At 44.4% G+C, this 55,054-nt stretch carries 67 protein-coding genes, 2 pseudogenes and 1 riboswitch (2 of these 70 only partly in view); of the genes and pseudogenes, 15 read left to right on the top strand and 54 right to left on the bottom strand.

Going from position 1 to position 55,054, the window contains the following annotated elements:
• Window positions 1-1,262 carry the 3' portion of a site-specific integrase gene (locus ADH68_RS00595; RefSeq protein ID WP_068960242.1) on the top strand. 61 nt of this gene lie to the left of the window's left edge, so the window shows 1,262 of its 1,323 coding nt (coding positions 62-1,323); its start codon lies off the left edge, out of view; the stop codon is at window positions 1,260-1,262.
• A gap of 58 nt (window positions 1,263-1,320) precedes the next feature.
• Here ADH68_RS00595 and ADH68_RS00590 read toward each other — a convergent pair whose 3' ends face one another.
• The 37 genes from ADH68_RS00590 to ADH68_RS00405 form a co-directional block, all read right to left on the bottom strand.
• Window positions 1,321-1,632, bottom strand: a complete 312-nt coding sequence (locus tag ADH68_RS00590) for a helix-turn-helix domain-containing protein (protein WP_016273983.1) — start codon at window positions 1,630-1,632, stop codon at window positions 1,321-1,323.
• Entirely contained in the window at window positions 1,629-1,922 is a 294-nt protein-coding gene (locus tag ADH68_RS00585; RefSeq protein ID WP_016273984.1) for a helix-turn-helix domain-containing protein, read from the bottom strand. Before ADH68_RS00585 ends, ADH68_RS00590 begins: the two co-directional genes overlap by 4 nt.
• Window positions 1,923-1,954: 32 nt before the next feature.
• Complete coding sequence (locus ADH68_RS00580) at window positions 1,955-2,254, bottom strand: helix-turn-helix domain-containing protein (RefSeq protein WP_016273985.1); 300 nt, start codon at window positions 2,252-2,254, stop codon at window positions 1,955-1,957.
• A gap of 232 nt (window positions 2,255-2,486) precedes the next feature.
• On the bottom strand, window positions 2,487-2,900 hold the full coding sequence (locus ADH68_RS00575) for a hypothetical protein (RefSeq protein ID WP_068960243.1): 414 nt from the start codon (window positions 2,898-2,900) through the stop codon (window positions 2,487-2,489).
• 296 nt (window positions 2,901-3,196) lie between these two features.
• Complete coding sequence (locus ADH68_RS00570; protein ID WP_068960244.1) at window positions 3,197-4,513, bottom strand: sigma-54-dependent transcriptional regulator; 1,317 nt, start codon at window positions 4,511-4,513, stop codon at window positions 3,197-3,199.
• A complete protein-coding gene (locus tag ADH68_RS00565) occupies window positions 4,488-4,865 on the bottom strand; it encodes a hypothetical protein (RefSeq protein WP_107042900.1) in 378 nt (125 codons plus the stop codon). Before ADH68_RS00565 ends, ADH68_RS00570 begins: the two co-directional genes overlap by 26 nt.
• On the bottom strand, window positions 4,865-6,766 hold the full coding sequence (locus tag ADH68_RS00560) for an ATP-binding response regulator (protein ID WP_161953091.1): 1,902 nt from the start codon (window positions 6,764-6,766) through the stop codon (window positions 4,865-4,867). Before ADH68_RS00560 ends, ADH68_RS00565 begins: the two co-directional genes overlap by 1 nt.
• A 63-nt stretch (window positions 6,767-6,829) precedes the next feature.
• Complete coding sequence (locus ADH68_RS00555) at window positions 6,830-7,339, bottom strand: DMP19 family protein (protein ID WP_068960245.1); 510 nt, start codon at window positions 7,337-7,339, stop codon at window positions 6,830-6,832.
• 18 nt (window positions 7,340-7,357) lie between these two features.
• A complete protein-coding gene (locus tag ADH68_RS00550; protein WP_104369553.1) occupies window positions 7,358-8,077 on the bottom strand; it encodes a hypothetical protein in 720 nt (239 codons plus the stop codon).
• A 26-nt stretch (window positions 8,078-8,103) separates the two neighbouring features.
• Window positions 8,104-8,571: a hypothetical protein gene (locus tag ADH68_RS00545; RefSeq protein WP_068960246.1), complete on the bottom strand. Its 468-nt coding sequence runs from the start codon at window positions 8,569-8,571 to the stop codon at window positions 8,104-8,106.
• Window positions 8,572-8,641: 70 nt separating this feature from the next.
• A complete protein-coding gene (locus tag ADH68_RS00540; RefSeq protein WP_068962008.1) occupies window positions 8,642-9,019 on the bottom strand; it encodes a hypothetical protein in 378 nt (125 codons plus the stop codon).
• Window positions 9,020-9,070: 51 nt separating this feature from the next.
• Window positions 9,071-9,367: an SUKH-3 domain-containing protein gene (locus ADH68_RS14090; protein WP_233210212.1), complete on the bottom strand. Its 297-nt coding sequence runs from the start codon at window positions 9,365-9,367 to the stop codon at window positions 9,071-9,073.
• 194 nt (window positions 9,368-9,561) lie between these two features.
• Window positions 9,562-10,155 carry a DUF4304 domain-containing protein gene (locus tag ADH68_RS00530; RefSeq protein ID WP_065538024.1) on the bottom strand — a complete coding sequence of 198 codons (594 nt, stop codon included), beginning with the start codon at window positions 10,153-10,155 and terminating at the stop codon, window positions 9,562-9,564.
• Window positions 10,156-10,225: 70 nt separating this feature from the next.
• Entirely contained in the window at window positions 10,226-10,618 is a 393-nt protein-coding gene (locus ADH68_RS00525) for a DUF4377 domain-containing protein (RefSeq protein WP_068960247.1), read from the bottom strand.
• A gap of 312 nt (window positions 10,619-10,930) precedes the next feature.
• The gene (locus ADH68_RS00520) at window positions 10,931-12,031 is read right to left on the bottom strand and encodes an ISAs1 family transposase (protein ID WP_068960103.1); all 1,101 of its coding nucleotides are present in this window, start codon (window positions 12,029-12,031) and stop codon (window positions 10,931-10,933) included.
• 46 nt (window positions 12,032-12,077) lie between these two features.
• Window positions 12,078-12,659: a hypothetical protein gene (locus tag ADH68_RS00515; protein ID WP_232321456.1), complete on the bottom strand. Its 582-nt coding sequence runs from the start codon at window positions 12,657-12,659 to the stop codon at window positions 12,078-12,080.
• A 90-nt stretch (window positions 12,660-12,749) separates the two neighbouring features.
• Window positions 12,750-13,337 (bottom strand): hypothetical protein, encoded by a 588-nt coding sequence (locus ADH68_RS00510; RefSeq protein ID WP_068960248.1) that lies wholly within the window; start codon window positions 13,335-13,337, stop codon window positions 12,750-12,752.
• Window positions 13,338-13,438: 101 nt separating this feature from the next.
• Entirely contained in the window at window positions 13,439-13,843 is a 405-nt protein-coding gene (locus tag ADH68_RS00505) for a hypothetical protein (RefSeq protein WP_068960249.1), read from the bottom strand.
• 87 nt (window positions 13,844-13,930) lie between these two features.
• The gene (locus ADH68_RS00500) at window positions 13,931-14,281 is read right to left on the bottom strand and encodes an immunity 51 family protein (RefSeq protein WP_068960250.1); all 351 of its coding nucleotides are present in this window, start codon (window positions 14,279-14,281) and stop codon (window positions 13,931-13,933) included.
• A complete protein-coding gene (locus ADH68_RS00495) occupies window positions 14,271-14,618 on the bottom strand; it encodes a hypothetical protein (RefSeq protein WP_068960251.1) in 348 nt (115 codons plus the stop codon). Before ADH68_RS00495 ends, ADH68_RS00500 begins: the two co-directional genes overlap by 11 nt.
• A 55-nt stretch (window positions 14,619-14,673) precedes the next feature.
• Entirely contained in the window at window positions 14,674-15,309 is a 636-nt protein-coding gene (locus ADH68_RS00490; protein WP_068960252.1) for an ankyrin repeat domain-containing protein, read from the bottom strand.
• A gap of 59 nt (window positions 15,310-15,368) precedes the next feature.
• Window positions 15,369-15,977 (bottom strand): SMI1/KNR4 family protein, encoded by a 609-nt coding sequence (locus tag ADH68_RS00485; protein WP_068960253.1) that lies wholly within the window; start codon window positions 15,975-15,977, stop codon window positions 15,369-15,371.
• 51 nt (window positions 15,978-16,028) lie between these two features.
• Complete coding sequence (locus ADH68_RS00480) at window positions 16,029-16,652, bottom strand: hypothetical protein (RefSeq protein ID WP_068960254.1); 624 nt, start codon at window positions 16,650-16,652, stop codon at window positions 16,029-16,031.
• An 80-nt stretch (window positions 16,653-16,732) separates the two neighbouring features.
• The gene (locus ADH68_RS00475) at window positions 16,733-17,458 is read right to left on the bottom strand and encodes a hypothetical protein (protein ID WP_068960255.1); all 726 of its coding nucleotides are present in this window, start codon (window positions 17,456-17,458) and stop codon (window positions 16,733-16,735) included.
• 69 nt (window positions 17,459-17,527) lie between these two features.
• Window positions 17,528-17,878, bottom strand: coding sequence for an immunity 51 family protein (locus ADH68_RS00470; protein ID WP_068960256.1), 351 nt, complete (start codon window positions 17,876-17,878; stop codon window positions 17,528-17,530).
• On the bottom strand, window positions 17,868-18,215 hold the full coding sequence (locus ADH68_RS00465; RefSeq protein WP_068960257.1) for a hypothetical protein: 348 nt from the start codon (window positions 18,213-18,215) through the stop codon (window positions 17,868-17,870). Before ADH68_RS00465 ends, ADH68_RS00470 begins: the two co-directional genes overlap by 11 nt.
• A gap of 1,003 nt (window positions 18,216-19,218) precedes the next feature.
• Window positions 19,219-19,650 carry an NTF2 fold immunity protein gene (locus ADH68_RS00450; RefSeq protein ID WP_009129244.1) on the bottom strand — a complete coding sequence of 144 codons (432 nt, stop codon included), beginning with the start codon at window positions 19,648-19,650 and terminating at the stop codon, window positions 19,219-19,221.
• Between the two features lie 75 nt (window positions 19,651-19,725).
• Entirely contained in the window at window positions 19,726-19,923 is a 198-nt protein-coding gene (locus tag ADH68_RS14085) for a DUF2004 domain-containing protein (RefSeq protein ID WP_394364972.1), read from the bottom strand.
• 162 nt (window positions 19,924-20,085) lie between these two features.
• A complete protein-coding gene (locus tag ADH68_RS14185; protein WP_256359321.1) occupies window positions 20,086-20,214 on the bottom strand; it encodes a hypothetical protein in 129 nt (42 codons plus the stop codon).
• Window positions 20,215-20,334: 120 nt separating this feature from the next.
• Window positions 20,335-21,015: a BatD family protein gene (locus tag ADH68_RS00440; RefSeq protein ID WP_235606688.1), complete on the bottom strand. Its 681-nt coding sequence runs from the start codon at window positions 21,013-21,015 to the stop codon at window positions 20,335-20,337.
• Between the two features lie 141 nt (window positions 21,016-21,156).
• The gene (locus ADH68_RS00435) at window positions 21,157-22,263 is read right to left on the bottom strand and encodes a tyrosine-type recombinase/integrase (protein WP_068960260.1); all 1,107 of its coding nucleotides are present in this window, start codon (window positions 22,261-22,263) and stop codon (window positions 21,157-21,159) included.
• 125 nt (window positions 22,264-22,388) lie between these two features.
• Window positions 22,389-23,000, bottom strand: a complete 612-nt coding sequence (locus ADH68_RS00430) for a TetR/AcrR family transcriptional regulator (RefSeq protein ID WP_068960261.1) — start codon at window positions 22,998-23,000, stop codon at window positions 22,389-22,391.
• Between the two features lie 99 nt (window positions 23,001-23,099).
• A complete protein-coding gene (locus tag ADH68_RS00425; RefSeq protein WP_068960262.1) occupies window positions 23,100-23,888 on the bottom strand; it encodes a PRTRC system ThiF family protein in 789 nt (262 codons plus the stop codon).
• The gene (locus ADH68_RS00420) at window positions 23,885-24,589 is read right to left on the bottom strand and encodes a prokaryotic E2 ligase family D protein (protein WP_068960263.1); all 705 of its coding nucleotides are present in this window, start codon (window positions 24,587-24,589) and stop codon (window positions 23,885-23,887) included. The genes ADH68_RS00425 and ADH68_RS00420 overlap by 4 nt, the downstream gene beginning before the upstream one ends.
• On the bottom strand, window positions 24,586-25,683 hold the full coding sequence (locus tag ADH68_RS00415; RefSeq protein WP_068960264.1) for a hypothetical protein: 1,098 nt from the start codon (window positions 25,681-25,683) through the stop codon (window positions 24,586-24,588). The genes ADH68_RS00420 and ADH68_RS00415 overlap by 4 nt, the downstream gene beginning before the upstream one ends.
• 35 nt (window positions 25,684-25,718) lie before the next feature.
• Complete coding sequence (locus ADH68_RS00410) at window positions 25,719-25,940, bottom strand: PRTRC system protein C (protein WP_016274015.1); 222 nt, start codon at window positions 25,938-25,940, stop codon at window positions 25,719-25,721.
• Between the two features lie 4 nt (window positions 25,941-25,944).
• Window positions 25,945-26,337, bottom strand: a complete 393-nt coding sequence (locus ADH68_RS00405; RefSeq protein ID WP_232321458.1) for a hypothetical protein — start codon at window positions 26,335-26,337, stop codon at window positions 25,945-25,947.
• A 171-nt stretch (window positions 26,338-26,508) separates the two neighbouring features.
• On the opposite strand from ADH68_RS00405, the gene ADH68_RS00400 reads away from it, so the two are divergent.
• Window positions 26,509-27,273: an IS5 family transposase gene (locus ADH68_RS00400; protein ID WP_068960265.1), complete on the top strand. Its 765-nt coding sequence runs from the start codon at window positions 26,509-26,511 to the stop codon at window positions 27,271-27,273.
• Window positions 27,274-27,295: 22 nt separating this feature from the next.
• Here ADH68_RS00400 and ADH68_RS00395 read toward each other — a convergent pair.
• Together ADH68_RS00395 and ADH68_RS00390 are read right to left on the bottom strand one after the other, a co-directional pair.
• Window positions 27,296-27,907, bottom strand: a pseudogene (locus tag ADH68_RS00395) (PRTRC system protein E); the annotation flags it as partial.
• Between the two features lie 45 nt (window positions 27,908-27,952).
• The gene (locus tag ADH68_RS00390; RefSeq protein WP_068962009.1) at window positions 27,953-28,162 is read right to left on the bottom strand and encodes a hypothetical protein; all 210 of its coding nucleotides are present in this window, start codon (window positions 28,160-28,162) and stop codon (window positions 27,953-27,955) included.
• A 398-nt stretch (window positions 28,163-28,560) separates the two neighbouring features.
• Here ADH68_RS00390 and ADH68_RS00385 point away from each other — a divergent pair, with 398 nt between their 5' ends.
• The 4 genes from ADH68_RS00385 (at window position 28,561) to ADH68_RS00370 (ending at window position 31,461) form a co-directional block, all read left to right on the top strand.
• Window positions 28,561-28,911 carry a DUF488 domain-containing protein gene (locus tag ADH68_RS00385; protein WP_016274754.1) on the top strand — a complete coding sequence of 117 codons (351 nt, stop codon included), beginning with the start codon at window positions 28,561-28,563 and terminating at the stop codon, window positions 28,909-28,911.
• Between the two features lie 22 nt (window positions 28,912-28,933).
• Window positions 28,934-30,604, top strand: coding sequence for a hydroxylamine reductase (gene hcp / locus ADH68_RS00380; RefSeq protein ID WP_068960266.1), 1,671 nt, complete (start codon window positions 28,934-28,936; stop codon window positions 30,602-30,604).
• Between the two features lie 5 nt (window positions 30,605-30,609).
• Window positions 30,610-31,032 carry a hypothetical protein gene (locus tag ADH68_RS00375; protein WP_068960267.1) on the top strand — a complete coding sequence of 141 codons (423 nt, stop codon included), beginning with the start codon at window positions 30,610-30,612 and terminating at the stop codon, window positions 31,030-31,032.
• Window positions 31,033-31,161: 129 nt separating this feature from the next.
• Window positions 31,162-31,461 (top strand): cupin domain-containing protein, encoded by a 300-nt coding sequence (locus tag ADH68_RS00370; protein ID WP_016274757.1) that lies wholly within the window; start codon window positions 31,162-31,164, stop codon window positions 31,459-31,461.
• Between the two features lie 58 nt (window positions 31,462-31,519).
• Here ADH68_RS00370 and ADH68_RS00365 read toward each other — a convergent pair whose 3' ends face one another.
• The 4 genes and pseudogenes from ADH68_RS00365 to ADH68_RS00350 all read right to left on the bottom strand — a co-directional run.
• Complete coding sequence (locus ADH68_RS00365) at window positions 31,520-31,810, bottom strand: nitrous oxide-stimulated promoter family protein (RefSeq protein WP_084273957.1); 291 nt, start codon at window positions 31,808-31,810, stop codon at window positions 31,520-31,522.
• Window positions 31,811-32,293 carry a pyridoxamine 5'-phosphate oxidase family protein gene (locus ADH68_RS00360; RefSeq protein WP_232321460.1) on the bottom strand — a complete coding sequence of 161 codons (483 nt, stop codon included), beginning with the start codon at window positions 32,291-32,293 and terminating at the stop codon, window positions 31,811-31,813.
• A 151-nt stretch (window positions 32,294-32,444) separates the two neighbouring features.
• The gene (locus ADH68_RS00355) at window positions 32,445-32,645 is read right to left on the bottom strand and encodes a hypothetical protein (protein WP_394364981.1); all 201 of its coding nucleotides are present in this window, start codon (window positions 32,643-32,645) and stop codon (window positions 32,445-32,447) included.
• A gap of 240 nt (window positions 32,646-32,885) precedes the next feature.
• Window positions 32,886-33,531: pseudogene (locus ADH68_RS00350) on the bottom strand (topoisomerase C-terminal repeat-containing protein); the annotation flags it as partial.
• 209 nt (window positions 33,532-33,740) lie between these two features.
• Here ADH68_RS00350 and ADH68_RS00345 point away from each other — a divergent pair.
• Window positions 33,741-35,189 (top strand): RNA-binding domain-containing protein, encoded by a 1,449-nt coding sequence (locus ADH68_RS00345; protein WP_068960270.1) that lies wholly within the window; start codon window positions 33,741-33,743, stop codon window positions 35,187-35,189.
• Window positions 35,190-35,639: 450 nt separating this feature from the next.
• Here the strand turns inward: ADH68_RS00345 and ADH68_RS00340 are convergent, their stop codons facing one another.
• On the bottom strand, window positions 35,640-36,068 hold the full coding sequence (locus ADH68_RS00340) for a GNAT family N-acetyltransferase (RefSeq protein WP_068960271.1): 429 nt from the start codon (window positions 36,066-36,068) through the stop codon (window positions 35,640-35,642).
• Between the two features lie 551 nt (window positions 36,069-36,619).
• On the opposite strand from ADH68_RS00340, the gene ADH68_RS13840 reads away from it, so the two are divergent.
• From ADH68_RS13840 to ADH68_RS00325, 3 genes are all read left to right on the top strand, one after another.
• On the top strand, window positions 36,620-36,763 hold the full coding sequence (locus tag ADH68_RS13840; protein WP_157517397.1) for a hypothetical protein: 144 nt from the start codon (window positions 36,620-36,622) through the stop codon (window positions 36,761-36,763).
• Between the two features lie 307 nt (window positions 36,764-37,070).
• Window positions 37,071-38,195: a site-specific integrase gene (locus ADH68_RS00330; RefSeq protein ID WP_068960273.1), complete on the top strand. Its 1,125-nt coding sequence runs from the start codon at window positions 37,071-37,073 to the stop codon at window positions 38,193-38,195.
• Between the two features lie 12 nt (window positions 38,196-38,207).
• Complete coding sequence (locus ADH68_RS00325; protein ID WP_068960274.1) at window positions 38,208-39,359, top strand: site-specific integrase; 1,152 nt, start codon at window positions 38,208-38,210, stop codon at window positions 39,357-39,359.
• Between the two features lie 33 nt (window positions 39,360-39,392).
• Here ADH68_RS00325 and ADH68_RS00320 read toward each other — a convergent pair whose 3' ends face one another.
• The 10 genes from ADH68_RS00320 to ADH68_RS00275 form a co-directional block, all read right to left on the bottom strand.
• Window positions 39,393-39,968, bottom strand: coding sequence for a DUF2284 domain-containing protein (locus ADH68_RS00320; RefSeq protein WP_068962011.1), 576 nt, complete (start codon window positions 39,966-39,968; stop codon window positions 39,393-39,395).
• The gene (locus ADH68_RS00315) at window positions 39,965-40,717 is read right to left on the bottom strand and encodes an ABC transporter ATP-binding protein (protein WP_068960275.1); all 753 of its coding nucleotides are present in this window, start codon (window positions 40,715-40,717) and stop codon (window positions 39,965-39,967) included. The genes ADH68_RS00320 and ADH68_RS00315 overlap by 4 nt, the downstream gene beginning before the upstream one ends.
• Entirely contained in the window at window positions 40,714-41,715 is a 1,002-nt protein-coding gene (locus ADH68_RS00310; RefSeq protein ID WP_068960276.1) for a FecCD family ABC transporter permease, read from the bottom strand. The genes ADH68_RS00315 and ADH68_RS00310 overlap by 4 nt, the downstream gene beginning before the upstream one ends.
• A gap of 11 nt (window positions 41,716-41,726) precedes the next feature.
• Complete coding sequence (locus tag ADH68_RS00305) at window positions 41,727-42,869, bottom strand: ABC transporter substrate-binding protein (protein ID WP_068960277.1); 1,143 nt, start codon at window positions 42,867-42,869, stop codon at window positions 41,727-41,729.
• 23 nt (window positions 42,870-42,892) lie between these two features.
• On the bottom strand, window positions 42,893-44,896 hold the full coding sequence (locus ADH68_RS00300) for a TonB-dependent receptor (RefSeq protein ID WP_232321461.1): 2,004 nt from the start codon (window positions 44,894-44,896) through the stop codon (window positions 42,893-42,895).
• 99 nt (window positions 44,897-44,995) lie between these two features.
• On the bottom strand, window positions 44,996-45,415 hold the full coding sequence (locus tag ADH68_RS00295; protein ID WP_068960278.1) for a transposase: 420 nt from the start codon (window positions 45,413-45,415) through the stop codon (window positions 44,996-44,998).
• Window positions 45,415-46,488: a glutaminyl-peptide cyclotransferase gene (locus ADH68_RS00290; protein ID WP_068960279.1), complete on the bottom strand. Its 1,074-nt coding sequence runs from the start codon at window positions 46,486-46,488 to the stop codon at window positions 45,415-45,417. Before ADH68_RS00290 ends, ADH68_RS00295 begins: the two co-directional genes overlap by 1 nt.
• Before the next feature lie 83 nt (window positions 46,489-46,571).
• Window positions 46,572-48,557 carry a hypothetical protein gene (locus ADH68_RS00285; RefSeq protein WP_068960280.1) on the bottom strand — a complete coding sequence of 662 codons (1,986 nt, stop codon included), beginning with the start codon at window positions 48,555-48,557 and terminating at the stop codon, window positions 46,572-46,574.
• 18 nt (window positions 48,558-48,575) lie between these two features.
• Window positions 48,576-50,336 (bottom strand): PKD-like domain-containing protein, encoded by a 1,761-nt coding sequence (locus ADH68_RS00280; protein WP_068960281.1) that lies wholly within the window; start codon window positions 50,334-50,336, stop codon window positions 48,576-48,578.
• A gap of 67 nt (window positions 50,337-50,403) precedes the next feature.
• On the bottom strand, window positions 50,404-51,360 hold the full coding sequence (locus ADH68_RS00275; RefSeq protein WP_068960282.1) for a DUF4465 domain-containing protein: 957 nt from the start codon (window positions 51,358-51,360) through the stop codon (window positions 50,404-50,406).
• Window positions 51,361-51,537: 177 nt separating this feature from the next.
• Window positions 51,538-51,742: riboswitch (cobalamin riboswitch) on the bottom strand.
• Between the two features lie 148 nt (window positions 51,743-51,890).
• Here ADH68_RS00275 and ADH68_RS00270 point away from each other — a divergent pair.
• The 5 genes from ADH68_RS00270 to ADH68_RS00250 form a co-directional block, all read left to right on the top strand.
• A complete protein-coding gene (locus tag ADH68_RS00270; protein ID WP_068962013.1) occupies window positions 51,891-53,144 on the top strand; it encodes an ATP-binding protein in 1,254 nt (417 codons plus the stop codon).
• Between the two features lie 113 nt (window positions 53,145-53,257).
• Window positions 53,258-53,806 (top strand): hypothetical protein, encoded by a 549-nt coding sequence (locus ADH68_RS00265; RefSeq protein WP_232321464.1) that lies wholly within the window; start codon window positions 53,258-53,260, stop codon window positions 53,804-53,806.
• Window positions 53,803-54,213 (top strand): hypothetical protein, encoded by a 411-nt coding sequence (locus tag ADH68_RS00260; protein ID WP_068960284.1) that lies wholly within the window; start codon window positions 53,803-53,805, stop codon window positions 54,211-54,213. The genes ADH68_RS00265 and ADH68_RS00260 overlap by 4 nt, the downstream gene beginning before the upstream one ends.
• Before the next feature lie 226 nt (window positions 54,214-54,439).
• On the top strand, window positions 54,440-54,682 hold the full coding sequence (locus ADH68_RS00255) for an excisionase family DNA-binding protein (protein ID WP_068962014.1): 243 nt from the start codon (window positions 54,440-54,442) through the stop codon (window positions 54,680-54,682).
• Between the two features lie 11 nt (window positions 54,683-54,693).
• Window positions 54,694-55,054, top strand: partial view of a hypothetical protein gene (locus ADH68_RS00250; RefSeq protein WP_068960285.1) — the 5' portion only. It continues 134 nt past the right edge of the window; 361 of the gene's 495 nt are visible here — the first part of the coding sequence; its start codon is at window positions 54,694-54,696; the stop codon falls past the right edge of the window.

Below are 55,054 nucleotides of genomic sequence, written 5' to 3'. Positions count from 1 at the left end.
ATATCAACCGGACAAAAGTCCGCAAGGACGGAACATGCCAGCTTCTGAGCAAGGTCAGCATAGACGCCGAATGGGAGCAGATAGGAACGAAAGTATCTGTGAATCCGGATATCTGGAACCCCGAAAAAGGGCGTGCCGACGGACGCAGTGCCAATGCAGTCACCGTGAACCGCGCCATAGACTCGCTGACAGCTGAGATAAACGAACATTACGAGGATATAAGGCGCAGCCTTGGCTTCGTCACCGCCGAGCTTGTTAAGAACGCCATGAAGGGCATCGGGCGCAAGCCATCGACCCTTTTGGCTCTTTTCCGTGAACATAACGAGGAATTCCACAAGCGTGTGGGCGTAGACCGCACAAAGGAATCATATGAAAGCTATCTCAACTCATACCGTCATCTATCTGCATTCGTAACCGGGAAACGGGATATGGATGATGTGCCGCTCCGTGCGCTTGACAGGTCTTTTTATGACGATTTCGAGGTGTTTCTCGGCGCAGACCGTGGACTCAAGCCCAAATCGGTTCACGAACACCTGTACCGTCTGAAGAAGATGACGATGCGAGCAGTCAGCCAGGGCACGCTCCGCCGTGACCCATATGCGAGGCTCCATCCACCGTTGCCACGTCGCAAGAGCCGCCACATGAGGCTTGACGATCTGAAACTGCTTATGGAAAAACAGATAGATGCCCCAAATCTCCAAAGGGTGCGCGATTGGTTCATCTTCTCGACATTCACAGGGCTGGCATACGCAGATCTTAAACAGTTGACTGAGGATGACATATCCCAGACTCCGGACGGTACGTGGTGGATACATGTAAACAGGCAAAAGACGGGCAGTCGCTCGGCGATACGCCTGCTTGACATCCCAATGCGAATAATGGAGAAATACAGGGACGAGCGGCAGGACGGTAAGATTTTCAATCTTTATAGCAGAACCTATTTGATAAAACTTACCCGGCAGCTCGGCAAGGAGTACGGTTTCTGCCTTACCTTCCACAAGGCGAGGCATAATTTCGGAACACATATCACTTTGTCGATGGGCGTTCCCATTGAGACAGTAAGCCGAATGATGGGACATAAGAGCGTTACCACGACACAGATATACGCCCAGGTGACTGACCGCAAGGTTGATGAGGACATGAAGCGTCTGCGTATGCAGGCATCAAGTGCTGAAATTACCCTTATTGACGAAAGCATGGATAAGGAAATGGCAAAGAGAAGGAAATATAAATTCAGGAACAAGACGGGAAACGGCCTGTGATTGCAGACCGTTCCCGCCTATGCCTGATAGCAGCGCATATTGCGGAACTCAGCGGCTCTTAGAGCCACTTCTGTTCCTCCACGCATTTACGGTGCGCCTTTTCAAGAAGGCTCTGTATCTCGGATTCCCGGTACAGGGCCTTTCCCTGTACAATGTAGTAAGGGATAAGACGAGCGGTGCGGTATTCCTGCAAGGTGCGCCGGCTCACTTTCAGCAGGCGCGACAACTCCTCGTCAGTGAGGAACCTGTCCCCCTTGAACATGGGGCGTGCGACCGATTCAACTTGTCCGAGCGCCTGCCCGATGTTTCCGAGGCGGCGCAACAGGTCCGCCACACGCGGATCCTGCCTGTCGATAAAATAATGGCTCATAGCTGTGATGTGTTTGGGTGATACGACGACTGTAATAGTCTCTCTACATCCTCCGGACGGTAGAAGAGCTTGTTCCTGATACGGCTGAACGGCAGGATGCCTTTGTCGCGGTATGTCTGCAAGGTGCGCTTTGAGATTCCGAGGATGTTGCACACGTCCTCGTTGTCGAGCCATTTCTTAAGGCCGATGTCCTCATTCTTCCGGCTCAGCAGTTCGGATTTTTCCTCGATTTCCCTGATTCTGGAGAACAGGGCATCGAAGGTTCTGATGTCCATGCTTATTATTTCCATGATGTTACGGTTTTTAGATTTTACGATATGTTTCAGTGGCTCACGGCGGCGGGTAGCGACTTCCCTTTCATCTGTAGGAATTCCTGTATCTCGGATGCCTTGTAGTAGGTACGCCCGTCTATCATGTAATAGCGGATAAGCTTCTTCTGTCGGTATCTCGCAAGGGTGCGCTTGGTGACGCCGAGCAACCGGCACAGGTCGTAGTTGTCGAGCAGCGTGTCGCCGTCCAGACAATCCTTGAGCTTGTTCATCCGCTCGAATGCCCGCTCCATCTTGTCAAAGCGTTCCATGAGCGAGGCAAACATCTTATGCACTGTTTCATTATATAGCATAGCTGATTTTTTTGATGTAAATGAATTGGTTTGTTTTACACCGTGTTGCGCAATCGGTTATACTACATATATTGGCTAATGCCGTGCCACCGGCACCAAAAGGCACGACAAGACACCGATATTCATCAGAATATCAGTGTGATAAAAATATACAAGCGTAATATGATGGAAATCAGAGGTCTTGCAAAATGCAAGACTTTTCGGCGGTATGCAATAGTCTATTGCGAGATTATCACGCTTTGCGCCGGTAGATGTTTTGACATATACCGTTTCTGAACCGGGTGGATTTACTTAATACCCACCCCGACGGTGTGCCGTTTTGAAAGATGCGGGTTCCTGTTCCTGCAATCTCAGGCAGAATATGGATTACCAGTTCGTCTATTATATTGTAACGGAAGAGCCGTGTCATAAGTTCCATACCGTCCAAATCCGACACTTCGGCGGTGTATATGCAGGATTTGTCGGTGCTGCCTTTGTCACACACAAGATCAAGGACCGGGTAATCCGCTTCAAGTGTGTATGTGCCTATGTCATGCCAAAAACGGACGCCTTTGGCATCGGTCATAAGCCAACGCATCCGGGGATTGTCGGCATCCGGGAGGAAACCGTCGATAGTCATTGCCGTTATGATGCGTACCGTTGCCATGTCGTTTCATTTCTCTATTATACAGCAAAAGAAAAAAGCGCGATGTCCACGCACTCAGACAGCGGTTCTGGCAAAACCGTAAGGAGAATACGCAACACCACGCTATGCGATACGCACAGCATAAGCATTACGCAATGATTCTCCTTAAACATCAACTGCCAGATTTCTGTCTGAGACTCTTGCGAACTTATGTATGTAAAGGCGGACATATCGGAATACGCCTGCCTGTATTTTCTATTTCACGCCCCAAAGTTACAAAAAAGTAGCGAGAAGGGCTGTATGCCAAGGCATAAATGTTACTTTATACCGTACTTATTCATCTTACGGTATAATGTCGTAGGATTTATGTTGAGCATTCTCGCCGCCTTGGTCTTGTTGCCGTTGCAGGATTCCAAGGTGCGGATGATAAGCTGCTTTTCAGCATCGTCATCTTTGATTGGGCGCAAATCAGGAACGATTTTTGCGACATTATCATTTGATGTTTTGCGGATATTCAAGTCCGAGACTGCGATAACGGTTGTCTTTGAAATCAGCACTGCCCTGCGCACCCGGTTCTGAAGCTCGCGGATATTGCCGCTCCATGAGTGTGCCAGCATAAGCCGCTCGGCATCCGGGCTGAATCCGGAGGTTTCCTTGTGAAGCTCATCCGAAAACTTCTTGCGGAAGAATTCTGCCAGCGGGAGGATGTCTTCGGGACATTCCGCAAGGGATGGCTGGTGTATCTCGAACTCGCAGAGGCGGTGATACAGGTCCTCACGGAAACGCCCATCGGCGATGGATTTCTCCATATCCTCGTTGGTTGCCGCCACTATGCGCACATCGGCACGGCGTTCCGTGTTTCCACCGACAGGCATATAGACATTCTCCTGCAATACCCTCAATAATGATGACTGTGTGTGATAAGGCAACGTGGCGATTTCGTCAAGGAACAGTGTGCCGCCTTTCGCCGCGTCAAAATATCCTTTCCTGTCGGCATCAGCTCCCGTAAAAGCTCCCTTGACATGGCCGAAGAACATGGAGGCTGTCAGTTCTGGCGGTATGGCGCCACAGTTCACTGCGACAAACGGCTCGTCTTTTCTTGGACTGTTGAAATGGATGGTCCGTGCGATAGACTCCTTGCCGGTTCCGTTGGCACCGAGAATCAGGACCGATATATCGGCTGGTGCGACAAGCTCCGCCAGATGCAACGCCTCACGCGCCTTCACGCTGTCACGCCTGAAAAGACGTTCAAGCGAATGTTGTATGGTAAAAGCCGGATGCACCAGTTCCTTCACAACTTCGAACAGTCGCTCCCTATGTACCGGCTTGGGAAGATAGTCCTGCGCGCCCATCTTTATGGCTTTGACAGCATCGGGATATGAGGCGTATTCCGTCATGATTACGATCGGAATTCCGGGTTTCTCTTTCTTCAGCCATGCAAGTAATGACAGGCCATCCCCTTCGGGCAGGCGTACATCAGAGAGTATCAGGTCAAAATCCACTTTGCGTATATGCCTGCGTGCCACGACGGCATCTATTGCTGTCGTGACTTCATACCCCTCGCGTGCGAGCCAGTCCTTCTGCATCTGGGAGAGGGTCACGTTGTCCTCAACTATCAGTATTTTGCTCTTCATCCCTTATCGTCTTCAGTTCTTCGTTTATATTCTCAATCAGATTCTCCATTGCCGTAATCACACCGGCGGCGGTTTTCTTGATGTCCGCAGGTGTAGAATTCCTGTCCCACAGAGATTTCCTCAACGGTTGCAGGCAGCTTTCAATACCGAGCATTTCCCATACGGGCTTAATCCTGTGTAGTATGGCCGAAACGCCATTCCTGTCGTCATGCCCAATATTCTTTTTCAGGACAGCTATCTCTGTGGAAGTCGATTCCGAAAGGCCCTTCAATATCTTTACCGGCTCGGTCACGTTTTCAACGAGCGGTGAAAAGTCAATCCGTACATCATCCGGGACCATAGGTTTCTCCATTACCATTGATATCCGTTCAAGCAGTTCCTGCATCGAGAATGGCTTGAAGATGCATCCGGTTTTAACAGAGGTTTGCTATCGTCATCGTCCCTGGCGGTCATTGCCACTATGGGGATTGTCCTTGAATTGCCGATATTTGACTTGCGCAACAGTTCGATCAATGCGAACCCGTTGGTGCCTGGCATATTTATGTCCGTAAGTATTAAGTCGAAATCTCGTTTACGCATCGCCTTTACCACATCCGAGGCTGTGGCACATACGGCACAAGAGACCGCGTTGCGCTCAAGCATCTCGCTTACGATATCACGCTGTAGCGGGTCGTCATCGATTACTATCACGTTATGCGGCAGGCGCGATACTCCGGCTGGCTTTGCTTCCTGGATATCGGCCGTCTCTATATTTCCGGTAAGTTCAAGCGGTATGGCAATATGGAAAGTTGTACCTTTGCCGACATTGCTGATCACGTCAATAGTTCCGCCAAGCATGGTTATCAGACCTTTCGTAATGGAAAGTCCGAGTCCGAACCCCTCAATATGCTCCACGTTGTCGGCACGTTCGAACGGCCTGAATATGCGGTCAACGGTTTCCTCCGACATTCCGATACCAGTGTCGCTTATATCCATAACCAGCCGGTCGCCGTCGTATGAAGCCGCGATTCCAACGGAACCGGATTGAGTGAACTTGACGGCATTAGACAGCAGGTTGTCTGCAATCTGTTCTATCCGGTCCTCATCTCCTGTTACCGTCACATCAATATTCCTGTAATCGTGCTTGAACAGCAACCCCTTGTCATTGATTATCTGCGCCGCGCCTATTGCTATTCTGTCAAACAATACGTTCAGTCTGAACGGGACATTGTTCGGGGTCTCCTTAGCTTCGTTGAGCCTATAGACATCCAGCAGATTGTTAAGAAGGTGGACTACGTGGCGGCAAAGGTACCGCGCGTTGTTCAGGTAGCCGTCGCGTTTCCTTTTGTCGCGGGTGTCGATGGCGAGTTCTGCACTGCCGCTTATCACGTTGAGCGGACCGCGTATATCATGGGATATGGTGAGGATGATTTTCTTGCGCATTTCAAGCAGCGACCGGTTCTGCCGTATGCTTTCCTCAAGTTTTTTCTTGTTCCGGTCTCTTCGCTGCATATCGCGGTGTATTATGACAAAAGAAACGAACAGCATCAGTAAGGTAATGGCTGTTAGTACACCTATATCACGATATGATTCTTCACGGGTAGCTGCAATCTCAAGTTCCTGCTGTCGGAGATCAGCCTGGGCCTTACCGTCAAGATAACTAATCAGATTCTGCAAGCGGATATTAAGATTTCTGTTTTGTTGTGACAGGCTATCAGCCTGTGCTTTAAGTTTTTCGTTCTGCGCCCTGCGCTCAGCCATAAGACTGCGGTTGAAACTAAGTATAGTTGTCGTGGTAGATGGCTCAGGTTCTTCTTTTTTGCCGAAGATGCCGAGGAATCCCTTACGCTTCGGCTTCTTTGGCTCTTCTTTGGCAATCTGGCGAGCTATCACGGGCAGTTTGTTGGCCATCTCGTCACCGAGAGACTTTTGGCGCCGGTATATTTCTGCAAGCTGGAGCAATTTCTTCTCCTTGTCCTCAAGAAGAATACGGAGACTGTCTATGTCGGCTGCTTCCGAAATGAAAATCCGGCTGAACTCACACAGTGTGCTGTCTATATGCATACGTTCTTGACGATAATCCCCCCGTTCTGTTTCAGTCCATTCAAATGCTGTCTCGCCCATCATTGTCAACGATGTTAGGCGCATGTTCAATCGGTTAATCTCACAGCGGACATTATTGGTATTACGAGACTCTGTTTCCATAGAAACCAATGTCTGCTCCTCATTGTAATAGGCATAGCCTATGGTGGCAATCAGGATAAGTATCAGCATATAGCCTAAAACGATCGGGATTCGGGATGTATCCATATGAATAATTCATTTTAACAGCACATATCACTCGGTCATTCCTGTAAGAAACTCCTGCGGATGCTGTTTGATGTATGTGCCTATCATCGTGTAGAGTTGCCGGTCATTCCTCATCAAGGCATAGTACTCATCATCGAAGGCATCAAAGAGCTTCTCTTTATACCCGTGGGCGAATCCTTCCTTCGTTCCGTCCCATACCGATTGCAGTTCATCCCGGTTGGCGGCATATTGGTCGTTGGCTCGTTTCACGACATCAGCGATCCGGTCTGCTCCGAGCTTGACAAAGGTGTCCTCGGCTTTTTGCGCACGTTCGCCACCGGAATTGTAGTAGTATTGGTTGAAACCGCCATTGATGACCTCCGCGTGCAGTTCCACCGCACACATTATGCTGTCGAACACTTCGCTCTCCATGTCGCTTGCCAGTTCTCCGTCTATATATTTCCGGCAGAGTTTGTCGGCAGGAAGACGCTCTATCAACTCTTCCGTTATCTGTTCGGAGCATCTTATCCCGAACAGTTTCTTTATCCATTGCATCATTGATTTCGGTTTTTATTATTACTTGAACATATTTTTTTCATTACCGTGTAAGACATATTCTGGCCTTTTATCAAGCAGTATGAACTGCGGCAACTGTTGCGCCCGCTTCCACATTGCCGGATTGTAGGACCATAACACGGGAAGTTCCACTGGAGAATGCTGGAAGAAGTAACGCTTTGTTTCAAGACTTGGTAATATGGATATTATTGCTCCGTTGCCTTCCATACTCGGATGATAGCAGAAACGGAAACTCATATAGGCATATCCGGGGCTTCCTTTCCGGGCGTCAATTTCAAGAGACTCCACAATCGTGTCCTCTTGTGTTTCCTCACTGTCGCTACGCTCGTCTGCTTCGGGAAGACCGCTGTCGTTGTCAAGATTTAGTTCCGGGAAATTCAATATCCCATCCACGGTTGAAAGCATGACACAGGCATTATACCGCTCATGCTTCCTTATGGATTGATCCGGTACTGTGACGCGGAGCAGAACCCAGCAGGAATCCTCCTCAATCAAAGCTTTCTCTATAGCAAATCTGACCTGCGGACGTTCCAACGGACGCAATTTTCCGTGAATGATTCGATAAGCCCTGTCACAGCCTGAATTGTTCACTTCACTCAGACAAATCCGTGAATCCTGAGCAGCACCTGTTTTGCGGATTGTGGCACATCCCGCAAATGCCAACGATAATGCCGACATCATGGTCAGCAATATTATATTTCTAAAATGATTGTTATTCATTGTTTAATGGTTAGCAGGTAGCATCGTCAGATGCTATCTTTCGTTGTTACTAACTTATTTACAAATCCCAATCCGGTGAATAAACACCCAATCCCAATAAGGGGATAAACAATGCCGCACAAGACTGCAAGCATATTCAATCCCCGTTCATCTCCTATGAAGCCGTCTAAACTGACAGCTTGCAATATGAAGTTTGTAATTTGCCAATCCAATAGACTTTGGTCTATACTGATAAAGGCAAGCCACAAAAAGATAGAGCAACATTCCAAGCCCAACAATAACATTATGGTTTTAGGTTGCATTGCATATAGTTTATAGACCTTGTAGATTACCAGTATATCTATGATTACAAGCATACCCAAAAGACAATATTCCATAATGCCATATATACCGAACAGACGACCAAAGCCTAAGCCACCACAAAATAATGTAATGGCTATCAGCAAAGCACTGAAAGCTGTCAATAATACTATGGATTGAACTGTTTTATTCATCTCACTATTGTTAGTAATGGGATAGCGTGGAATGCTGGTAGGCGTTATCACGCTTTGTTATAAACTCAATTTACCTATTGGTATAATAGTCTTTAAGTAGAAGCGGGAGAAAAAGCCAACTTACTATGCCTATTATAGAGATAGCAACAAAAAAACAATTCTTCCTGTTGGTGTTATTGTTCCTGTAATGGTTGTCCCATCTTCGGTATCTTTTTGTATCATCCCAAAATACGATTTCATTTATAAGCATAAATAAGATGGAAACAGATAGGAAAGCAACGTATTTGGCTTCATGAACAAAATGGATTGGTGCTATCAGTGCCATTATCAATGCAATAAATGGGAGATGGAAAAACAAAAAGCCAATGTTATTTCCAGCTCTACCATATCCAAGTAATCCCCAGAAGAAATACCTAATTGTAAAATACCAATAAATATACCAGTTCATAATGTCAATTTCAAATTGATGATAATGGTTAGAAAGGAGCATCGTCAGATGCTATCTTTCGTCGTTAGATACTGATTTTATAGTTTCAAGAATATTGCCCGATACAATATTTTGAATACCACTGAATATATCACTGCCATAATAATAAACAAGATTGTCGTAATCAGCCCACACTTGTTCTTGTTCATCTAACCACACAATCAAATAGCCGGGATGAATGTCTGCTAAATAGATAACCTTATTGACCCCTAACTTCAAAGCCACTTTTTGCATAGCTTCCGGGCGGTATTTCTTTATTTTCTTGACATCAAAATAAAGAATATCAGATTGGTTCAGTTCTAATTTCATGTTATAGAATAGAGCAATCTTGCTTATAATACTTTCATTCAAGGGATAATCAAACTTAGAGTAGGATTGTCTTAACTTGTCTATGTAAGAATCCTGCATCATTTGAAAATTAAATTCGTCCCAATGGTTATGAACAAGTATTTCCTTTATTGCAGTAGGTATAATCATTTCTAATTGTATCTAATGGGTTGCAACTAATTGTTTTCAGCACTTAGTTGTTTGTTAGTCATTCTCATTATTACTTCTTGTGCCTTCTTCTTCCATACTTGATTATTGATTTTCTCTAATCGTATTAAAGCATCATTTTTTTTATTCATTATATATTCAATACAAGCAATATATATTTGATGCAATTCTTGTTGAATAGCCTTTTCTTCGTAGAAAAGCATTATTCTATATAGCTTTTCAAATGATTTTATTTTATTAAAGAAAGGAATAATATCTTTTTCAATTAAGAAATTTATTCTTTCTTGTAATTCCTTTACATCTACATCTTCATAAAATTCAATGTCGCCATTTTCTTGAAAGAAATCAGAAATGCTACCTCTCAAACAACAATCTGTATTTTTTACACTTTTACCCTTTGGCACTTTACCCCAACACAAAGCAAAAACATCTGAAGAATAGATTCCTATCTCCAAAGTATAATATTGCCAATTTTTATCACAATATTTGCCTGGTTCAATTCTGAACATATAAACAAAAGGATCACATTGGCATAACCAAGTTAAGCTATTCTTTTTAAAACCTTTTATTTTTATTCCTTTCGATAGTTCTTTGATATACATATTGTTTTATAATGGGATAGCAGGGAACGGCTTGCCGTTACCCTGCTTCGTTAACATCATATTGTACGCATTATTCAGCTTCGTTTGGGTTACCGACCTGTCTTTTCTCTACGACCCGAACAAGCTGATATTTGTATATGCTACCGTCTGCTGGTGGATTTGCCAAAGTTGTCTTATTGACACGCAAATCGTATTCATAGCCTTTCTCATATTCGAAGCCCTGAATACCGCAGAATGCCAAAGGACGATATTCATCCTCTCCCTGCTCCTTGACGAGCATACATTCTATCGGAAATTCTCCTTCCGAATCAAATAAATCATACATAATTCCAGTTTCAGAAGAAACATACATCGTTACTTCTTTTGTGATGTCCTTTGGCTCATCTTCATTCATGCAAGCTGTCAGCCCCAATATGGTAACAAAGGCTATCAGCAGCGTTCTTAAATAAATTTTCGTTCTCATACTTATTAGTGTTATTGATGTTAATGTTTAGCAGGGAACGGCTCGTCCGTTATCCTGCGTTGTTAGCTGTATTTTAGTCAAAAGTCATGTAACACAAACAGACTTTTAACAAGATAATTTTCTACTGTCCATACGGCATAATATCCGCCTGCACCGTCACTGTTCTGCGTGCTGATGAACAGTGAGTTTCCTTTACCCAATGCCACGACAACATTGTTTCGGCTCGGTTCGTATAGATGTGCTATATATGCTGTTGGAAATTCCAATATTCCGGCAGGGTGCTTGACGGTGACCAGGGCTGGCGCATGAGATTTAACTATCCTTAAAGACTTTGTACAGATATTCAGTGCTCCACATACATTTTTTGCGTCTTCGTTTAAGGCTGAGTTTATCGTTCTGCTTTTTAAGCATTTCCAATGCATACTTGCGCATCGCTGAAAAATTGACAGCGCCATTCTTGGCGCGTACGCGGCACATATCTTCCCGAAACGTCACGTCGAGATGCCAGTGCAGTTTGTTCTCGATACCCCAGTGCGCACGAATACGCATCGCATAGTAAGAAGCCTCATCTTTCTCCACGCTGCTGAGATAGTAGATTGTTTCACGCGAGCGGGCACCGTTCTCAGTACGCTCACGCTCCATCTTTATGATACGTTTAAGACCGGGCCACTTCTCGTACATTCCCTCCTGTTCCAAAAGTGTCGTATCCATAATTGAACAGGTTCTCTTCTCAACTCTTCCGTGCCCCTTTTCCTCGGTTGTGTATACCGATAATGGAGTAGTCCTACTAAAGATACTTTCCGTCAAGCTCTTGAGTATCGGCTGATTGTCTTTAAGCGCCATCAGATAGTCGCCGCCCTGGAGCATGATCTGTTCTGCGATATTACGGTGGGTCCCCATTGCGTCGACTGAAACCAATGCCCCTGTAAGCCATAAAGAGGACAATACGGACGGCAGAACCGTAAGTTCGTTGGTCTTGCCATCCACCGGCTTTTCGGCAACGCAGATTTCTGTTTCAGATACCCACGCATTGAGGATATACAGTCCGTGGCATCCGGGACTCCTGGGATTTTCACCCCGCAGTTTCTTACCGTCAATGATGACCTGATTGCCGCACAGGGATTCGATTATGTGGCCTCGGCAGCAATCAAGACTTGCCCGGAGCTGAGCGGGATTGACAGACTCTACAACACGAAGTATCGTGTCACCACACGGGACGCCGTTGCTAAGCTTCAGCAATCCGGCGGCCTTGAATTCTTCCTCTCGGTCTGTAACCATATCCGATATGTCGTCACAGTCCTCACAATCACACAACACGCCGATGAGTGCCATTCGGAGCACATCCTCGAGCTCATGTTTAACCTTGCCCAAGTCGCGCGGGTCTTTTACTTTGCTGAAAATTTCTATTTGCATACCTCTAATATATCCATTTTCAGCAATATATGCAATATCTGAAAGTTTATTTCACATAATCAGGTGAATTTTTGACTGAATTTGAGTTAAATCTCATGCGCCAGCCCTGGACGGTGACAGATGCGTATTCTTCATGCGGAATATTGTCATCTATGCCTGTCAAGTCAGAACAACCGTCAATACTCCGAACAAAACCTGCTTCCAAATCATAAACAATGGCATGTTTTTGTGGATTAAAATTTTGGAAGTCTATCTTTACGGTTAATGTGTCGTTGGCATATACAAGGCATTTATCCGTACTTTGCGGCTGTTTCTTCAACTGTGGCAAATCTGCCAAATAACGGATGCGGCTTTTATGGATATCTCCTGTATGGGTATTTCCATTCGGGCAAGTCTTGGTTATGCCCGTTTCTGCTCCATATTCTACGCTATGCCATTCTTTATGGTTCTTTTGTGCATCCCAATCGGCAAATACATGATTATCCAATAATTTGCCTATCACTGTTCCACTTGTATCACGTACATTTACATATCCGTCCGCATCCTGAATGACACCGAAGAAACGCTGTTGTGCTTGTATAGGCAAGCAAAACAGAATTGCCGATATGTAGAAAATAATCTTTTTCATGCTTCTATTACAGCTAATGGTTTGGTGAGGAACAGCGTTTAGCTGTTAACTCGACCTTGTTATAAACTCAATTTGGATTTGAAAAATAGCTTATTGTATTCGTTCAAATAAAATAGCATCCTTACTTTCCCAAAACTTAGCTTCTGTTATTGCAAATCCCAGTTTTGTACAATACGATAGTAGGATGTCTTTATTCACTCTATTTTTGATAAGCCTACGTTTATAATAGCTTTCATCTTCAAACCACTGGACAATACCATTTTCATAAAAAATCCATTTAGGGTCTTTCATAGCATATACAGTCCTAACAACTATTCCATTTTGTATGAATTGAAAAGAGTTCATGCTATCAGAGCTATCTATATTAGTGATTTGAAAATTGTAACAATCGCATTGTAATTTTGAAGATAAGCAACGAACCAAAGTATTCCAACCGTCCGAGTAGTTGGAATACATAACGCTGATATTTTTATTTGTTGCAGGTGCAAAGAAATATGCTTTCTCAAAATGCACTCCACCTTTTAAGGGACTATTATCATACAAATCAAACACGAATGGTCTAAACGATAACTTTCGACTGCCATTCTCTAAGAAATCAGCACTTAAAGTTTTTACAATGTCCTCTAACGAGCATTGAAAACAACTAAAAGTGAAATATGAAAATTGTTCTATTAGCATGATGAACTCTATTTTAACGAATTAAGCTATTTTCAGCCATTGTTTATAATGGCTTGACAAGGAGCTGCGTTTAGCAGCTAACTTGGCTTGTTAGTAATAATTCATTCCTCTTTCTGTTCATCCAAACATTCATTCACCCAATCTCTAAGTCCTTCATCAATATCTTTCTGCAATGTTTCTTCTAAAATCACTATACCTTCTGATTTTTCGGAAGTGTCAAGAGAGTTTAAGAATCTGTTAAGCATCCATATATTATATTCAGTAGGTACTCTACGAATAGAAGCATATAAAAAAGGAGCATAATTATTATTATCAAGTTTTTCCAAATAATGGACTATACGACCGGGATTGCCAAAGTTGAAATGTGGATGCCTTTCAAGCAATCTAAATAAAGGCTCGATTAAAGCATTATCCATTTCAGTTAAAACAGATTCTACCTCTTGCAAATCTTCTTCGGATTGAAGATTCATATTGTTGATTTTAGAAATAATCTCATTTATATTCATACTTCGTTTATGTTTATCAAGTTATTACTAATGGGATGCAGCTTGCCGCCGTTATAGGCGGCACAGGTGCTTGTTAGCATCGTTCTTTTAATCCAATTCAGCATGGGAGAATAAGTCCATTATTAATTTTTTATTTTCACATGCTTCTTTAAACTGTAAGATGAACTTTTTTAAAGCCTCTTTATCACTTGAATAAGCACAGAACATACTTCCTTCCGAATCGAAATCAATGCTTTCGGATAGCTCTGGTGCTTGTTCGTCAATAAAGACACGAGCCAGTGACTCCCAGTCGTAGCCATTACCTTCAAATCCTTCATCTTCTCTTGATTGAAAGATTTCCGTTTTATACTCGCCAACAGTCAGACATACCGAAATTGTTGATTCATGTTCAACCCAAAAGAAAGGTTCAATAGCCGCTGCAAAATTATTAATGTCCATATTGTTCTAATTCTTTAAAAAGTTCATCACCATTTGCTTTAATTCCATTTCTAAACTTGGCAGGAATTCTACTGCTACAACGTTCAAACCAATCGTTAAAAACATTTTTCCATTCTTGAACTTTCTCTTTTTTAATTAACAGATTAGCATCAATGGGGTATTTCTTTGCCAGTATTACCAGCATATCAATAATTGCCAATATTGGCTGAGAAGGCTCTTTGGTTGTTTTCATCCAATCAATAAATTCATCCATCATTGAAATGGAGAATTTTATATAATCAACTCCAACAGCTTCTGCAAGCTCATTTCCTTCTGGTGCTGTACTAAATATCTTCATATTATATTTTTCTTATTCTTCGATGCTAATGGTTCAGCAGGGAACGGCTTGTCCGTTATCCTGCGTTGTTAGCATTATTTTTTTGTTTCATCCATTGCAAAAGTAAATTTTCAATCTCTTTTGCACCTGTCTCCTTAGCCAAAGCAAGAGGGGTGCTGCCGTTACTATCTTTTATATCAAGGTCTGCATGATATTCTAAAAGCAACTTCACCAGTTCTATGTTATTATTGGCAATGGCTTCCATAATCGGATATACTCTATAGGTGTCGCATGGACTTTGGCAACCATTTACGTTAATGCCATGCTCCAGCAAGATATGGGCTAACTTTACGTTAGACAATCTGCAGGCGTATGTCAGGAGCGTAAGTCCATACTCATCGCTATATACTCTATCGTTTATGTCCTTGTATCTGGTAAGGGCATATTTTAGTACATCTTCTTTGTCAAAGTAGATTGCCGTATAGAGTATATCAAACTCGTAACAATCGTTACCCATTGCCATAGGTTCATCTTTTGCTGCCAGCAACTGTTTAATGGTTTCCATATCATTGTTGCGGCAAGCAACCCCTAACGGATAAAGCTGGTAGGTTGCATCCCGTATAGTATCTTGCAGCAATGTGCTTGCTTTCACGCTATCCAAACTACAAAAAAGCGTTGCAAGAAAAAGTAATGTCCTATTTACTATCTTCATACTTACTTTTTAAGTTGCACGTTAATGCTAATGGCTTGGAAAGGAACACCGTTCAGGGGTTATCTTTCCTTGTTAGATGTTTCTTTGTTTTTCCATTTTTGCATAAGTGATAACAAGTCATTGGAATATTCAACCGATGTAATTCTTGGTGTTTTTTCTAATATCCTGTTTTCTTCTGTATGCTTACATAGGTGTAGGAAATAGTCTTTTAATGAATTTGCAATCTTAATCTGTGATTGTTCATTATCAGAAAAATCATGTGAAATGAAATACACAGATTGTTCACTGATATTTAATGCAATGTAATCACCCGGAGTAGCTTCCGCAAACGGCAAGAAATCGTGTCCGAAAATATCCGAATTATTCTCTAATATATCCAGTAGATATAAGGATGCTTCTTGACATAAAGAGAGGAATTGACCAAACTCTAAGAATGTGGAATTTCCCAGTATAGGAATGTTTGTCGTTACATTAAAACCAACTTCATCATTAAAGCCATGTCCCTGATACTTTTTTAGGATATTCCACAAGAGTTTGGGAATATCTCTTTTCAGATACTCTTCGATTAATTTAATCTCGTCATTAAATATCCGAGTATCTAATAAGTTCTCTTGGCTTACATTGTATAGTCCGCCAAGACTATTGAAATGGTTGAATATTGCTTTCATATCACTTGCATATTACATCTAATGTTTAGCGGGGAACGCTGTGAAGCGTTATCACGCTTTGTTAGTTGCATCGTTATTGTTATTATCTACCCATGCTTTGATTTCATTTGGAAAATGTTTATGAAACATTCTTATCCACAACTCATCGTTACACTTGTCGGGAATACAAGCATGAATGCACTCAAACCACTGGTCCCACATCCAATCAAAATCATCTTTCGGCATCATCATCCAAAGCAGAAAATCTTTCGGTTCCCAATCAGATAATTTCATAATATCCTTTTGCAGAACCTTACGCATGGATTGAAGTTGCTCTGTTGCTTCTTGACTGGTTATTTTTCCTTTCCAAAAATCAACAGCCGAGTGTGCAAAGTCATTTATCTGTTGGATAGTAGCATTAGGAAAATATTGTTTATCCAAATGCTCTACCATATCTTGCATAAAACATATTCGACGTTGATGCCATTGATGTTGGTCGTCATCTTCTATTTCATCTAAGATATACTTTGCCAACACTATAATTGCATCAATTCCATGATTTTCTATTTTACCCCATTCGGTAGTATTCCAATCTGCTTGTGTTTTCACTTTATCATAGCAGACAGGGCATACTCCGTTTGGTAGAGTTATGGAATGTTTTCTGCAAATAGGGCATATTTTATCAACATTTTCCATTCTATTTGATTTTTAATTTGCAACTAATGGTTAGCAGGGAACGGCTCGTCCGTTATCCTGCGTTGTTAGCTGTATTTTAGTCAAAAGTCATGTAACACAAACAGACTTTTAACAAGATAATTTTCTACTGTCCATACGGCATAATATCCGCCTGCACCGTCACTGTTCTGCGTGCTGATGAACAGTGAGTTTCCTTTACCCAATGCCACGACAACATTGTTTCGGCTCGGTTCGTATAGATGTGCTATATATGCTGTTGGAAATTCCAATATTCCGGCAGGGTGCTTGACGGTGACAGATGCGTATTCTTCATGCGGAATATTGTCATCTATGCCTGTCAAGTCAGAACAACCGTCAATACTCCGAACAAAACCTGCTTCCAAATCATAAACAATGGCATGTTTTTGTGGATTAAAATTTTGGAAGTCTATCTTTACGGTTAATGTGTCGTTGGCATATACAAGGCATTTATCCGTACTTTGCGGCTGTTTCTTCAACTGTGGCAAATCTACCAAATAACGGATGCGGCTTTTATGGATATCTCCTGTATGGGTATTTCCATTCGGGCAAGTCTTGGTTATGCCCGTTTCTGCTCCATATTCTACGCTATGCCATTCTTTATGGTTCTTTTGTGCATCCCAATCGGCAAATACATGATTATCCAGTAATTTGCCTATCACTGTTCCACTTGTATCACGTACATTTGTATATCCGTCTGCATCCTGAATGACACCGAAGAAACGCTGTTGTGCTTGTATAGGCAAGCAAAACAGAATTGCCGATATGTAGAAAATAATCTTTTTCATGCTTCTATTACAGCTAATGGGTTGCAGCTTGCCGCCGTTAGGCGGAACAGGTGCTTGTTAGCATCATTTTTAATCCAATTCTGTACGAGAGAACAAATCCATAATCAGCACCTCATTTTCACATACTTTCTTGAATTGCAGAATAAACTCCTTCAAGGCTTCTTTATCTTCGGAGTAAGCGCAAAACATACTTCCCTCTGAATCAAAATCAACACTTTCAACGAAATTCGGTGCTTGTTCTTCGATAAAAACACGAGCTAAGGATTCCCAATCGTAGCCGTTTCCTTCAAACCCTTCATCCTCTCTTGATTGGAAGATTTCTGTTTTATACTCACCAACATTCAGACATACTGAAACTGTTGATTCATGCTCTACCCAAAAGAACGGCTTTATTTGTTCCTTAAAATTATTAGTGCCCATATTGTTCTAACTCATTAAAAAGCTCATCTCCATTTGCTTTAATGCCATCTCTAAATTTAGCAGGAATTTTACTGCCACAACGTTCAAACCAATCGTTAAAAACATTCTTCCATTCCTGAACTTTCTCTTTTTTGATTAGCAAATTAGCATCAACCGTAAATCTTTTAGCTAACATAACTAATATATCTATATGAGTTAAGACTGCTTGAGTTGGCTTATTAGCCGTTTTTAGCCATTCAATATTTTCGTCAATCTGCTTTAATGCCAAATTGATGTATCGAGCATTTTCTAATTCTGCCATTTCATTACCTTCTGGCGCTGTACTAAATATTTTCATTGTAATCCTATTTGTTTTTCGATGCTAATGGTTTAGCAGGGAACGGCTTGCCCGTTATCCTGCTTCGTTAATGGTATATTTATATTTTTCCTTTGCTATAAAAAGCCTCTAAAACAAAGAGAAACAACGAAAGGAAAATATATAATATAAGTATCAATAGATTATTTTTATTAGGCTTTTCATTAAACTTATCTATGACTGTTTTATACCTTTTGTGCCAATAGAAACGAACACATAAAAGAATGAATATAAGCCCCAAAGACACATAATACATCGTTTCGGTTGGATATGGCGCAATTTTATATTGTTCCAATACTCCCCATATTGTGTGAATATTGCAATTCAGAAATATGGTAAGAAATAATAAAGCCGCATAAACAGCTATTTCGGGAATAGAACTGTATTTCCATAGCCTATAAAATTTGAAAAATAAATAATCTATCATACCTAATTACCATTAATGGTTAGCAGGGAACGGCTTGTCCGTTATCCTGCTTCGTTAATAACTCTTTTCTTTTCAATAGATATGAAATACATATTGTCAAGAATAAATAAAAAACAAGAATTTGGCTCGCCAACCATACAAAAATGAAATCATCAATATTGGGCGGAAGATATGCGTCATAAGGTGAATATTTAAGTCCACTCCAATATTCTTGCAATTCTTCCATTTTGAAATAGTAGATATATGACCATATATTGAAACACAATAGAATGGTAATCGAAATCGCTCTCAAGGCTATTTTATGCAAAATAATATCTAAGATTACAAACAATAACAATGCGACTATCAACAAGAACGTTTGTAGAAATGGGGTGAAATCCATTGTTCCATTTGTATCTACTATACATATAGACCACCTTAAAATACCCACTATTATTCCAAATAGGAGAAAATAGGCTATATGGTATATCTTGTTTTTTATGTTCATCTTTAAGTTGTTATTAATGGTTTGACAAGGAGCTGCGTTTAGCAGCTAACTTGGCTTGTTACCAATATAATTTATAGGGAAACAGATAGCCATTTTTGCTTCCATGAAGAATATCTTTTCTTAGAATCCAAAAGCCATTTGCCTTTTTTAAACAAGAATATGTATTGCTTCTTTTCCTGCATAGGCACTTCTCTGTATGTGTGAACTACAATTCTGTCCTTTCCTTCTTCTACAATATCGGTTATTTTCTCTTCATCAATATCATATTCATAAGAACCTTCATTGCCATAAGATATAGTAGTAGGTCTGCTATTCTTGCGTTCACGAGAAGTGCAGTAGTTCAAAAAGATTTTTGATACCAATTCTTTTTGCTTGTTAAACTGTTCTTCGAATGAAAGTTCATTCTGCTTTGCAATATCATTACACATCACTTCCCACTCGTGCATATTCTGCATGAATTGAAGCAATAAATTCTGTATAGTTTCTTTTAGTTCTGTTTCCATATCTGTTCTATATTATTGGTAATGGGATGCGAATAGCTGACCGTTAGGGCAGCTCATTCGCTTGTTAATCGCTTTTCAACTCTCCCATGTTACATAGTTAATTTTGCCTGTGCTATCAGTATTGACAACCACCAACATATCTGCAATTTCGCGTCCTATGCTATAATCCCATACAGCATAGTTTTCCTCGCCGGGATAGAAGCCGATGCGGACTAATTTCAAGGCAGAGAGTAACCTTTCTTCTTTGGGCTTGGAAGCATCTGTACTTGCCAAAACCTTATCTATTATAGAAGCATCCAATTCTTCAAGATGAAAATCAATATACTCCTTTACATCACCTCCATCTTCGTAATCTGAACGAATGGCAGCTTCTACATCTGCTTTATATTGTTTTAAGCCCTTGGTATAGTTTTCGTATTCAGCTACCCAATCATATTACGGCACACCATCATAGAAATTCAAATCTAATTCTATCTGGTGACTGTCAATTGTAACCTTTACTTCATTTGTTTCTTGGGGAGAGTTGATTTCTACTTCTCCAAAATAAGTAATATTCTTTTTCATATTTAGTTATTTTTCATTCAAGCGATTAATGTATTTGTAAGATCACCCGTAGGTGCTGTTTATTGTGGTAAACGTCACCCGGCAGGTGTGTTTCCTAATCTCTAATAGCTGCACCTTTTGTTAATGCCTCTTTTTGCACTTTCGTGGTCGGAGTTTATATGCTTTCCCTCCAAAGGTCAGTTTCTCGCAAGCTACTTTATAGCCTTCGCTGTTAAAATAATACCGGTAAACATATTCTTCCTTGCCTTCTGAACCTGAATAGGATGTGCTGCTTGGACGGGTTGTTTCCCCGTTAATTGACAACAACGGAGGATTCTGATCGGGACGAGTATTGCAGGTAAGGGTGGCACAGTATCTCACGTAATCTCCGACCAGTTGCTCCACATTCAAACTGCATTTCAATCTTTTTCTGTCCACTCCGGCAGAATTTACATGCACACGACATTCAGGAGTGGTATAGGTACGGTTCCCTACCGTTACAGATGCGGCAGGGAGCTGAATCTCGCCGCTTTTCCTGAACCGCACAAGATAGCTGAAACAGGTTTCATCACTCTTGCTTCCCACTCCGTTCACAATTGTGTAACTGCTACATTTATGTTGTTTCGGACCACTCACCACTTCAATGTTGTCATTGAATACCGGATAAGAAGCCGTGTCGAACTGGGAATTGACCAAAGCATACGTCAGTTCCACCACTTGTCCCGCACGGATTTCCCGTATTGTGTCTGCCTTTATGTGGAAATACACGGAGTCTGCGGTAGTCGAGGCGTACACTCGAACTCCCGAAAAAAATACATACATCCATATACAACAGATTTGTATGTTCCTGATTGACTTTCTTGTTATGTATCTGACCTCTTTTTTCATTTATTGATGTATCATATCAAACATTGCCGTAATCTATTCTTTCTTGCTCTCACTATAATAATGACGGAACAACATTCATGAATCGTCCAATGAATCAAGCGGATTCGGTATGCTCGACTTGTGGGCACTTGTAACATGAAGGTAGATGCTCGTAGTCTTGATGTCGTTGTGTCCCAACAACTCCTGTATGGTTCTCAGGTCCGTTCCCTGCTCCAGCAGGTGAGTGGCAAAGGAGTGGCGGAGCATGTGTACGTGTACCCGGTGCTTGATGCCTGCACGATCGGCGGCTTCCTTCAACACTTTCACCAATGCACTTGCCGAATATTGCTCTCCGGGTGTTTCGCCCTCGAACAGCCATTTTTGCGGGCGATATTCCTTGAAATATTCCCGAAGTTCGCACAATACCTTCTCCGACAGCAGCGAGTAGCGGCATTTTTTGCCCTTGCCCATAATGCGAATCAGCATACGTTCGCTCATAATATCCTGCGGAGTGAGGTTAAGCAACTCGCTCCTTCTCAATCCTGCGGAATAAATCAACGAAATCATACAGCGATGCTTGCGGTTTGCAAGGCATGAAAGAATGCGCCGCACCTCGTTGCGGCTCAACACTTCGGGCAGGCTCTTGTACTCTTTGGCACGGGTGATACCGCCGTAGTATTGCCGTTTGCCGCCACGCACCTGCTCATAGTAGAACTTGATGGCGTTGATGCGCATATTCTGTTGCGACACCGAGATTTTCTTCTCGTTCACAAGGTAGAGTATGTAGCGGTTGATGTCGGCAACCTTCAGACGGTCGATGTTCCGTCCCTTGTGATATTCCATGAAGTCACTGAAATAGGCACGGTATGTTTTGACGGTCGAGGGGCTGTAACGCTTTTGTTCCAGCAGTTCGAGGTAGCCTTTCGGCAGTGTGTATTCACGCTTAGGTTTGGGATGCCGCACGTAAACCCGGCTGTAATCGATGTAGGCGTGCGGTGAATAGCGGTCGTAGAAATCAGGCAGCCGGAAAGCGGCGGCAGGAATGTAGCCGGAGCCGTCCTCGATCGCCACCACGTCGGTGTCCTGAACCAGCAACAGGGCGATGGCTTGGCAGTCCGAGTAATCCACCCGGATGCACTCCTCGCCGCCACGCCTGTCTTTGTGAAGAACGATGTTGCCACGTTGTTTCCGTACCTTGTCCATAATGCCGACAATTGTTTTATGAGCTCAAAATTACTGAAATAATTCTGAAAAACAAACCAATCGGTTTGTTTTTAATACATAAAAAAGCAGTTGATAACACAAAACCGCTCATATTCGTCAATAAATCAGGATTTTAGCAGTGAATAGACAAAGTGAAGTTCTCTCGCAAGACGCTTAATGTCAAGCCCCCTCAAAAAAGACTGCTCAAAGGACAGACCGAAAAACACCTGCCGGAACAACATGGCAGTGTCCTCGATGTCCACATCCTGCCGTATCTCCCCGGTGTCCTTTGCCGACTGTATGGCGGCTCTCCAAAACTCGTAGTCCTGCCGGAACATGCCTGCTATCTTTTCCTCCACATCCGGATAATAAAGCCGTACCTGCATCATAAGATGGTAATAATAGAAATTGAAGCTGCATCCTGCCGGATTGTTGCCGTCATCAAGAAGCGATATGAGTTTCCGCATGGTCTGTTCCACACCTTTTATATATTGTTCGATAAATTCCGACAGGGTGGCAGCCTTGAACCGAAACTTGTTTGCCACCGACTGCATCCCGAACACGTATTTATCTATAACCGCAACAAAAAGATCCAGCTTTATCGGATAATAATACACAAGCCCGGCTTTCGTCAGCCCGCAGGCTTTTCCGATCTCTACCTGACTTGCCTTCTCATAATTCATCTTGGCGAAAACGCGCAGTGCGTTTTCAAGCACTTCTTCACGGTTGGTTATCATACTAACTTCTATCGTTTAATTTTGCGAAGTTACAAAATAATAATGGAATCATAACGCAAAAAATTTAGATTAAACTATCGATTTTCAAGGTAATGGTATTTATAATATAATTGGGTTCACTTTCATGGTGGAGAGATTCAGATACAGCCCATGGTGTTCTATCATACCGTGGCGGAACAATTTCCACAGCAGATTGCAGCCGAGCTGCGCCAGTGTCGAGTTAATAAACAGGTCTTGTTTCTCCAATGCTTCGGCAAGGGAGCAACTTGGACCTGAATCATTATCTTTCACTTTTGAATACCGCACGAGGCGTGTCACCACTTTCAGAGAGCTTACCGTTTCATAAAGATGCGATTCCGGCTGCTTGATTTTTCTTGGCACGGTTCCCATTACAACCTGTCCGCTTGACTGCGAGTTTCCGAAGTCGAGCCAATATATCGGTGTGCCATGATTGGTGTAGTCTGATTCCGGTACAGCCTTCAACACTTTCCATAAATCCATACGTGATTTCACATTGTCGGTGCAGGTAATCGTTATGTTGGCCATATTGTCCCTTCGTGCATCCTTGGGACATACCGGATATAAGTCCGGGATTGCAGCCCAGTCATTCCCGAAGAAGTTGTTTATCCGTGTCACCAGACACTGCGCCTTGTTCAGCCCGATATCCGACCATCCGAAAAGCTGGCGCCCGATATTGGCTTCGGTAACTATGTCGGGGTCATAGACTGTCACGAACAGACCGGGATGGTTCAATGCCCTCAGTGTCACATCGAGCCGGGCGAGATTTGTGAGGACCTGTGAGCCCGTGCCGCCGACACCTATAAGATTTACCGTAACCGGATGCTGTGGATTGAGCAGGTAGTTGTGAATATAATGTACACGTTTCATTTCATAAGGTCTTTTAGTTTAAGATTATTCAGAGGTATAAGTTCATTGAGGTTGAACGGTTTGTCACGTGCGGCCTTTGTCACCAGCACAAGATTGGATTTCGTTGGGTTACGGCCTCCGCCCAAGTGTGAGAACTCCGTCAGCCAGAACCTTTTCTCAAGATATTCCAGAAATGTTCCGAATGTCGGTTGCCTCGGACTCTCAATTTTCGGATTCCCCATGCACACAATGGTGCTCGTGACGTTGAAAAACGGGGCGGCATACAGTTTTGTCTCCGGAGTTGGGACTTCTCCCTTGAAGGCATACACGTTCATTCCGCCACCTTCCTTTGATTCATAGATCACTCCCGGAACATTATATTCCGCATTTTCAATCTTCAGGCTTTCCACAAAATACATCATTCGTCTTTGCGGCGGATTGTACCATACGTACCGTTCAGACCCCTTGCGAGTGTCGCAATACAGCAGATTTGACGGCAACATCCCGCATGGAGTGCCGTTGTGGACTTCCGAATAATTCCTCACAAGATCGTTCATGAACTCCAAGGTTACAGGGCGTCCTTCACCCATATTACCCTTTTTATCTATTGCACGCATCTCAAGGAAATGTTTCTTCTCGTCCTCGCTGACATAGGCGATGAGAACGGCTTTGGGATATATCACGGAGCTTATCTCCCGAGTCAGTTGGTTGGAATTCGTCATGATTCAAGATTACTTATTATGTTAATGAACTTATCGGACCATTGGAAGAACCGTTCGGGATACTCATCCGATATTTTGAAGAGTGACTCCGTTTTTGGAGTCAGTTTCATAGTTGTCACCGGTATTATCTCATACGATTCCTGATAATCCGAGTTTATGAAGTCAATCAGTGTCCTGGTGACTATGTCATCTTCCTCATAGACAATGCAGATCTGACGGTGCAGACCCACCGGACGTATGTCCGGGTCATTATCGTAATATGGGTCATAGGCATAATGCATTATCGGTTTCTTCGGTTCAAGGAATTCCATTCCATCCAGCATGGCATCTATAAATTTTGATTCCCATGCGTTAACGGGTTTATAACCGTGCAACGCCGTGTGTATGTCGTTATGATATGACTTACTTTCAACACGTCTGAGCAGTTTGTGTATTGCTCCTGACTGATATGACTCTATGCGCTTCCTGTCCCTGATAATTTCTTTGTCTGCCTCGTTAGTATCATAATCCATAAGGACACATTCCATTATACAGTCATGTTCATCGCAGTCCAATATTGAACCGATTCGGTTGGCGTGCATAAACTTGTTAAGGAACGATATGGCTATGCGCCTAAGCCCGTTGTTGATTCGGGTCAGAAATTTCACCGGGAAATAATACAGCTTGCAGGTTCCCCACCTGTGGCATTTCCAGAGTGTAAAATGAAGCCTGCTGTCATACATCTCGATATTCAGTCCAATATTGTCGGAGAGAATGGTCTGCATTTCATAATACAGATGGTTGATGCTCTCATTCAGAGTCTTGCCGGGTGTATGATCGACCTTCACATTCAACAATTCCGCATACCGGAAATAAGAATCACGCAGGAAATCATAGTTCTCCTGCGTGATTATGTTGAATGTATCCTCTCCATAATCCTTGATTATGAAAGAAGGTACGGTACTCTGGAAGGTCGTTTTCAGAAAAGAATTACAGCACCGCTGGGCGCTGTAATTCTTCTTTGCCGGTTCACTCCGTAATGATAGCGCCTCTCTGTCTGACTTATGAGTAGCTTTGCGAGCTGTTCCGACTGTGATTCGCTCAGGAGTCTGCATTGGTTCTCTTTTTTAGGTTTTACGGGCATTGGTTCTTATCCTTTGGTTCCGATTGTGGTCTTGAACTCATAGACCGCCGCGTCGTCCTTCATGGTGGGACCGTGTACCGTGGCGGTTGTCAGTTCGGGATAGGTATTGGAATAGAATCCCATCACCATTTCGGGGCTGTCCGACGGATTGGGGTCGTCGAGTGTGATTGTGGCTGTCCCTTTCTTGAAAGTGAACACGCGTTTGATTCCTGTGATTTCGAGTGCCATAGTCTTACATCATTTGGGGTTGTGCATAATTTCCTTGTAACATTGATGCCGGGAAGTCGGGATATTCCGCATATTCCTCCGGCCGGTAAGGAGGCGCGTCATCCGGATCCGCCATTCTCGGCGCATGAGCCGCCATGTCGTGATCGAACGACATAGGCTGCTGCGCATACCGTGGCTGCCCGTTGGGAGGATACGCGGCGTTCTGCCCCTCGTTTGGCGGCATCATTCCGCCATTTGAATGTGCATATTGAGGATAGCCTCCTTTGGGATGTGCCTGTTGCGGCCATCCCATCGGCTGTTGCGGATATCCGTATTGACCATCATATCCCTGTCCGGGGTTGCCGTATGGCTGTTGAGCGGGGTGTGCGGCTTGCGCCGGCATTTCCTGCTGTGGCATGGCGGACTGATGTTGTGGTGCAGCTTGCTGTTGAACGGTCGGTTGTCGAACCGGTTTAAGAGGGTGTTTCATAACAACTGTTAAGATAGTCCATCAAAAAAATGCCTCTGCTAAAGGAGAGGACATTTCTAAATTGTTTATTTGTTGACAATTATAAGAAAGAATTTAGAAATGTACACCTCTGATTTAACAGAAGCACAGAAAGCTTTCATAAAAGAAACAATTCCAATGGATAATTGGACGAGCAAATATGATTTTTTCCTTGTCTTTGATGCCATTCTATATGTGGACAAGACCGGCTGTCAATGGCGTAATCTACCTCATGACTTTCCGGCATGGCAGACCGTATATTACTATTTCCGTGCATGGAGTGCTATCGGCGAGTTCAAGAATCTGCTTGACAGCCTTGTCGCAGAAGTGCGATTTCAGGAAGGTCAGACACCGGAACCAAGTGTTGCGGTTGTAGACGCTCAAAGTGTGCGGGCTGCCTCATATCCCTCACCGAAAGGTTTTGACGGCAACAAGAAAGTCAAGGGAATAAAACGGCAGATTGCAGTTGACGAGAATGGGCATCTGCTTGATGTAAAGACAACTACCGCTAACATACATGACTCCAAAGGCGGTTTGATGCTTCTGGCTTTACTTGCCGCCTCGCACCCGGTCATCAAGAAGATTCTTGCAGACAGAGGCTATCGCGGAGATTTGATTGAACTTGTGAGAAATACCTTTGGCATGAACGTGGAAATCACTTTGTCTGGTTCTTCTGACGGGAAGTTTATCCCGGCAAAGGGCAGATGGGTTGCGGAGCGCTCTATCTCATGGCTTGACAACTTCCGACGTTTATGCAGAAATTATGAGGATACATTGGAGGTCGCACGACAGATGGTCATCATAGCAGGTGTGGCAATGCTCTTGAACAGGCTTACAGCAAATTAACAATCGTTATGAAACACCCTCTAACTGGTTCCGGCATTGGCTGAGGCTGTACCTGCGCCGTCGCGGGCTGTTGTGTCGGTTGCTGGACTTGGGACTGCTGCGGTTGAGCCTGCTCGGGTTCCTCCATCATTGCGAAGAGATCTCCCTGTCCCACTAATTTCTTCTGCTCGTCAAGCCGCTCGTCGATTGTCTTCAAGTCGTCGGGTTTGGCGTACTTGCGTGCCTCGGTAAGTGCGTCCACGGCCTCCTTATGTCTCTTGGCGGCGATATGCTCCTCCGCCTTCTTGAGATTTTTCTCATACTTCTCGCGCTTCTCCCTGTCCTCTTTGGATTCTTTCGCCTTGGCTTCCTTAGCACCCTTGCTCGATGACGCGGCTTTGTCGGCCTGCGCCTCGAACTGCGCAATGTTGGAGATCAGTCCCGACGCCTTCTGCATGGGACGTCCCACCACCTGCATGAAGCCGGTGTCAAGTTCTTCGGGTGTGCCGTTCAGTGTCAACGGCACGATGCTGTTCTGCGCCTCATCCTTGAGAGTGTTGGACTTCGGTAGCACCGACACTGCCATGCGCCCGTCGGCGGACTTGCGGATGACCAACGTGATATCCACGTTAGGGTTCATTGATTGAAAAAACATATTCTTATCGTATTTAGTGTGAATATTTCCGGTTATTGCCTGCGCTCATCCCTTGAAGAATTCTGCGAGAAGCCTGTTACGGTCAGGATGGCGGCTTATCTCCATTATAGGATCCAGGATGGTGGAGATATGCACCGGTCCCCCTGTCCTGCGTGACGGGAGCTTGATTTCCGCTCTTTCAATCCGGACGATTCTTTTTTTCGGCACCGGGATTGTAACCGCCGGTTGTGCCGCTGTCATGATAGCCTGTCTCATAGTCATTTCTTTTTTAATTTATTATTGAATATCCGGGCTTGGCAGCCCGATGAACTACAAGGGCATTACAGCGGCCGACTCCGGTAATGCAAGGCTTTCGGGAAAAATACCGGAGCGAAGCGAGGATGATTTTTCCCGAAACCGATAGGCCCGGCCTTGCAGTCCGAAAGAGGCGGACGCTAATTTTGCCCGGTAGTTCCTTCGGGTCTGTCAGCCAGACTATTCCTCTCGACCCTGTTTCATGCAGTCATTTTTCAATGGGGTTCTACTAATATCAAGTTTTGTTGTATGCTTTGTTTCAAATAAAATTCAATTCTCATGACGCATTATTAATTATGAACCATACAGCGGGTACAGGTGTTGAAATTGGATAGTAAATATATGTAATATCACAGTTTATGACACAATATCAATTAAAACGGGCTTACGAACCCGCTTCTCCGGAAGACGGCTTCAGGGTATATATAGACAGACTTTGGCCGAGAGGTCTCTCGCACGAGACTTTCCATTATGATTTGTGGGATAAGGATATCGCGCCGTCCACAGAACTCCGCGAATGGTTTCATGCGGATCCCGATAACCGATGGTCTGAATTTGAGACTCGATATTCCAAAGAACTGGAGACCAGCCCTTCGTTCGGGGCATTGCGACATCTTCTTGCACAGAAATCTGTAGTGACATTACTTTATTCGTCTCATGATGAACGACATAACAATGCCATTGTGGTTTACAACTTATTGACAAAATAATCTCTTAACATATCCTCCACTTATGAAAATGTTCTGTTACCAGTGCCAGGAGACCGCACGCGGCAAAGGCTGCGAGATACAAGGTGTATGCGGAAAGAAACCCGAAACGTCTGCAAGAATGGATCAGCTGCTTTACATCGCCCGTGGCATGGCCATCGTAAACCGACAGTTGCGAGAGAAAGGCGCATCAAGCAAGGATGCATCCCGGTTCATCGTCGACGCACTGTTCACCACCATCACCAACGCGAACTTCGACAATGATATGCTCGACGGCTATATCACAAAAGCCCTCGACCTGAAAAACGAACTCGAAGGAGAGTCGAAAAAGCGCGGCATGGAGCCTCCTTTCATGCCTGAGGTGTCGTATCATATCCCAAAGGAGGAATATGGCGTACATGAGGTAATCGAACACAGCGGCACTCTTGAAGAAGAAATCACAAGTGTGCTCCATGACAAGAACCCGAATATAAGAGGTCTCAAGCAGCTTGCCATGTACGGCTGCAAGGGTATGGCGGCCTATGTCCGCCACGCCTGTAACCTCGGTTATGAGGACGAAGACATATATGTCGTGATAGAGAACGCCCTTGCCGAGATAAGCCGTCCTGACATAAGCGTGTATGAGCTGTTTTCGCTCGTGCTCAATGTGGGTGACGGGGGTGTCAAGGCTATGGCTCTGCTTGACAAGGCAAACACATCGACCTACGGCAATCCCGAAATCACAAAGGTAAACATCGGAGTAAGGAACCGTCCGGGCATACTCGTGAGCGGTCACGACCTCAAGGATCTTGAGGAACTGCTCGAACAGTCAGCAGGCAAAGGGGTTGACATCTATACCCACTCGGAGATGCTCCCTGCCCAGAGCTATCCTTTCTTCAAGAAATTCCCCCACTTTGCAGGTAACTACGGCAACGCATGGTGGCGGCAGATTGACGAGTTCGAGACATTCAACGGCATGTTCCTCTTCACCTCCAACTGCATCGTGCCCCCGCGTCCGAAAACCACCTACATGGATCGCATCTACACGACCGGTGTCGTCGGAATGCCCGGCACACATTTTATCCCCGATGGGAAGGACGGCAAAAAGGATTTTTCCGAAATCATAGAGCGGGCGCAGACATGCCAGCCGCCGACAGAGATAGAGCACGGTGAGATTGTCGCCGGATTCGCCCATAACCAGGTGCTTGCTTTGGCGCCTAAGATTATCGACCTCATCAAAAGCGGTAAAATCCGCAAGTTTGTGGTCATGGCAGGCTGTGACGGCAGAATGCCCTCTCGCAAATACTATACGGAATTTGCGGAAAGGCTTCCTAAAGACTGCGTGATTCTCACCGCAGGCTGTGCCAAATACCGTTACAACAAGCTTCCGCTCGGTGATATCGAGGGTGTTCCGCGCGTGCTCGATGCCGGACAGTGTAACGACTCCTATTCGCTCGTCGTGATTGCCAATGCTCTCAAAGACGCTTTCGGCCTGGAGAGTGTCAACGATCTGCCGATTGTCTACAACATCGCATGGTATGAGCAGAAGGCGGTGATAGTGCTTCTGGCTCTGTTGAGCCTCGGAGTGAAGAATATCCACACCGGCCCGACGCTGCCGGCGTTTTTCACCCCCGAAATTCTGAAAGTGCTTCAGGAGAAGTTCAATATAGGTACCATCGCCACCGTTGACGAAGATTTGGCTACCCTTATCGGTTGAAAGAAATGGACGGTCGGAATGTGAATCGGTTTATCCATAAATATGTGATAGCGGCGGCGCACGCCATCCTTTGGCTGGCGGCGCTGTCTCTTGCCGCATATTTCCATCTTGACCACGGATATTCGGCTGCCGAGGCGCTTCTCGGCTCCACGCTCATGGCATATTGTGCATATGTCTGTGAGTCCGGACTGGGCACATGGCGCGTGGCGGCCGCTGCCGGTGATGTTAGGATTGATTTCAGGAAGGCCGGATTGTGGGGATGGATTGTCGTGAACATAGCGGTAGCAATAACCCTGTCGTTGCTTTTTCTGAAATACCCCGAATGGTGGATATTGCTCCTCATCATATTTAACGCCGGATGGCAGAAATATATGAACGGGCGAATACCCCCGCGTTTGCAGGAAACCTTCCAGTCTGTAAAGCTATGAAAATATCATCCGAACTGTTCCTCTGCCTCGGGCTTGTCTTTGCCGCTTTATATTTTCTGATATTCGGCATCGGCTTTGTCTTCACTATGAAGATTCGCAAAAAAAGAAACCTCTAAATAAATTTACGACATGTTCAGATTAAAAGACAGAATTCCATACGCTGACGGCTCCATAGCGAAGGAGATTGTCATGCAGAACCATAGCGGGCTTTCGCTCCTTATGGCAGTTGACAAGGGACTTGAGATTCCCACACATACGGCTAATGCCGACGTGCTCGTCCAGGTAATAGATGGGAGCATGGAGTTCAACATTGAGGATAAAGTACTTGAGTTGAAAGAGGGTGATGCGCTCACTATGACACCGGGTGTGAAACATTCCTTAAAGGCTACGGAACGGTTCAAGGTTCTTGTCACAAAGCTCAACGCATGAGCACGGCATCGTTTGGTCTTCAGGCATCCTGAGGGTATGGACTCCCCGGATGCCTTTATTATTTCCCGATTAGATGTCGGATAGCCATTATCGGGTGATAAATGAGCATCCTCGGACCGGAAAAGCGCATGACCGTCTTTATTTTTTCTTTCATATCCGGACGGTAACAATGTATCCTGCATTTGCGGCAACTTCCTTTCGAATCGCTGAAAGGACAATGGCGCAGACGGCTTTCGGCATACCTCGCCAGATTCTCACACCCGGGACAAGTATCTCTATTTTCCTCTTTCAGGCGGCAATATAGACGGATCATCTCTCTTACGATCCTGATTTCGTATTCTATCTTCATTTATGGTTTGGATTTGCCGACCGGCGGTTCTGTGAGTGTTATTTTGACAACGGTTGTGCGGTCGAGGCTACGCTTGATCGCTTCATCAAAATTCCCCATGTAATTAGGTAAAAAGCGTTGGCAGAGCAGACGCAAAGCCATAATCTTTTCCGCGTTATCAGTCACAATCTCCGCCTCCCCTAAAGCGATGGCAGAGTCATAATACATAGTAAAATTCTTTTTCCCGGTCTCAAATTTCGGGGAGCATCGGCTGACGGCACTCAGACTGACAATGGGATTGGCCCTTATGCAATCCATCTTCTCCCCCTCGTCGGCGCAATGGAAATAAAACGTGTGCCCCTCCCCCCGTATCAACGACAGCGGGAGTCCGTATGGCGTTCCGTCCGGTCGTATCATCGACATCGTTACAAAGGGAGCACGGTCAAACACATTAAGCGCCCAGTCCTCATCTTTCTGCCTTGCTGCTTTTCTCATCTGCTTCATATCGCAAATTTAAGAAAAAATAAAGGAATAACAATCTTATTGTTCCTGAAGCATCAAGAAGCATCCAGTCATATCGGATAGAGAGACAGCATTATCATATCCGATAAAATATTGTGATTAATATTTATAGGACATATGGCATTGTGACATTTCAGAAAATCAGACCGCTGATTATGGCGAACAGCAGAGCCGCCGCCACTATGATGCCGGCAATCTTATAGAGGAATCGGAGGAATCCTCTGAAAAAGACTATCGCCAACGCCGCCCATACAGGTGATACGCCCCTTGTATAGAGGTATCCGAACACGGCGGCCAAAGCGAGTATCAGGATTGCTTTCCACAGCCAACTCATGCCTGTGATTCTTGTGATAAGTGCAGATGCTTTCATAACTGTATATATTTACCGGGGGACACGGTGTCATCCGGATTTCGGAGGCTCCCCCGTGGCGCGCCTCCACAGGCAAGGCTACGGGTAAAAATACCGGAGCGCAGCGAGGATGATTTTTGCCCGTACCGCAAGGCCCGGCCTTGACGGTGGAAAATGGCAAGCCACGAACTTCGCCTCCGAATCCGAATGACGGCATTCACTGTCCTATCTCTTTCTTGAAGTCTTCCTGTCCGGGAAAGCGAGTGTGACATTGTAGCCGCGGTCGAAAACGAGCATGGCATCGAATGAATTTCCCTTCTTTCCCTTGAACCCCTTTATCAGCTTAGTCCTGCCGGATGACAGCAGTTGCTCGATATGGCCGTCCGTGAGTTCCTTGTTCAAGAATCGTCTGAACACCAGCAGACCGCAGGATGTATTGTCGCATCGGGCGGTCTTAGCCCGTATCACGACATTCCCTTTGCCGCATTTGGGACACGGGCGGGAATGCACTGGGGTGACAGGCACTGTGATTCCGAGAATCTCAGTGGTAGCCTTGCGTGTATAGCCGACGATGGCGTTCATGAATGTAGAGGGTTCAAGAGTGTGCCGTTCAATCTGCAACAGTGTGTTTTCCCAGCTGCCTGTCATGCCTACATCCGCCACGAGCATATCCTTCACGGCATCGTACAGTGCCAGACCTTTGTCGGTAGGCATGATGCTCTTACCTGAGCGTCGTATGTAGTCACGTTTAACCAGAGTGGCGATAATAACCGCACGGGTGGCGGGCGTGCCGATGCCTATGTCGCGGACAGCCTCGCGCGCCTTCTCGTCGGCCACCCTCCTTACCGCACGATTCCATTGCGGCAAGTAGAACTCTTCGGTATATAGTCAGGATATTGAGGTTTGCAGTTGCCGGCTGCAAAATCTTTCGTGTCAAATCCTCTACAGGGTGTAGAAGATTTCAAAACAACAAATCTTCCGCAGCTTGCGGAAAGATTATATTCAGAGAACTTTGACCATAGAGGATACTACTCTCACATAGCTTATAATTAACAGAATTTTCGTAATTTTGTCATCAAAATGACTAAGGATGAATTAGTAGCAAAGCTACACGACATAGAATGGGAGGATTTTGAAGTCAAGGCTGCAAAATCCGAATTACCTAAGAATGTTTGGGAAAGCGTCAGTGCTTTCTCAAACACCTCTGGCGGTTGGATTGTACTTGGTGTCAAGCAGTCCGGCAAGATATTTGAGATTCAAGGTGTGGACAACATCGAGAAACTTGAACAGGATTTTCTTGGAACACTTCGCGGAGAAAAATTTAATCAGAAATTAAAAGCTACGACGAAACGATATAATATTGATGGCAAGAATATTCTTGCTTTCTACATTCCAGAAGTAGATTTTAAGCCTGTTTACTATAATAATCCCATCAATACGTTCATTCGTATGGGTAGTGGCGACCAGAGGGCTACAGAGGGAGAGATACGTGCGATGTTTCGCGATCAATCTTTCGGAAAGAAAACTGAAGAAACTATACCTGAGACAAGTATTGAAATGCTCAATCTCAATACTCTGAAAAGTTATAGGTTCGCCCTTAGCCAGACGCAGAATCTTGTTAATCTTCGAGAGGTTGATGATGCTGAATTTTGCGAGCAGGTCAATATTACCCGAAACGGGCTACTCACTTATGCTGGACTCCTGATGTTCGGCAAAGCACCGTATGTATTGCGCTACGTTCCCACATTCTGTGTTGACTATATCGAGATTCCAGCTCCGACAATCGAGCAAGCAGAAGTAAGATATACTTATCGTATTCCAGAACAAGAAAACATCTGGGAAGCTGTCCAGATTATTCTGCGTCGCTTCCGCACTCTTGTTGATGCACCGATTCATATCAAGGATGATGGGTTCGCTACAACAGACGAGAGCCAATACAATGTTCTCCGCGAAGCACTCGCCAACATGGTTATGCACTGTGACCACTTCGATTCGTTGCGCTCTTGTATTCGCGTTTACACCGACCATATAGAGTTTATGAATGGCGGATCCTTCCCTCTCCCGGTAAAGGACATAATCGGAAGAATCTACTCCAAGCTCCGCAATCCGACTATTGCCAAACTATTCCGTTTTGTCGGTATAGCTGAAAACGCCGGCTACGGTATGAAAAAGCTCGTGAGCTGGGAGAGGCTGACCGGTACACGCCCGACAATAGAGAGTGAACGTACAATCGCAGTCGTGTCTTTCCCTCTCAAATCCGCCATACAGAGAAAAACGGAGGATAATGAGGACAGAGATGGTGCTAAAAGTGGTGCTAAAAGTGGTGCTAAAAGTGGTGCTAAAGTATCACCTCGCCAAGAAGAGATTTTAGCTCTTATGATAAATAATTCGGAAATCACTCTGGATGAAATAGCAAAAGAGATTGGAGTTGGAACTTCAACTATTGACCGTGAAATAGCCAAAATGACTCATTTAGTAAAAAGAGTTGGCTCAAAAAAAGGGGGACATTGGGAAATCTTAAATGATTAGAATCATTATAGTAAAATACAGCAGTCACCATTTTCGTAAGTTCCCGAAAATGGTGACTTTTTTATGCAGAACATAAAAATGATATGCTTGAGATATTTAACGGTTGAAAGCGGCAAGAGGCTGGGCGGTCTGCATTGTTGGCGGCGATGAAGCCGTCAAAAGGTGACGGTGCGGGCACTGACGCCTTTTGACAGCCTCCTGCCTATGGGCAACTGCGGAACACCGAGAACCGGCAACGCCTCCGAGGATCGGCAACGGCTTCGCTGATGCCACCTCTGAGACTCTCTGCCGTTCATCCGTGTTCTTTTTCGCCGTTGCTGGATAAGGATTTTTACGACCGTCCCTCACTTACCGCTTGAAAGCAGTCCACGAGCCGAGACAGTGATATGCCTCCTTCCTGCGTCGTCGGCATATTACAGACTCGTCTTTCCAGGACTGGGCAGTGCCATTTTATAATGAGAGATGCAATATGGGGTATGGTCTTCCGGCATCATCAGTTTCGTCCCTGCTCGTTACTCTGAATCCCTTAGCCTGATAAAAGGCAAGAGCCAAAGGATTCTGCTCATTGACATCCACCTTTGTTGCTCCCTTCTGTTTCGCATATTCCAATAGCATTGATCCATATCCGTATCCACGACTATCACTGTCAATAAACAGCATTTCAATCTTATCTTCATGTAATCCTATGAAGCCGAAGAACGAGCCATTGTCAGAAACCACATACAGGTCAACATTCGGAAAATAATCAGGTATCAACGCCTTCTTTATCTCACAGATAGCAGCATCATCTAAAAACTTATGTGTAGCTCTTACTGAACGCTCCCAGATTTCGGCGAGCGTAACATAATCGTCTGTATTACATTTCACAATCTTCTGCATACTGCAAAATTAGTCATTTTCAGTGAGTTTTCAGTGCCAATATGCTGTCATTCGTTTTCACCGGCGCGGAGACTTAGCTCCAGTTATTATGCAGTCATATCAACATAGGAAGTAATGCTTAATGCTTGCTCGGAATAATAAACGTGCGGAGCAGGGCTATTCTTTTGCCTTTTGGCTGAAAAATCTCCAGACACAAAATGGTATTTGCACTCGTATTTTTCAGTCAAAGGGCGAACAGCCCTTCCTTGCCTCCGCACGCTACCGTGTCAACGAGCAAGCAAAACTTCGATAGTCGATTAGACGCATAAAAAAAATGTCGCACGATGAAAACGAACAACAACATATCAAACAGACGAGGCAGAGCATCCATCTCCAGTCTCAACCGCATAAAAAGGGTTATCCTTTGGTTGGTGGGGATAATTGGTGCAATACTCGGATTGGTGTTGTGGTTGTTTCTCCGACCGATATTCCGAGGTGTGAGCTGGGTTATTAGCCTTGCAACTGCCCTAATGATAATCTTTTGGCTACTCACTTTATAAAACTCAACTGATATGGCTACTATGAAATCAAACAACGCTGCAATCGCAGCTATGCAGCATATGCTCCAAGAGCGTTGCATCGCAGAACCCACTTTCGCTATCAAGATGGCGAACCCGTCCAAGAGTATGGAAGGTGCAGTAAACTATTATGAGTAGAGGCATATTATGAGAAGTACTATCTCCAGTTCATTCTGTATTCATTTTATTTTAAGTCAACTCCCATCATTACTTGACATAACAATATGTTTACTATCTTCACATCGTGTAAGTAATAGGAATAAATAAGAATGTAGATACTCTAATTATAGGATATTTAGGCTTGATTAAGATTTATGATTTGATTCCTTTGTTCCCTACTGGCAGGTTAATTTTGTTACTTTAATTGCTACTTGTTTGTTACTTTTGAAAATATTTTGTAATTTTGCATCTCTAAAATGACCATAGAGTAACAAATATAATTCTCATGAATCCCACCAAGGCAAGAGTAAACCTGAAATACAAAGAGATAGACGGAGGACGTAAGTCCCTCTATCTTGACTATTACAGTAACAGAAAACGTATCCGCGAAAGCCTGAGGTTGTATTTGTTACCCGAGACAAGCCGTAAAGCGAAAGCTGAGAACAAGGCTGTGATGCAAAAGGCGATGGAGATTCAACATCGCAGAATGGATGAGCTGACCGCTTCGGAGAAAGAAGTAGAGATAGAGACTTCTTTGCCGGATGTTCCACTTGCAAAGGCAATCAAAGAATATCATACCTTTATACTGGGTCGTGGTGATAAATCCACCGCAGGCAATATTATGGGAATGTCCCGAGCTGTGACAGCATATCGTGGCGAGGATGTTATGCTGTCAGATGTAGATGTCTCTTACTGCGATGGTTTGGTTGATTTTCTCCGATATGACTATCACAGCGTACACGGCAAACTGAAAATGACAACTGCAAGGTCATATATCTATCTTTTCAGCGGAGCATTGAATATGGCTGTTGAAAAGGGTTATATCTCCCGAAATCCTCTGTTTTTCGTAAAAATCCATGACCGTATAACACGCGAGCGTCCTCAGAAGCAATTTCTTTCGGTCGAAGAAGTTAGACTGCTTATGGAAACACAGTGTCCTGTCATATCGCGTCCGCAGGTCAAACAGGCATATCTCTTTTCCATCTTCACAGGGTTAATTGCATACGATATTGTAAATCTGAAATGGAAAGACCTGAAGACTTCCCCGGATGGAAAGTTATCTGTATGGTGCAGCTCTCGTAAGATATTCATTCCCCTTTCGTCAAATGCCTTGCGCTGGCTTCCTGATACTACCAACCACCGGGGTTTGATATTCAAAGGATTGCCGAAAGACACGGAAATAAACAATATATTGAAACTATGGCAGAGGAAAGCTGGGATTGAGAAACGCTTGAATTTTTCTCTGGCGAGAAACACATTCGCGTTCCTCATACTCTCAACGGGGGCGGAGGTCGCCACCTTCTGCTCCCTGATGGGCATATCGTCAAAAACGGCGAAATCTTATCTCGGCATGGTTGACCGCCAACCAGCATCAATGGATGAAAAACTTAAATGTCTGCAACTTGATTAAATCTCTCTTAATATGGCACGACCCAAGAAAACTGTAAAGGCTAAAGAACCTGTAAGAATCCGCTTCAAGGAATTGAAGAACGGCAACAAGTCAATCTATCTTGATATATACCGTGACGGCAAACGCACATACGAGTTTCTAAAACTCTACATCGTGCCTGAACTTGATCCTGCAAGCCGGGTATTGAACGAGCATAATCTCGCACTTGCCAACAAGGTGAAGGCTGACCGCATCATACAGCTAACCAACAATGAGAAAGGCGTTACAAACTCAATGCTTCACTCACGGTTGAAACTGATTGACCTTATCAATATGTATGAGCAATGGATTAAGGACAACGGCAAGAGTATGGGTCCGTCGGGACTGGCAAGCCTGAGGAAAGCAGTGGCGCAGTTCCGTGGGGATGGCGTGACCTTAAAGCAGATTGATAAGACCTACTGCATCGAGTTTATCAACTATCTCCGGAATGACTATAAGTCTCGGATGAAAAGACCGCTTTCCACCAACAGCATAGCGTCATATTCCGCTGCTCTGAGCGCAACTTTCAACTGGGCTGTGCGACATGATTATATCAAGGAGAACCCTTTTGACAAACTTTCCTCCAACGACCGCGTGTATCATGTCGAGAGTCAGCGCGACTATCTGGAGATTGACGAGCTGAAACGCTTGATCGCCACAGAGTGCCCCACTCGTCAGTCCGTCAAACAGGCATTTCTGTTTTCATGTTATTGCGGACTCCGTACAAGCGACATCCGCGCACTCCGATGGGGGCAGATCCATAAGGACGGCGACCAGTGGCGCGTGTCAGTTGTGATGAAGAAAACTGCCACACCGATTTATCTCCCCCTTTCGTCACAGGCTATGAAGTGGCTGCCGGAGCGTGGCGATGCCTCAGATGATGACAAGGTTTTCAGTCTACCTACGACAAGCCGTGTCAGCATTATTCTCGGCAACTGGGCGAAAGCAGCTAATGTGAAGAAAGAAATCACATTCCACGTGAGCCGTCATACCTTTGCCACCCTTATGCTAACGCTCGATGTCGATCTTTACACGACAAGCAAGCTATTAGGGCACAAGAATATAGCCACAACGCAAATCTACGCAAAAATCATCGACCAAAAGAAAGATGATGCTGTAAATCGTGTGGACGAGATTTTCAAATAATTGAAAGCGATTTTTACCCATTCTGAATTGCCACTATATTTTTAATTTGTTTTTACAAATATTCTCAGCGTTATGAAATAAACCGCAGATGAGCGTGAGATATTCGGGTAGATAACCGTCATTGCTCCATAGCAATGGGAAGCCAAATAGCTCTGATGCAGTCTTTCCGAGATCGAAGCCGTATGATTCAAGAGAAGGTCTCACCAATTCAGGGTGCCGGCACGGTTGATTGTCAAGCCTTGAACAAGTACCTTCGGGACAATAAAGGCAGCTTCCGGCGTAAGCAAATGCTTTTCCTCTGTAAGTGATTTCCATATCCCGCAATTTCTTTTCGATACGTAGTCGTTCCGGGCGAAAGAATCGGTTTACTTCCGAGAAAGGGATTTTCTTTTCATCGGGAATAATCTTGGTGGCTACTAAAAACAGATTGGCGTATTGACGCAGTTCCGCCATCGTATCATGCGAAAACGGAGGACAGACCCACACCTTACCATAATTCCGGCATTCTTTGCAATACTTTATGAAACACTCGGAATTACTGTATCTGCGTATGTATTCCTCTGTGGAGACGGTAACTGTGAAATCCTGTACCTGATATGTAAATTTCATTTCCTGTTCTGCCATAACAATTCTTCAAAGCTCAAATCCGGAGACGAGAATAATCTTTGTATATGCCCGCTTTTCACCATGTCCGTTACTGAAAGATGATGAAGCGCACCATTATCCACCAGTGCGATACTGTCACACATACGAAGTGCCACATCCAGTTCATGAGTTGAGAACAGGACACATTTAGCTTTTTTGTGTGCAAGTGTGCGAAGAAGCGAGACGAGTTCATAACGGTTGGGCATATCGAGGAAGGAGGTGGGTTCGTCAAGCAGCATTACCGGTGTATCCTGCGCCAAAGCCCGTGCGATCATAATACGCTGGCATTCTCCGTCGCTCATGGTATCCATTGTACGCCCGGCATAACCCTCCATCCCTACCGAGCGAATGGCATCCGACACAATGTTTCTGTCGATGTCCTGCATCCTGCCTATCCAGTTGGTGTACGGGGCGCGACCGATGGCTACGACATCCTCACAGCGCAGATTAGGAATACGTGTGCGTTCAGTAGTGACAAACGCGAGAGACTTGGCGAGTCCTCCGGGAGAGAGTGTACGTATATCCTTGCCGTCAAGTATTATATCTCCCGAATATTGTCTGTTCAGTCCGGCAATGGCTCTCAGAAGGGTCGATTTGCCTGAACCGTTGCGTCCGATAAGAGCAGTCAGTTCTCCTTTGCCGAAAGACGTATTCACCTTGTCGAGCAGGGTACGGGAGCCGAAGCCTATTGAGAAATCCTTGAGATGTATCATGCGGTAACGGATTTGTTGCGAAGCACCACCCATACTACCACGGGGATACCGAGTAGTGCGGTAATAGCATTGACAGGCAGTGTGAATAACTTGGAAACGAGGTCGCAGAGCAGCAGGACGGACGCGCCGGTAAGAACCGTACCGGGAATGAGGATACGATGGTCACTGTTGTCAAAGAGCATCCTCGTGACGTGTGGCATGGCAAGACCGATAAAACCGATAGGACCACAGAAGGCTGTTACCGTTCCTGCAAGCAATGTAGTTGACAGGAACAGAAGTCCACGGGAACTCCGGATATTCAGACCCATAGTGACGGCATATTCCTCGCCAAAAAGGAGCAGGTTGAGCGGTTTGATGGTTATAACCGCCACAGCCAGTCCAATCATCACCGCCGGGACAAGGACATAAAGCTGGGATAGGGTGACATCACCGAGCGACCCCATAGTCCAGATGACAAAAGCCTTTAGTGATTCTTCCTTGCTGAGATACTGCAGAATCTGTACTATCGCACCGACTCCCGACGAGAACATCATGCCGAGAATGAGGATCACCATAATATCCTTGATACGATGTCCAACGGCAGCGATAACGATGAGAACAGCCGCAGCCCCGATCCATGCGGCTCCGGCAATGCCAAGTGAGGCAAAGGAAGCCGAAAGACCGAATAGAGGCGCACCGAGAATGAAAAGAGCCACGCCAAGACTTGCGCCTGAGCTTATGCCAAGGACGTATGGCCCTGCAAGTGGATTCCGGAAAAGAGTCTGCATCTGTAGACCGCTCACAGATAGAGCAGCCCCGGCAAGTAAAGCGACAACCGCCTTTATAAGACGAATGTTGAGAATGATTTTTGCCGTTGTCCGGGGACAATCTCCACCGGTGAGAGCAGCCCACACATCGCGCAAGGGCACAGCGACAGCCCCCACAGACAGATCCAGCATGAACAGGAAGAGCGTGAGGGCAGCCAAAACAATGAAAAGAAACGATGCTCTTGTCCGCATTTCCGTAATTTCTATTTCAGTTGCTTGTAATAGACGAAATCTTCTTCTACGAGTTCGGGATGGAAAATTTTTACAAGATCGCGCAGTAGAATATCGGGATTGACAACAGCAGATTCGTAATAGTCGTTACCGCCTGCGGCATTTGTCTTCAGATTGTTGTTCCAGACAGAGCCGTTACGGAAGCATCGGGTGTCTGAGAACTTCGGGCATGATGTCCTGAGTTCATCAAGAGAGTTTGCCATACCTACATTGAGCCACATATCCGCCTCAGAAGTCAGCTTATACGCTTCTTCAAGGTCGATAGGCAGTGAAGCATTCCCGGTATTCTTCTTATAAATGTAGTCACCTCCGGCATCCTTGACAAGCCGGGCCACATAGCTTTCGGTGGAAGGCATGAACCAGGAATCTCCATAGGGTGTGTTGAGAATCACGGAGGGAGCATCGAGCACGGTATCGGCGACTCTCTTTTTAAGGTCATTGTACCTGACAGGGATGCCTCCAAAAACCTGTTCGCCTTCTGTACGTTTTCCGACAACCTCGGAAAGAGCTACCATCCATTCGGCTTTGCCGAGCGGTGATTCCTCGAGATAGTCACCGACGTACATAAACGGTATTCCCAGTTCGTTGAGTTTCCCTTCCATCGAGCTTGCACCGTTCACTCCGTATAGGAGGACAAGATCCGGGTCGAGGGAAATGAGCAGTTCGTAATTGATGTTCCCTTCATAGCCTACGTCACCGATACTGTCACGGTTAGCGGAGATAACCGGATTGGAAATATAGTCGATGCCGGAAACACCTACCACACGCCCGGCTTCGCCGACAGCATCGAGCATGGCTATATGAGTGGAAGACATAGCCACAATACGCGAAGCATCGCCTTCGAGTACCTGACCTGTGAATCCTTCAGGAGCAGACTCACCGCCTCTTGCTATGAAGAGCTGAGTGGTTATGCTGTCCGCACCCTGCCACGGATTGGTGACAGTAATGATGGAGCTTTCATATCCGTCCGCACCCTTGATACTGAAGCCGGAGGCATATTCCGGGGTATAGAGCTGATTGCTGAAATCGCTGATAGAAGCGGTCTTTTTACCATTACAGGCAGCCAGCAGAACGATGAGCAGGCACAGACTGAGGAAAGATTTACACTTTTGCATATTCTGTTGATTTTTGGTTTGTTTCAATAATTATCCGTTTTCGGTTCAGTCTTTTTCTTTCCGAACTTTGGTGTTATTCCGACAAAGAACTCGAAGTTGATGCCGGGCATGGGACGCGACAGGACTGAAAGATAGTCCTCGTTGAAGAGGTTGTTCACAGCCAGTTTCAACTGTAAATCGACAGGTTTGAACTTCAGCCCTTTTTCAAGGGATACATTACTCATGTAATACTTAGGCAGGTGCCCTGTGATAGTATAGTCGTTGCTCGACATGGTGAACCTCTCTGAATAGTAAGCCCATTTATACAGGAAGCTCCAAGACTTCCATGTAAGACGCCCCGTGAACGAAGCTGAGTGCTTGGGGACGTAAGGTAGCTGCTTGCCTACAGACTGGTCAGCAGGGGACATCTTCTCACCCTCGTTGATGGAGGGTGTCCATGAATATGACCCGTTCAGGTCGAAAATCCACCCCTTGAAAGGTTCGAAAGCGATATTGAGCTTTCCCTCGATGCCGTAGGCGTGTACCTTCTTTACATTGCGCGGCGAGAAGAACCCTTTGGTTGTGGGAAGCCATATAATCCAGTCATCGATACGGCTGTCAAACCATGTGGCACTTCCACCCATCGACACCGGGAAGGGAGCTTTCCAACCCACATCGAACGAAGCACCGGCATCATACGACCAACCATGCTCGCTCTTCAGGTCAGGATTGCCACCGGGGAGAAAATAGAGGTCATTGAGCGTAGGAAACTTGTGGTTGCGTGATACGGACGCTTTCAGCATGACGTTTCCTTTCCTTGACAGAAGACCGTCGATGAAGAAAGCCGGGATAACGGGGGCCCATTTGTCTCCGAACATTTCCTGACGTAGCACAAGTGACAGTCCGAGCGGATCGGCAGGCTGCCATTTAGCTGAAGCGGAACCGGATAGTTCAATACGACCCTTGTCGTAACCGACAACGGCTTTGTCACCATCCTGAAGGATAATGTTCTTATCCTCGGAGCGGACAAAATGCTGATGTGCCGAGATGTTGGCGGTAAAATACCATTTCCTTGTGGGATTATACTCACCCTCTGCCTGACCGTAGAATGTGTTTACCCTGCTTCGTGAGCGTGTCATGGACGACCAGTTGTTTTCAGCGACCTCACGCTTGTAGTCATACGCCATCCAAGTGTGGATATATCCCCCTTTTGCCGCGAATTTCCAGCCATCGCGCCGATGATCCCATGAGAGGACGCTGCGGAGGGTCTGTTCACGCTGACGGTTCTCGAAGTTGCGCTCGTTGCCGTAGTCGGTGGTGAGCATCGGCAGTTCGCGGTTGGAGTTGATGTACCATGCGTTGAATCCGAAACGGTCACCCTTGTTGGTGTTGTAGTACACCTCCTGCAGCGCATGGAAATCCTTGTAGGCACCGCTGCGGTTCCGTTCCGTCGGATGATACTGACCTATTATGTTCTTGTCATCGTCGTAGATGTTCACCTTCTTGTCGTGGTTGATGTACTTGTAGTCGTTTGGTGAAGATGAATATACTACACGGCTTGAAACGTGCCAGTGTTCACTGCCATAGGTAAACCGGGCGAACTCGTCGAATGTGCTGAATGAGCCCACTCCCTGCACATATTGCAGATTGACACCTTCCGCCACATCGGGAATAGTTCCGAGTCTGACCAGACCGCCGAGACCTCCGCCTGTCTCGTTGACCGATGATGTGCCGTGGAGCAGCGATGCCTGGTCTATGAAATAGGACGGAATGGTCGAGAAGTCTGTCATGCCGAGCATGGGATTGTTAATGCGCATGCCGTTCCACGTCACCTGCGTATGGCTGGGGGAGGTTCCACGGAAGGCGACAGTGGAGAGCGTGGCACGACCGTAGCTCTTGACAAAAACAGAAGAGTTGAATGTAAGGATGTCCGCCATTGATAGGGCTATGTTCTCTTTGAGGGCGATGGAATCGAATGTTGTTTTCTGCACTCCGATATCCTTCATCGGGCGTTTGCCCCACACCACGACCTCACGCAGATTGTTCATCCTCTGTGTTGACTGTGCGTAAGTTCTTGTGCTAAATGCGAAATTCAAAATGCACAGAAAAAGATATATGTATGACCGATATATTCTCATAATAGCGGCTTAAAAAAGATTATAGTTCATGAACTGACGTTTCTCCTGCATCCAGCTCATTTTAGAGTGTATGGTATCCTGCTGTTCAATGTAATCGACCCAGAACGGCAGCCGGTCACGTTCGACAATAAAGGACAGGCAGCATTTGAGCCATCCTCCGAATCTTTCCATATCCAGAATGCCGGCAGCCCTGAAACAACTGATATTTTTGATTTTCTCAATCAGCTTCTTCACGTTTTTGCGGAGCGGGATTTCTGTAAGGATATGGACATGGTGCATATCTCCTCTGACGGCATAAACCGGGCAGTGGCGGTTGCTGAAGAGAAGTGCGATGGCATCAAAGAATTCATCCCTGTGGAGAGGCGGTATCGCAACTCCAAAGTCTCTTGTCTGAAAAATCAGATGATATATGTTTCCTAATGCCTCCATCACTTCCAGCAGAATGCGCCGGGTATTATGCCGACATAAAATTCATCAATCAGTTTTCCTTCGGGCGAGTATCGGTAGATCATGCCCTGCTGTTGGTAGTCGATGGCATCGGCTACATACACTTCGCCGTTCACAGGATTTACGGTAAGTCCGTAATACTTCGTGTCGCGGTATTCGAGGAAAGGACGGACAGGAACACGGTTTGCCGTCACGTCCATACTCCAGATGTCATTGTTGATCCAGTACAGCTTGTCACGTTCGCCGTTGAGCTGCACCTCCGAGGGCCAGTCGCCCAGTTTGAACTTGAACTGCTTCTCAATCTTGAAAGTTGCCGCGTCGATGCAGTAGAGTGACGGAGCCTCATAGCCGTATGGAGATCCTTCATATCCACCGTCAGTCACAGTCCACATCTTGTCGTACTTATCCATTACAAGGGACGTGGGCTGTATGCCGACCGTCAGCTGGTCCACCACCTTATCCGTCTCGGTATCGATCTTGATGATGCGGTTCTGGTAGCTCCAGCAGTTGCAATACACATATTTGCCGTATTGCACCATCTGCTCCGTTGAGCCGCTCTCCATCGTCATGTCAGGCACCTGAATGTAGCCTGTAATTTCATACTTCTTGGGATTGACAATGAAGATGCGGTTGTCCCAAAGCTGCGTGACGTAAGCCTTTTCATCGCTCAGGAAGTGGATATATCGCGGAGAGGTCAAATCCTCGATACGTCCCACCTCCTTGAACGTATTGAGGTCGATGGCAAAGATGACATGGGAGTTGTTCACCACTATCCACCCTTTGTTGTCATATATGCTCATGGACTGAGCAACATCGCCGAGTTTCATACCGTTTGCACGGAAGAACACCTCGTTCTGAACCTGATTCGTTGCCGGATCATAATAGGAAAGCGTCGCATTGCCATACTGGAAGTTACCCTCGTTGGTAATGAAAAGTCCGGAGCCTGTTGCATTAAAGTCTTCTACCACATCGCCATAGTCCCATTCCATGCAGGAAGCGAGGGTGAGCGACAGCAGAGTGGTCAGGATATATAAGAGTTTCGGTTTGAATTTCATTCTAATAATTTTAAAACCTCGACCCGCTATTCAAGGTAATATACGAGCCGAGGTTTGGCAGAAAAATTTTAACTGTTTGAGTTTTATTCAGCAGGTTTGCAACGACCTTCCTTCATATCCTGATATGTAGGATTATAAGTGCAATTTTCAATCTTCCAATTAGATTCTGTTATTTGACCGTCATCAATGAATTTCTTAAAGAACGTGTAGTCAGAGAATTTTCTAACGGTGTCGAAATGCACACCTGAAAGTTTTAATAATTTTGGAAACTTCAGATGATCTGAAGAGATGAAATCTGTTGTCATGCCAAATTTAAGTGACCCGTCAATAACTTCAAGACTTGGAAATGAAGCAGATTCATATATTCTAAACAAAGTTAAGCCAGTGCCTCCAATATGACTTAAAACAGGGAAAAATGAATCAGTAATTGCCCCGTCCAAAAAGACGGTAAAAGCTCCCCACTCAATATTTTTTACTGGTGATCCAGGGAGAAGATCCTCTTCTATGTACTCTGGAGACGATGCACAACATACCGTAGTCAAACTGGGAAAATCTAATATAGCATCAACTCCAACCTGTAAAATAGACTGTCCACCAATGCTTTTAAGATTACTGGCTTTTACACTGGTAATAGAAAAACCTGTTATTAATAAATAACCTGGAATAGAATTAATACCAGATAAATCAATAGTATTCTTTGAAGATTGACCGCTAATTTGAATGATTGACAAATTCCCCGTTATACTTTGTAAAGAAGACTCAAAAGTATCTATATTAGCTTCATAATAAAAGTTGTTTATTTTTGTGAAATTTGTTTTTACAGCAGTGTTTAACGAGATAATCCTAACATCCACATCGGTTAGATCTTCTTTAGTTATCAAATTGTTGAACTTATTACAGTATTCAATTGTAATACAAGGATGTGTAGGTGAAGATGAAGTAAAACTAACATTACTAATATCTAGCGATTCAATTAGAGCGAGTTGTCTGATGACTACGCCTCCAAGCTGATTTAACCCTTGCAACTTGGGCAACTTCTCAAGAACATCAAAATTCTTTATGGACCATACTCCAGTTACTGATGTTAATTTATCGAACCCTTCAATAGATTTTAACTCGGTATTACCCATAAAGAATCTCATACCGGCAGTCTCCACTTCCCCATATATGCTCTCTATTGATAAATTTCCATTTACTGTAACAATATCGGGTACAGATATTGATGAAAATTCACGTGGTAAAACCTTAAATTCAAGAGATCCTGTTTCCTTAAGTAGAGGTAACGATATTTGTGTAAGTTTTGTGTTTTCATTGAAAATAACATTACCCTCAACTTTTTCAAGTTCTTTGAATTCAATTATTGATGCTCCTGAGCCATAAATTTGTATATCTCCTGTAACATTCTTTATTTTAGACATAGAAATCATTTCCAAGGACGTATCCTGTAATGGATTTTCTTCACTTCCTATAAGAAGTCCGCCAATCGAAGTAATATTGTCAAGACCAGTAAGGGTACCGCCAGTAAAGCTATTCTTGATTATGATGTTTCCTTCAACCTCCTTAAGAATGCTTAATCCTGTTATATCATTGATTATTTCGGCATTTTCAGCGTTTGAACCAATAATAAGATTCCCTTTTATGATTGTTACACCGGATTCAATAAAGGCTGCTACTTCTGAGGGTGTTTTGAGTTCAACATTTCCTTCACTTCTTATCTCATCCTTCACAACAACATAAGTATAATCATTTATAGTTCCATTATAAGAAGTTACACGGAAAGTGCGTTCAGTATTCCAATCTGTTATGGTTGCCGGGTCCGGGAATATTTTTGCTGATGGTGTATAAGCGAATGATGCTTTCGCTCCATCAAGTGAAACCGTGTATGGAACTGTCACAGTAATTGTATTGTTTTCAATTACCGCTTCATACGTTTTATCATTTACACTAAGTACCACTGATGTGATATAATTATCATCAGCATCAACTGGAATTTCGTCTTTGTCAGAACAGCCGACAGCAAAAATGCAGAAGAATAGGCTGAACAGCAAGTTAAATTTGATTGTTTTCATATTGTATTTTTTTGCTTATTACTTAATATTTAAGTCTTGAAAAGAGAATACTTCAGTAGAAATCTCTCCTAGTGGACCGCTCTTTGCTAATACTCCACACTGAACTTTGATAAAATCAATATATTCCAGTTTGACTGGTGTTCCATCCTTAAATATGGCATTTGATATTTTAAATCCATTCATCTGACCAGTGCCATCATAGGAGTCCCCTCCAATACAATCACTACCTATATTGTCAACATAACCCCACTCATAGGCTTGGTTATTCCAAAAACCGGAAGATGGGATCTGAATATTTTTTGGCAATAATCTCGTGCCAGTCAGTGTGTATGATTCTTGATTCATCCAAAGAGGATAATAAGAGCTCTGTTGATGATACGAATTGTAATCAACAGACCCAGAATTTCCCAAATTATCAGTCCAATAAACATTTGAGTGTGCGGACGCCGGACGATAGTATGTTACTTCGTAATCTTGAATAGTTGAACCGTTACCAGTCTCACTACCTTTAAGCTCATACCATTCGTCGTCTGGAAGACCATTCCCATTTACATCTTGCATTACCCAAACAATGCCGGGCTCATTGCTTCCTCCTTGATCGCTTAAAAAAGCATTTCCTTGGATTGCAAAATCATATCCGCCTTTATTGGGAATACTATGATCAAATCCGACAATAACGTATCCTCCAAAAGAACCAAGGGAAACGTACTTTTTATTTGCCAGTCGCTCTGCAGCATATTGATTTGCAGCATTAAAAGTTATTTCATCACCTTTGAACCCGCCGGAATTCGTTTCATTCACAAATTGCCCGGGTGCAGGTAAAAATTCAAAGACATTCGTTGAATAAGCTGAGCTGGAGGTATTTGCTGCTCGATATCTTGATGACTGTGCTCCAGGCTCACATACAACTCTAATTTTTGATTCAACAGAAATTCCATTCTCCTCTTCTGTTACTACAACTGAAATAAGATACTCACCGTCCTTTTCAGGAGTAAATATTAATAATGGTTCAGTAGCTCCTTCTACAGCTTTGCCATTGACGGCCCACTGAAAAGCGGGATTGTCAAAGTATTCCAATTGAGGCTTTAAGAAAACAGAGCGACCTGCAAAAGTAAATTTGGTAGTTTCTTTTGCATTATAATACGGTTTTTGAAAAGAAACCGAATATGGCATATTTTCTACTACTTCAATCTCCAGCTCTTCTTCAGTAAGCCCATCTTCATTTGAAGCTCTAATAGTTATCGGATATGAACCTAAATTTTCTTCATTAAATATATAGGTTAGTTTATCCGACACAACAATTCCATTTCTTAACCATTCAATCTTGAAATCTCCTATATCTTGATTGGCGATCTCCGGTGCGAGAAGCAGGTCATGACCTTTTTGAACTTTAAGTCCTTTTGAGGGAATGAATAAATTAATGGCAGGTGGAAGTAAATCTTTTACTTCCACCTTAAGTTCTTCTGCGGCATATCCATTTTCATTATCAACTCGCAATGTGATAAATACATCACCCGCTTCTTCCCATGTATGAGAAAAAGCTTTTTGATTCGATACAAGTTTTCCGTCAATAGTCCAAGAGAACAAAGCATCATCCGCATTCCTATATGTAGGACTAATGCTTAATTCCTTACCCACCTTAACATTATAAACTCCACTCACATTATCAAGGATGATAATAGGTTTTAAAGTTCCATTATCAACAATTATATCATCTTTATTGCAAGAGCTTATAAAGGTGCAAAGTAAAACACATAAGGTTACACTTGGGATTCGCATTGTTTCTTTAAAATACAAATATGGTAAGCAACAATAGGATTAACCAAAGTTGCTTACCATAGTTAGATTATTCAATAGTAATATCATCAAGGCAAATATAGGCTGGAGTGTTCAGACCGTAGTCCCCCGTATCCGAACCAGAGAAGTTCAGTTTTACGGTTTTTACATTTGCCTGATTAATTGGCCAGTACGTCCAAGTGGTAACAGGATCTTGTTTTTTCCCGTTTCTGTAGTCTGCCAAAGTTTGAACATAGGTGGCCAACAGTTCACCATTTTCATTATAACATTCTAATTCAACTTGAAAATAGCCAATATAATTTCCATTACCATCAACTTGCTTTGATAAAGGTGTAGCTACACCAGAAGCGCCAAATTGATTGCCTTTCATTATCACTCCATATGTATAGGAAGAGTTACAAAACCACAGACCTTTTAGAGTTTTTTTTCGGATAAAAGAGAAAGAAGGCTTAGCCATCCACTGTGAATTGTAAAAATCCTGATACCCATATACAACTGCAAAGTTATTGCCACTATGACCTGCATTAACATTAGCTCCGTCAGTTGAAGTGGTGTTGTACACACTCATCTGATTGTTATATGAATACCACCAATCGCCAGTTCCAGAACCGGTAATATTGGCACCATTACCAGGATTCGACCGATAGTTCCATTTAGAAAGAGCCAGACCGCCATTATAGAAGGCGGTAGAACCACCAATTACATTGATTAATGACTCAAAGATGCCAGAAGGATCTTTAATTTGCTTTACCTGAGCATAGCTTCCGGTATTACCGTAATAGTTTGCACCATAAGAAGTGGGCATTGCCATCATGGTTGATTCAAAATCATCAAACGTGATGATTGTTGAATCGCCTTGCACGACCGCACGACTAACTGGGTTCTCAACCTCCATTTTGCTCTCAAAGTCGGCGAATGGTTCATCTTCACTGGAACATCCGGTGAAGACGGCTGCTGTGACCGCTACGGTCGTCAGAGCCAAGAATTTAGTAAAATGTTTTCTCATAACTAAACAGTTTTAGAGTTTGCAGATTGTTAATAAAAAAGTTACCCGATTGTGTACGACTTGATAATCGTAACCAATCGGGTATATGACGGTATATGTATATCCTAAACGGAAATCGGCGGAAAGCCAAAGCCTTGCCAATACTGTTTGAGATAATCGCCGAGTGCCCGCGGTACATTATCGCATCGTATTGAAGCAGGTCTTCTGACTCGTCCCCGTTGTCCGCGCCTTCTCACCCCGCGAGGGGCAATGACATTGTGCGGAAACGTTGCGTGGGACTCACAGCAGCAGGTACTGTCCCGGATTCTCACCGGATTCCCTTTCAATCCACTCTAGCCGACACCTCTGTGGCGGCAGTGGAACTTCAACGCCGCAAAATTACAAAAAATAATCTTCCCCACCTAATAAGTTTCCTTTTTTAACGAACCGTAAATCATTTTTTTTCGCAGTTATCTTGGCGATTAGACTTTTTGAGCTATCTTTGCGATGTCTTTTTGTGTGACAAGACACAATATTTGACAATGGGCATTATGATAATACAAAGACCTCTATACCTGCGGAAGCTCATTTCTCGCAGACACAACGGAATGATAAAGATTGTCACCGGCGTAAGACGCTGTGGCAAATCATTCTTGTTATCTACCCTATACGCAGGGTGGCTCAGGGAGCAAGGTGTGGAAAACGACCACATCATCACGATCAATCTTGAAGACAGACGAAACAGGAAACTGCGCGATCCAGATGCGCTGCTTGATTACATCGACTCAAAACTGACTGATGATGCCGTCCATTATATAATGATTGATGAGATACAGCATGTCAGCGAGTTCGAGGACGTGCTCAACAGCTATCTGAATATGCCTAATGCCGACGTGTATGTAACAGGTAGCAACGCACGATTTCTTTCCAAGGATGTAATCACTACTTTTAGAGGACGAGGCGATGAGATAAAGCTTTACCCTCTCAGTTTCGGTGAGGTCTTCCCATATATGGACTTACAGAAAGACCGTGCATTAAACACCTATATGCTTTTCGGAGGTCTGCCGCAGGTTGTTCAGAAATCATCTGAGGAAGAAAAGAACGAGTATCTGAAAGGGCTTTTTACGCATACCTATATCAAGGATATAAAGGAACGTTACAGCATCAAGAACATAGAAATGCTTGATGAACTGCTCAACATCCTGGCATCTGATATTGGAACTTTGACGAATCCCACCAAACTGACAAACACATTCGAGAGCGTTAAGCATACGAAAGTCAACCGCATGACGCTTACGTCGTATCTGGAATACATCTGTGACTCGTTCCTTGTTGAGAAGGCAAGCCGGTATGATGTTAAAGGGAAACGGTATATCGACAGCCCGTATAAATATTATTTCACTGACTGCGGCCTGCGTAACGCCCTGCTTAATTTCAGGCAGACAGAGCCTTCACATCTGATGGAGAATGTGATATACAATGAATTGCGTGTGCGTGGTTTTAATGTCGATGTAGGTGTCGTGCCGGTACAACTTAGAAAGGAGGATGGCAGCCGGGAAAGGAAACAGTTTGAGGTGGATTTCGTCTGCAATATGGGCAGCAGACGCTACTATATCCAATCCGCCTACAGGATGCCGGATGAAGAGAAGATGAAGCAGGAGGAAGCGTCACTGCGCAATATTGACGATTCCTTCAAGAAAATCATTATCGTTGGCGAAGACACTCCTGTTTTGAGAAATGAGGCTGGGATTACCACAATCGGCATATATGATTTCCTGTTAAATGAAAATTCATTGGATTTGTAAGAAGTGTCAATGATATAGCTTTTTGATCAATTATGGTTGACCAGATTATACATAACCTATTGACGCGGTTAAAAGAAGTCAATTTTATTCTTGAAACATGTACAGACGGTACTATGCTTTTTGAACAGGCGAATGTCATTGCACGGTTCTACTACGACTGTCAGGATACAAACGTCCTTATCGACGAAGCCGAGAGGATGGCAACGGAAGATACCGAGGGACTTAGGGAGTTTGCCGTTTCCCTCAAAGAAGAAACCGCCACTCTCCTTAATAATATAGGAAGACTTGAGGGGATGGATTTCAAACAGATCGCCAACGCCCACTCCAAGCAATACTATTCCATATTTCAGGAAGCAGCGGAACAGCTAAATCCCTTTTGGAAACGGTACAGTGAGCTTAACAACCGCCTTGACTACCTCCCTCTCGGCTCTAAGGATTATGCCGAAATGGAGAAGGAATGTGAGAAGGCTAAGGCTGAACACGATACACGGCAGATTGAGGTTAAGAGACTTTATGCCGAATATGAGAAAGAAAACCAGCGAGCCGGATATGTCTTTTCCCTCAAAGCCTCCCATCTGTATGCCCTCGCCGCAAAAATGAACGGCATTGCCGGAAGCATAATCAACGACCTTGACCGTCTGGAGAAAGGGAACGGAGAATGAGCGGTAATCTCCTTTTCGAGACCTCTAAGTGGCGGGACATTGTGGAACTCGGACTGTGCATGGCGATATACGACGTATGCAACGACAACCAGTTTGATAACTGCACGCCACTTGACTTTGCCAACTTCCTTAACGTAAGGGAAGAGGCAAAGGCTATACCTGTTGTGCCGAAAGAGAAACTGAGGGTATGCTATATGGTCTATGCCGTGTCGCAGAACATCACCCCAAGAAAAGAGGCGTTGATATGGTCTGAGTTGTTCCTCAGTCGATGCGGCATTAACAAGTCTTACTATGACAAGCACCGCACCGACATCTGCGCCGACCACGCTACCGAGGACAACAAGAATTACCGCAAATCTATTGACAAAGCCATCAATGAATGGCGTTCAAGGCGTAGAATCCCGTAGAACTCCCGTTTCACCCCACCTGCGACATCTAAAGGAAACTTGCAAACGCACTATACGACTGAAAATCAGCGTACAGTGCGTTTGTCTTTTTTTACCTTTCCCCACGGAAGCCACATTGCACCCTATGGCGGCAGTTGTAATTTTGCATCGGAATCCAAAGGCTGACAAGACCATCAATCAGCACTGTTCCAAGATGATAAACATTAACTTAATAATAAAATTACCGATGCAGACAAAACGTAAACTTCTCAACTCACAGGAGGCAGCCGAATATCTCGGACTTTCGCTGTCCTACTTCCGCAAGATGATGATGAGACGTGTGATCCCCATGTACAAGCCGAGCGGCAAGCTCTGTTTCTTTGACCCGGACGACCTTGACGCATACCTGACGAGTATCCGCATATCATCGCAGAGCGAGATAGACAGCGAGGCTGAGCGTTACCTTGCGAACAACAGAAAATCACATTAACAACCTAAGCTATGGTAACAGACATTCCAAACAACACAAAGGGCACGAAGCCCGCGACCACCGTAGAATCAAAATCAAAAGATTATAAGACCACTGACCAGAAGAAAATCCGGATTATAATGGAGTTCCTTCAAGGGTGCTCACCTTACGAGTCCGATGCGCTCCGCGCCCTGCTTGCAGTGGCAAAGGGCACGACCTCGGCAGAATCCATGCCTCAGTATGACCGCACGGCAATCAATCGCTATCTCAACTTCGGATGCGACAAGGAAACAGGAGGTGTTGACGCAATACGCGAACATCGGCAGTCCCGAAGCCTTGAGCTTATGAAAACCGTGTCGCAGTATGTGGAGAAGGAGGACATCATCAACATCA

Origin of the sequence: Muribaculum intestinale (genome assembly GCF_002201515.1) — a bacterium.
In the GTDB taxonomy this organism is placed as follows: Bacteria; Bacteroidota; Bacteroidia; order Bacteroidales; family Muribaculaceae; genus Muribaculum; species Muribaculum intestinale.
This window is presented reverse-complemented; position numbering and strand designations above follow the sequence as displayed.

What these genes read in the sequence shown, in the direction of transcription:
- ADH68_RS00590 (WP_016273983.1), bottom strand. Translation starts at nt 1,632, where the DNA reads ATGAGCCATTATTTTATCGACAGGCAGGATCCGCGTGTGGCGGACCTG.
- ADH68_RS00585 (WP_016273984.1), bottom strand. Translation starts at nt 1,922, where the DNA reads ATGGAAATAATAAGCATGGACATCAGAACCTTCGATGCCCTGTTCTCC.
- ADH68_RS00580 (WP_016273985.1), bottom strand. Translation starts at nt 2,254, where the DNA reads ATGCTATATAATGAAACAGTGCATAAGATGTTTGCCTCGCTCATGGAA.
- ADH68_RS00575 (WP_068960243.1), bottom strand. Translation starts at nt 2,900, where the DNA reads ATGGCAACGGTACGCATCATAACGGCAATGACTATCGACGGTTTCCTC.
- ADH68_RS00570 (WP_068960244.1), bottom strand. Translation starts at nt 4,513, where the DNA reads ATGAAGAGCAAAATACTGATAGTTGAGGACAACGTGACCCTCTCCCAG.
- ADH68_RS00565 (WP_107042900.1), bottom strand. Translation starts at nt 4,865, where the DNA reads ATGGAGAAACCTATGGTCCCGGATGATGTACGGATTGACTTTTCACCG.
- ADH68_RS00560 (WP_161953091.1), bottom strand. Translation starts at nt 6,766, where the DNA reads ATGCTGATACTTATCCTGATTGCCACCATAGGCTATGCCTATTACAAT.
- ADH68_RS00555 (WP_068960245.1), bottom strand. Translation starts at nt 7,339, where the DNA reads ATGATGCAATGGATAAAGAAACTGTTCGGGATAAGATGCTCCGAACAG.
- ADH68_RS00550 (WP_104369553.1), bottom strand. Translation starts at nt 8,077, where the DNA reads ATGAATAACAATCATTTTAGAAATATAATATTGCTGACCATGATGTCG.
- ADH68_RS00545 (WP_068960246.1), bottom strand. Translation starts at nt 8,571, where the DNA reads ATGAATAAAACAGTTCAATCCATAGTATTATTGACAGCTTTCAGTGCT.
- ADH68_RS00540 (WP_068962008.1), bottom strand. Translation starts at nt 9,019, where the DNA reads ATGAACTGGTATATTTATTGGTATTTTACAATTAGGTATTTCTTCTGG.
- ADH68_RS14090 (WP_233210212.1), bottom strand. Translation starts at nt 9,367, where the DNA reads ATGAAATTAGAACTGAACCAATCTGATATTCTTTATTTTGATGTCAAG.
- ADH68_RS00530 (WP_065538024.1), bottom strand. Translation starts at nt 10,155, where the DNA reads ATGTATATCAAAGAACTATCGAAAGGAATAAAAATAAAAGGTTTTAAA.
- ADH68_RS00525 (WP_068960247.1), bottom strand. Translation starts at nt 10,618, where the DNA reads ATGAGAACGAAAATTTATTTAAGAACGCTGCTGATAGCCTTTGTTACC.
- ADH68_RS00520 (WP_068960103.1), bottom strand. Translation starts at nt 12,031, where the DNA reads ATGCAAATAGAAATTTTCAGCAAAGTAAAAGACCCGCGCGACTTGGGC.
- ADH68_RS00515 (WP_232321456.1), bottom strand. Translation starts at nt 12,659, where the DNA reads ATGAAAAAGATTATTTTCTACATATCGGCAATTCTGTTTTGCTTGCCT.
- ADH68_RS00510 (WP_068960248.1), bottom strand. Translation starts at nt 13,337, where the DNA reads ATGCTAATAGAACAATTTTCATATTTCACTTTTAGTTGTTTTCAATGC.
- ADH68_RS00505 (WP_068960249.1), bottom strand. Translation starts at nt 13,843, where the DNA reads ATGAATATAAATGAGATTATTTCTAAAATCAACAATATGAATCTTCAA.
- ADH68_RS00500 (WP_068960250.1), bottom strand. Translation starts at nt 14,281, where the DNA reads ATGGACATTAATAATTTTGCAGCGGCTATTGAACCTTTCTTTTGGGTT.
- ADH68_RS00495 (WP_068960251.1), bottom strand. Translation starts at nt 14,618, where the DNA reads ATGAAGATATTTAGTACAGCACCAGAAGGAAATGAGCTTGCAGAAGCT.
- ADH68_RS00490 (WP_068960252.1), bottom strand. Translation starts at nt 15,309, where the DNA reads ATGAAGATAGTAAATAGGACATTACTTTTTCTTGCAACGCTTTTTTGT.
- ADH68_RS00485 (WP_068960253.1), bottom strand. Translation starts at nt 15,977, where the DNA reads ATGAAAGCAATATTCAACCATTTCAATAGTCTTGGCGGACTATACAAT.
- ADH68_RS00480 (WP_068960254.1), bottom strand. Translation starts at nt 16,652, where the DNA reads ATGGAAAATGTTGATAAAATATGCCCTATTTGCAGAAAACATTCCATA.
- ADH68_RS00475 (WP_068960255.1), bottom strand. Translation starts at nt 17,458, where the DNA reads ATGAAAAAGATTATTTTCTACATATCGGCAATTCTGTTTTGCTTGCCT.
- ADH68_RS00470 (WP_068960256.1), bottom strand. Translation starts at nt 17,878, where the DNA reads ATGGGCACTAATAATTTTAAGGAACAAATAAAGCCGTTCTTTTGGGTA.
- ADH68_RS00465 (WP_068960257.1), bottom strand. Translation starts at nt 18,215, where the DNA reads ATGAAAATATTTAGTACAGCGCCAGAAGGTAATGAAATGGCAGAATTA.
- ADH68_RS00450 (WP_009129244.1), bottom strand. Translation starts at nt 19,650, where the DNA reads ATGGAAACAGAACTAAAAGAAACTATACAGAATTTATTGCTTCAATTC.
- ADH68_RS14185 (WP_256359321.1), bottom strand. Translation starts at nt 20,214, where the DNA reads ATGAAAAAGAATATTACTTATTTTGGAGAAGTAGAAATCAACTCTCCC.
- ADH68_RS00440 (WP_235606688.1), bottom strand. Translation starts at nt 21,015, where the DNA reads ATGTATGTATTTTTTTCGGGAGTTCGAGTGTACGCCTCGACTACCGCA.
- ADH68_RS00435 (WP_068960260.1), bottom strand. Translation starts at nt 22,263, where the DNA reads ATGGACAAGGTACGGAAACAACGTGGCAACATCGTTCTTCACAAAGAC.
- ADH68_RS00430 (WP_068960261.1), bottom strand. Translation starts at nt 23,000, where the DNA reads ATGATAACCAACCGTGAAGAAGTGCTTGAAAACGCACTGCGCGTTTTC.
- ADH68_RS00425 (WP_068960262.1), bottom strand. Translation starts at nt 23,888, where the DNA reads ATGAAACGTGTACATTATATTCACAACTACCTGCTCAATCCACAGCAT.
- ADH68_RS00420 (WP_068960263.1), bottom strand. Translation starts at nt 24,589, where the DNA reads ATGACGAATTCCAACCAACTGACTCGGGAGATAAGCTCCGTGATATAT.
- ADH68_RS00415 (WP_068960264.1), bottom strand. Translation starts at nt 25,683, where the DNA reads ATGCAGACTCCTGAGCGAATCACAGTCGGAACAGCTCGCAAAGCTACT.
- ADH68_RS00410 (WP_016274015.1), bottom strand. Translation starts at nt 25,940, where the DNA reads ATGGCACTCGAAATCACAGGAATCAAACGCGTGTTCACTTTCAAGAAA.
- ADH68_RS00405 (WP_232321458.1), bottom strand. Translation starts at nt 26,337, where the DNA reads ATGCCACAGCAGGAAATGCCGGCGCAAGCCGCACACCCCGCTCAACAG.
- ADH68_RS00400 (WP_068960265.1), top strand. Translation starts at nt 26,509, where the DNA reads ATGTACACCTCTGATTTAACAGAAGCACAGAAAGCTTTCATAAAAGAA.
- ADH68_RS00390 (WP_068962009.1), bottom strand. Translation starts at nt 28,162, where the DNA reads ATGAGACAGGCTATCATGACAGCGGCACAACCGGCGGTTACAATCCCG.
- ADH68_RS00385 (WP_016274754.1), top strand. Translation starts at nt 28,561, where the DNA reads ATGACACAATATCAATTAAAACGGGCTTACGAACCCGCTTCTCCGGAA.
- hcp (WP_068960266.1), top strand. Translation starts at nt 28,934, where the DNA reads ATGAAAATGTTCTGTTACCAGTGCCAGGAGACCGCACGCGGCAAAGGC.
- ADH68_RS00375 (WP_068960267.1), top strand. Translation starts at nt 30,610, where the DNA reads ATGGACGGTCGGAATGTGAATCGGTTTATCCATAAATATGTGATAGCG.
- ADH68_RS00370 (WP_016274757.1), top strand. Translation starts at nt 31,162, where the DNA reads ATGTTCAGATTAAAAGACAGAATTCCATACGCTGACGGCTCCATAGCG.
- ADH68_RS00365 (WP_084273957.1), bottom strand. Translation starts at nt 31,810, where the DNA reads ATGAAGATAGAATACGAAATCAGGATCGTAAGAGAGATGATCCGTCTA.
- ADH68_RS00360 (WP_232321460.1), bottom strand. Translation starts at nt 32,293, where the DNA reads ATGAAGCAGATGAGAAAAGCAGCAAGGCAGAAAGATGAGGACTGGGCG.
- ADH68_RS00355 (WP_394364981.1), bottom strand. Translation starts at nt 32,645, where the DNA reads ATGAGTTGGCTGTGGAAAGCAATCCTGATACTCGCTTTGGCCGCCGTG.
- ADH68_RS00345 (WP_068960270.1), top strand. Translation starts at nt 33,741, where the DNA reads ATGACTAAGGATGAATTAGTAGCAAAGCTACACGACATAGAATGGGAG.
- ADH68_RS00340 (WP_068960271.1), bottom strand. Translation starts at nt 36,068, where the DNA reads ATGCAGAAGATTGTGAAATGTAATACAGACGATTATGTTACGCTCGCC.
- ADH68_RS13840 (WP_157517397.1), top strand. Translation starts at nt 36,620, where the DNA reads ATGGCTACTATGAAATCAAACAACGCTGCAATCGCAGCTATGCAGCAT.
- ADH68_RS00330 (WP_068960273.1), top strand. Translation starts at nt 37,071, where the DNA reads ATGAATCCCACCAAGGCAAGAGTAAACCTGAAATACAAAGAGATAGAC.
- ADH68_RS00325 (WP_068960274.1), top strand. Translation starts at nt 38,208, where the DNA reads ATGGCACGACCCAAGAAAACTGTAAAGGCTAAAGAACCTGTAAGAATC.
- ADH68_RS00320 (WP_068962011.1), bottom strand. Translation starts at nt 39,968, where the DNA reads ATGAAATTTACATATCAGGTACAGGATTTCACAGTTACCGTCTCCACA.
- ADH68_RS00315 (WP_068960275.1), bottom strand. Translation starts at nt 40,717, where the DNA reads ATGATACATCTCAAGGATTTCTCAATAGGCTTCGGCTCCCGTACCCTG.
- ADH68_RS00310 (WP_068960276.1), bottom strand. Translation starts at nt 41,715, where the DNA reads ATGCGGACAAGAGCATCGTTTCTTTTCATTGTTTTGGCTGCCCTCACG.
- ADH68_RS00305 (WP_068960277.1), bottom strand. Translation starts at nt 42,869, where the DNA reads ATGCAAAAGTGTAAATCTTTCCTCAGTCTGTGCCTGCTCATCGTTCTG.
- ADH68_RS00300 (WP_232321461.1), bottom strand. Translation starts at nt 44,896, where the DNA reads ATGAACAATCTGCGTGAGGTCGTGGTGTGGGGCAAACGCCCGATGAAG.
- ADH68_RS00295 (WP_068960278.1), bottom strand. Translation starts at nt 45,415, where the DNA reads ATGGAGGCATTAGGAAACATATATCATCTGATTTTTCAGACAAGAGAC.
- ADH68_RS00290 (WP_068960279.1), bottom strand. Translation starts at nt 46,488, where the DNA reads ATGAAATTCAAACCGAAACTCTTATATATCCTGACCACTCTGCTGTCG.
- ADH68_RS00285 (WP_068960280.1), bottom strand. Translation starts at nt 48,557, where the DNA reads ATGAAAACAATCAAATTTAACTTGCTGTTCAGCCTATTCTTCTGCATT.
- ADH68_RS00280 (WP_068960281.1), bottom strand. Translation starts at nt 50,336, where the DNA reads ATGCGAATCCCAAGTGTAACCTTATGTGTTTTACTTTGCACCTTTATA.
- ADH68_RS00275 (WP_068960282.1), bottom strand. Translation starts at nt 51,360, where the DNA reads ATGAGAAAACATTTTACTAAATTCTTGGCTCTGACGACCGTAGCGGTC.
- ADH68_RS00270 (WP_068962013.1), top strand. Translation starts at nt 51,891, where the DNA reads ATGATAATACAAAGACCTCTATACCTGCGGAAGCTCATTTCTCGCAGA.
- ADH68_RS00265 (WP_232321464.1), top strand. Translation starts at nt 53,258, where the DNA reads ATGCTTTTTGAACAGGCGAATGTCATTGCACGGTTCTACTACGACTGT.
- ADH68_RS00260 (WP_068960284.1), top strand. Translation starts at nt 53,803, where the DNA reads ATGAGCGGTAATCTCCTTTTCGAGACCTCTAAGTGGCGGGACATTGTG.
- ADH68_RS00255 (WP_068962014.1), top strand. Translation starts at nt 54,440, where the DNA reads ATGCAGACAAAACGTAAACTTCTCAACTCACAGGAGGCAGCCGAATAT.